The following is a 55,552-nucleotide window of genomic DNA, read 5'->3' on the forward strand; positions in this document are numbered from 1 at the left end:
GGGAGAAGGATTTTTCGCCGCGGTGCCCGCGCCCGAACACCGAAATGTCTTGACAATATTCCTATTCCGTGGTTGTCTCCGGTCACTCGCCTCCCACACGGGAGGCCCCCCGGCGGACCGGGTCGGGGGGCTCGGGGGGAGGAGACGGTGCCCCGCGTCGATGGCCCGGTCGCCATCGCCCCGGGCCGCGCCGGCGACGCAAGGTGCCCTGGACGGGGAGGCCGTGTTGAGGCTGGCTCCGGGACCCTGGGGCGCACCGAGAGAACGGACGGTCCGCCCACTACGAGGCGGGCTCGGGGCTTCGTGCCCTGATTAGTCGGCTGCCGCACCGGCGTTCCCGCGAGGGGCGTCGCGTCGCGCGGAGGAGGGCCGCCACTAGCCGAGTCGCCGACGCCGTGAAGACATCGTGACGAAAAACGGATCGGCCCCGATAAGGGGCCGGGCCGGGGGACGCCGGGGGACCGGCTTACACTTCAAAAACGTGGTTTCGCGGCGTCCCGCGTCTCCCGTTTCCCGGCCATCCCCCGCGCCACCGGCGGCGGGGCCGCAGCCGTGCGAGCTCGTAGCCGGCGCCTAGGCGCGCACGCCCCCGCCGTGGCAGGCTCCCTTTTGCCGGACGGCTCCCCGAGGCACACGGACATGAGACAGTTATCGGCCGATGGGGTCGACCGCCGGTGCAAATCGCCGAAGGGCGGGATGCTCGGGTCCCCTCTCCTTCCGGCAGGGCAATCGCAGATGAACCGCGACCGGCCCCGTCTCCTTCCAGGTGACGGCATCTCCCAACGCGCGGGCAGCACGGGTCCCCTCTCCTGGAAGGAGAGGGACAGGGTGAGGTGTGTGAACCCTCCGGAGAGTCCACGACCCTCACCCCAACCCTCTCCCAAACAGGAGAGGGGGCCCGTCGCGGGTGTTCGAAGCCTCTTGGGTCCTGTTCGAGCGTCGGGAAAACCCATCTGCGATCGCCCTGCCTTCCAGGAGAGGGAGCCTGCCACGCCCGACGCCGACACGTGGACGCGTCCGACAAGGGAGCGGATACCCCTTGGCTGCGTCGCCGGAATCGGGTTTCGCCACGCCACGTCGGCCGACGAGATCCTGGCCCTCGTCCGCCTGGCCCTCGCCACCCGAGGCGTCCCCCTCGGATGCCTCGCCACCCCCGCCGACCGGGCGGACGAACCCGCGATCCGCGCCGTGGCCGCCACCCTGGGCGTGCCCCTGCTGGGGGTCTCAGCCGAGGCGATGATCGCCGTGGACGACCGGATCGTCACCCGCTCGGCCCGCATCGCGGCGACGCGGGGCGTCGGCTCCGTGGCGGAAGCCGCCGCCCTGGCGGGCGCGGGCGTGGGCGCCGACCTGATCCTCCCCCGCATCGCCAGCGCCGGGGCGACATGCGCCCTTGCGCTGCGCCTAGAATCCGTCACTCAGGCGCCATGACCGTCCATTTCATCGGCGCCGGCCCGGGTGCCGCCGACCTCATCACCGTGCGCGGGCGCGATCTCATCGCGCGCTGCCCCGTCTGCCTCCATGCCGGCTCCCTGGTGGCGCCCGAGATCCTCGGCTGGTGTCCGCCGGGGGCACGCATCGTCGACACCGCGCCCCTGGACCTCGACGCCATCGTGGCCGAGTGCGCCGCCGCCCACGCGGCCGGCCTCGACGTCGCCCGCCTGCATTCGGGCGACCTGTCGATCTGGAGCGCCCTCGCCGAGCAGACCCGGCGCCTGACCCAGGCCGGCATCCCCTACACGGTGACGCCGGGCGTGCCGTCCTTCGCCGCCGCCGCCGCCGTGCTCGGGCGCGAACTCACCGTGCCGGGTCTGGCGCAATCCGTCATCCTCACCCGCACCTCGGGCCGGGCCAGCGCCATGCCGGAGCGCGAGACCCTCGCCGCCTTCGCCGCCACGGGTGCGACCCTGGCGCTGCATCTCTCGATCCACGTCGTCGATGCGGTGGTGACCGAGCTGACGCCGTTCTACGGGCCGGACTGCCCCACCGCCGTGGTATTCCGCGCCACCTGGCCCGACGAGCGCGTGCTCACCGGCACCCTCGCGACCATCGCGGGGCTGGTGGACGCGGCAAAGCTCGAGCGCACGGCCCTCATCCTCGTCGGGCCCGCCCTCGACCCGGCGGAGTTCCGCGACAGCGCGCTCTACTCCACCGACTACGACCGCCGCTTCCGGCCGCAGGCCGGGACGCGGGCGGCCGGCCCCGTGGCGGGGGAGCGCGCATGACCGTGCCCGGCCTCCTCGTCGCCGCCCCCCGGTCGAGTTCCGGCAAGACCACCGTCACCCTCGCGCTCATGCGGGCGCTGAGCCGGCGCGGGATCGCCGTGCGCGGCGCCAAATGCGGACCGGACTACATCGACCCGGCCTTCCACGCGGCCGCCACGGGGTACCCGAGCTTCAACCTCGACAGCTTCGCCATGCCCGAGCCCATGCTCGACGCCGTGGCGGGCCTCGCCGGCACGGACGCCGACCTCGTGGTGGCGGAGGGCTCCATGGGGCTGTTCGACGGGATCGTGGCGGGGGCCGGCCGCACGGGCGCAAACGCCGACATCGCCGCGCGCTACGGCTGGCCCGTCCTCCTCGTCCTCGACGTGTCGGGGGCCGCGCAATCGGCCGCCGCCGTGGCGCTCGGCTGCTCGCTCTACGATCCGCGCATCCGCATCGCGGGGGTGGTGCTCAACAAGGTCGCGAGCCCGCGCCACCGCCGCCTCGTGGAAGCGGGGCTGGCCAAGGTCGGCCTGCCTGTCCTCGGCGCCCTCATGCGGGATGCCGGCCTCACCCTGCCCGAGCGCCATCTCGGCCTCGTCCAGGCCCGCGAGACCAGCGATCTCGACGCCCGCCTCGACCGCCTGGCGGATCTGGCGGAAGCCGGCCTCGACCTCGACGCCATCGTGGCCGCCGCCTCCGGCACCACGCCGCCGCGGCGCGCCGGCGCCCTGCCGCACCCGCCCGGCCAGCGCATCGCGGTGGCCTCGGACGCGGCGTTCTCGTTCCTCTATCCGCACATGGCGGCGGGCTGGCGCGCCCTGGGGGCCGAACTCGTCCCGTTCTCGCCGCTCGCCGACGAGGCCCCGCCGGCCGATTGCGACGCGGCCTGGCTGCCCGGCGGCTATCCCGAACTCCATGCCGGACGGCTGGCAGAGGCCGCGACGTTCCTTGCCGGCCTGCGCGCCTTCGCGCGGGAAAAACCCGTCCACGGCGAGTGCGGCGGCTACATGGTGCTGGGGGAGAGCCTGGAGGATGCCGAGGGGATCACCCATGCCATGGCGGGGCTGCTCCCGGTGGCGACCTCGTACCGGACGCGCAAGCTGCATCTCGGCTACCGGGTCGCGACCCTCCTGGCCGACGGCCCCCTCGGCGGGGCGGGCACGCGCCTCGTCGGCCACGAGTTCCACTACGCCAGCGAGCGCACGCCCGCACCCGAGGAAGCGGCGGCGCTGGCCCGCGTCACCGATGCGGAGGGTGTGGCCCTGGGCCTCGCCGGCCACCGCCTCGGGCGGGTGACGGGAAGCTTCTTCCACCTGATCGGATGAGCGCGGCCGCCCTACTCCTTGGCCTCCTTGGCTTCGGGCACCGGGGCCGGCTTGCCCATCTTGGCGATGGTCCGGACGATGGCGAGGGCATCGCGACGGAGCTGGTCGTCCTCGATCAGCGCGTAGGCGCGCAGGAGTTCGATGGCGCCCTGGGCGCTGAGGAAACCGAAGACGTCGGACTGCGTGCCGCCGGCATCGTCATCCTCGAAGAACGCCGAGACCGGCACTTCGAGGAGGCGGGCGATCTCGCGCAGGCGCCCGGCGCCGACGCGGTTCTGGCCCTTCTCGTATTTCTGAACCTGCTGGAAGGTCACACCGACGGCGGTGCCGAGCGCGGTCTGACTCAAGCCGCGCGCCTTGCGGAGGGCAGTGATCCGCAATCCGACGAGGCGATCGACATCGGTGGTCTGCTTAGGCATCATCTCTCGATTCAGTCCTTGAAGTTGACGTGACGTTAGCGCCCGGACCATCGGCGGAAACGGTTCGAAAAAGGTGATTTCACACGATCTCGTACGAACCACCCTTGAGTTCGGCTGCCTCGACGGTTGCCTCGATACGCTCAGCAGGGCCGCCCGAGTAGGTTTGCATCGGAAACTCAGCGCATCGTCTGCCTCAGCACTGACATTCGTATTGCTCGATTTCGGTCAGAATTCCACGCTGCCTGCAGCTTGACCACAAAGCCGGCCCGAAAGGCAAGCGCCCCGTTGGGACGACGCCGCCTGCGGACCGGCCCCGGAGACGACGCGACAGGAGGATGGACGCCATGGGGGGACTTCAGGGTGGTACTTCCGGTTGTCGTCCCGCCTGGGCTAGGATGCTCGGCGACCCGAACCGCATCGAGAACCCCGGACATCCACCATGTATATCGCCATGAACCGCTTCAAGGTCGTCAAGGACTCGGCTGTGGATTTCGAGCAGGTCTGGCTCGGACGGGACAGCCAGCTGGGCGAGATGCCGGGCTTCGTCGAGTTTCACCTGCTGCGCGGACCCGAGCACGAGGACCACATTCTCTACGCCTCGCATACGATCTGGGCGTCGAAGGCCGATTTCGAGGCGTGGACCCGTTCGGAGCAGTTCCGCAAGGCGCATGGCCGGGTTCCGACGACGAAGCCGCTCTACCTCGGCCATCCGCAGTTCGAAGGATTCGAGACGATCCAGACCCTGGGCGGCGCCGGTGCGGACGCCGCGGCCTGACACGCGCGTCCGGGCCGGGATCGGGCCGGCCCGGTCCCCACCTTCACGCCGGACCGAGCTCCCCCCGCGCGTGCCGCGATCATCGCGTCAGGCGCGGCAGGAACGCCGCCGCGAGGCCGATGAGCGGGAGGTAGGCGCACAGGGCGTAGACCGTGACGATGCCGGCGTGATCGGCCACCTCGCCGAGGATCGCCGCGCCGAGGCCCCCCATCCCGAAGGCGAAGCCGAAGAACAAACCGCCGACGAGGCCGATCCGGCCGGGCAGGAGCTCCTGCGCGTAGACGAGGATCGCCGGCATCGCCGAGGCCAGGATCAGGCCGATGGGCACGGTGAGCACCACCGTCCAGACCAGATCGGCGTGCGGCAGGGCGAGGGTGAAGGGCAGCACGCCGACGATCGAGCCCCAGATCACAGGTTTGCGTCCGAAACGGTCGCCGATGGGACCGCCCAGGATGGTGCCCGCCGCCACCGCGCCGAGGAACACGAACAGGTAGATCTGCGATTGCGCCACCGAAACGCCGAAGCGCTGGATCAAGTAGAAGGTGTAGTAGGACGAGAAACTCGCGAGATAGAAGTATTTCGAGAAGATCAGCGTCAGCAGGATCGCGATGGTGTGGCCGACCCGCCGGCGTGACGGGCCGGCGGCGGTCCGGGTGCCGGTGCGGATGGCGGGACGCAGGGGCGCACGGAGCCGGCCGGCATACCAGCGGCCGACCCCGGTGAGCACGCCGATCCCGGCGAGAGCCACGAGGGAGAACCAGGCGACGCTCCCCTGCCCGTGCGGCACCACCACGAAGGCGGCGAGCAGCGGCCCGAGCGCCGTGCCGGCATTGCCGCCGACCTGAAACACCGATTGGGCGAGCCCGTATCGGCCGCCCGAGGCGAGGCGGGCGACGCGGGTCGCCTCCGGATGGAACACGGCCGAGCCGAAGCCGACGAGCCCCGCCGCCAGGAGCAGCAGCCCGTATTCCCATGCCACCGACAGCAGGAGGAGGCCCATGAGCGACGAGCCCATGCCGAGGGCCAGGGAGAACGGCAGCGGCCTGCGGTCCGTGTAGAGCCCGACCATGGGCTGGAGCACCGAGGCCGTGACCTGGAACACGAAGGTGATGAGCCCGATCTGGCCGAAATCCAGCCGGAACTGCGCCTTGAGCAGGGGGTAGATCGCCGGCAGCAGGGACTGCACGAGGTCGTTGAGGAGATGCGACAGGCTGAGCGCCCCGAGCACCGCGAAAGCCGGCCCGGCCGCCGGCGTCACGGGACCGGACGTCGCCGGACCGGTCTCCCGCTCCGGCTGCGCACGCTGGCCCCCGCGGGCCGCCGCTTCGATGGTTCCTGACATGGACGCGTCCCGACGGGTCTTCGTTCCCGGGTCGCCTGCGCGCCATCGGTGTCGCGAACATGGCCGAAGGCGGCGTATCGGCGAGGGGGCTCGGGCAGGATCGCCGGAACGAGGTTTTCGCGCGGATAGGCCCGGCGGAGTTCGAAGACCAGGACGTTCCCGGAGGCGGCCGAGACTTGTCCGTGGATAAGTCGAGGGATGATGGCGACTGGCCGATCCGATGGTTAACCCGGCATGATCCGTCCTGGTGCTGGTGTGTAAGGTCCGAGGATTGCGCCCCGATCTCATGAAACCGGGATCGAGCCGCGAACCGGCTCGATTTGAGACACTTTCCGCCCCACGACGGGACATGGCGCTCCAGATGTTTCAGGAACCGATCCACAAGATGCACCCGGGGGTGCCCATCAACGCCGCGGCCCGCCGCGACGTCTGGGCCGCGCTCCTGCCGCGACGCCGGCGCGCCGCCTTCCGCCTGGGAATCTCCACGGCCGTGGCCGCCGCCGATCTGCTGACCATCCTGGGCACGGCCTACGCGGTGGACGTGATCTATTCCTTCGGCGTGCTCGGCGAATTCCCGCCGAGCGGCGTGAGCGGTGGACTGCAGATCGCCGGCCTCGTGGCGGTGATGGTGCTGCTCACCAATCTGGCGCGCGAGGAATACAGTATCGAGACCTCGCTCTCCCACGGCCCGCACCTGCGGCGTACGGCGACCCTGTGGATCTCGGCCTGGGCGGTGGTGCTGATCCTCGGCTTCGCCACCAAGACCACCAACGACTTCTCGCGCATCGTATCCCTGGGCTTCTTCCTCGCCGGTCTGCCGATGATGATCGCCGTGCGCGCCGGCATGATCGGGCTGGTGCGCCGGGCGATCACGCCGGGCTCGGCCTCCATCAACCGCGTCCATCTCGTCGGGTTCGAAGAGGACATCGCGCGGTTCTACGCCCACAACGATGCCGAAGCCTTGGGACTTCGCGTCATCGGCACGAGCTACCTGCGCCGGATCGAGGGCGGTTCCGACGGCCTCGCCCGGCACACCCAGTTGGCCGAGGACCTCGATCTCGCCGTTTCGGTGGTGCGGTTCCTGCGCCCGGACGATGTCTTCATCCTGGTGCCGTGGTCCGAGGCCGACGACATCGAGCGCTGCATCGACGCGTTCCTGCGCGTGCCCGCCGCCCTGCACCTGCGTCCCGGCGCGGTGATGGACCGCTTCCCCGACCTCAAGGTCGGCCGCGTCGGCCGCCTGTCGGGCCTCAGCATCGGCCGCCGGCCGCTCCAGGCCGGCGAGATCCTGCTCAAGCGGGCGGTCGACCTCACCCTGGCGGCCACCGCCCTCGTGATGCTGGCCCCGCTCTTCGCCGCCGTCGCGGTGCTGATCAAGCTCGACAGCCCCGGGCCGGTGTTCTTCCGCCAGCGGCGCTACGGCTTCAACCAGCAGCCGTTCGGCGTCTACAAGTTCCGCAGCATGAAGACGGAGGGCGATGCGGTTTTCCGTCAGGCCTCGCGCAACGACACCCGCATCACCCGCATCGGTGCCGTGCTGCGCCGCTCCAACATCGACGAGCTGCCCCAGCTCATCAACGTCCTGCGCGGCGAGATGGCCCTCGTCGGCCCGCGCCCCCATGCCCTGGCCCACGATCGCAGCTTCGAGCGGCGCATCGCCCACTACGCCCGCCGCCATAACGTGATGCCGGGCATCACCGGCTGGGCGCAGGTGAACGGCCTGCGCGGCGAGACCCTGACCGACCTCGACATGGAGCGCCGCGTCGCCCACGACCTCCACTACATCGACAATTGGTCGATCTGGCTCGACCTCAGGATCATGGTCCAGACGGTGGTCTCGCCCCGCGCCTACAACAACGCGTTCTGAGGTGACGGAGCGGCTTACGACTCGACGGGCTTGCCGAGACAGGCGCCGCACTCGCCCTCGACTTCGAGGATGCGGCTCGATGGCTTGAAGCCCGCCTTGGCCAGGGTGCGTCCGAGCTGATCCTCGATCTCGGGCGAAGTGGTCTCGTCGATGGAACCGCAATTGCGGCAGATCAGGAAGACGAGGCCGGCGCCGTCCGTATGGGCATGGCCGCAGGAGACGAACGCGTTGCGGCTGGCGATGCGGTGGACGAGGCCGTTCTCCGTGAGGAAATCGAGGGCGCGGTAGACCGAGACCGCCGCCACCCGCTTGCCCGGCCCGCTCAGGCGCTCGGCAATGTCGTAGGCGCCCAGGGGCCGCGCCTGCGACGCCACCACTTCGAGGACGTCCCGGCGCAGGCGAGTGAACTGGAGGTCGCGCGCCCTGCACACGGCCTCGGCCCGTGCCAGGGCCTCCTCCGGCCCGTGATGGCCATGACATCCCGCCTCGGCGTGCGTGCCCGCGTGGTCGTGCATGGGCTCCCGGTCCCCGTGAGACATGGCAGCACGATGATCTCGGGGGAAAACCGGTTTCCCCTTCGCGCATCGTGCTCCGGGCCGGTGAGCCGGCCCGTTGAATTCCGACGATGTTACAGTGTATCAGCGCGCAACGTAAGCCGATGCGCCCGTTCGGTCCGATTGACCCGTCCCGTGACCCGTCCCAGTCCCCCGCCCCGCCGCTCGCTGTTCCAGGCGGGCGCGCCCCTCCGCTTCGTCGTGGCCGCCGGTCTGGCCACCCTGCTCTGGGGCGCCATTCTGTGGGCCCTCGCATGAGCGCGCCCGCGGCGGGCAGTGTGCCCGCGACGGGCGCCATCGCGCTCCACGGCCTGACCCTGGGCTACGATCGCCACCCGGCCGTTCACCACCTCGACGGTACGATCCAGGCCGGCGCGCTGCTGGCCCTCGTCGGCCCCAACGGCGCCGGCAAGTCGACCCTCCTCAAGGGCATCGTCGGCGAGGTGCCGTGCCTCGACGGCCGGATCGACCGCCCGGGCCTCGCCGGCGCCATCGCGTACCTGCCGCAATCGGCCGAGATCGACCGGGGCTTCCCCCTGCGGGTCCTCGACCTCGTGGCCATGGGCCTGTGGCGCCACATCGGTCCGTGGCGCCGGGCGGCGCCCTATCGCGACCGGCTGACCGAGGCCCTCGCCGCCGTCGGCCTCGTCGGCTTCGAGGACCGGCCCATCGGCACCCTGTCGGGCGGGCAGTTCCAGCGTGCCCTGTTCGCCCGCCTCATCGTCCAGGATGCCCGCGTCATCCTCCTCGACGAACCGTTCACCGGCGTCGACGGACGCACCAGCGCCGACCTCCTGCGCCTCATCGGCGCGTGGCACGGCCAGGGCCGCACCATCGTCGCCGCCCTGCACGACCTCGCCCAGGTCCGCGGCCATTTCCCCCAGACCCTGCTGCTCGCCCGCGAGCCGGTGGCCTGGGGTCCGACGGATCGGGTCCTGACTCCGCACAACCTCGCCCGCGCCCAGACCCTGTCGGAGGCCTGGGACGAGGACGCGGCGATCTGCGGCCGGGCGGGCGACGGACACGCCCCCTCGCACGCCCCCTCGCACGCGCATGCGCATTCTCACGGGCCTGCCCACGATCACACGCACGGGCATGCCCAGGACCACGGCCACCGGGACGCTCCGTGATCGACACCCTGATCGACTGGCTGTTCGGCCCATTCCTCGAATTCGGCTTCATGCGGCGCGCCCTCGTCGGCTGCCTCGCCCTGTCCCTGTCGGCTCCGCCCGTGGGCGTGTTCCTGATGCTGCGGCGCATGAGCCTGATGAGCGACGCCATGAGCCACGCCGTCCTGCCGGGGGCGGCCATCGGCTTTCTCGTGGCGGGCCTGTCCCTGCCGGCCATGACCCTCGGCGGTCTCGCGGCCGGCCTCGCCGTGGCGCTCCTGGCCGGGGCCGTCACCCGCTCAACCCTCATAAAGGAGGATGCGAGTCTCGCCGCGTTCTACCTCATCTCGCTCGCCGCCGGCGTGGTGCTCATTTCCCTGCGCGGATCGCAGATCGATCTCCTGCACATCCTGTTCGGCACCGTTCTGGCCCTGGACGATCCGGCCCTGCTGCTGCTGGGGGGCATCGCGACCATCACCCTGTTCGGGCTCGCGGCCCTCTACCGCCCCCTGGTGATGGAATGCGTCGACCCGCTGTTCCTGCGCACGGTGAGCCGGGCGGGCGGGCCGGTCCACTACGCCTTCCTCGGGCTCGTGGTACTCAACCTCGTGGGCGGCTTCCAGGCTCTGGGCACCCTCCTGGCGGTGGGCCTGATGCTGCTCCCGGCCATCACCGCGCGGTTCTGGGCGGCCGACCTCGGCGGCATGATCCCGGTCTCGGTGGTGTTCGCCATGGGCGCGAGCATGGCGGGGCTGACCGTGTCGTACCGGGCGGACCTGCCCACGGGCCCGGCCATCGTGCTGGCCGCCGGCGCGTTCTACGTGATCTCGCTCGTCATCGGCCCACGCGGCGGGCTGATCCGCCGCTTCGTCCGGGCGCGCCACCTCGAAGGATAGCGCCGGGAGGCGCCCTTCCACGACCTACAGGTTGAACAGGCTCATGATGCCGGACACCAGGGCGTAGACGAAGCCCGCGTTGAGCAGCACGCCCAGGGCCCCGACGGCGAGACCGGCCAGAACGACGACGCCGTCGCGCTCGACGAGGCCGAGACCCACGAGGCAGATGGCGAGCCCCAGGGGAATCTGCCCGACGATGGGGGCCGCGACGATGAGCGCCAGGGAGAGGGTGAGCAGGATCAGGCCGACGCCGCGCAGGCCTATGCCCGTCTCGAACAGGCTCATGCGCGGACGCGACCAATGTTCGAGGCGCCGCAGCAGGGGGACGGCCCGGTTCGCGGCCCGCTCGACATCCTTGCGGGCCACGGAGCGCCGCAGGAGCGCGCGGGGCAGCCACGGAGAGGACATGCCGGCCGTGATCTGCACCGCCACGAGAAGCAGCAGCAGCCCGCAGACCAGGGGGATCGGCGGAGGCATCGGCAGGCAGTTGGGCAGACCGAGGATGACGATCAGCAGGGCGAAGGCACGATCCTTCAGCACCGCGACGATATCGCCGACGGTCAGCCGCTCGCTCTCCTGCTCGGAGAGGACGGTCAGCACTTCGGAAGTTCGGGCACCTGGAGACAAGAAAGCTCGGCCATTGGCGACGGTCCTGTCGCGGGCTGTAGCCTAGTCGGGCACCGGCGCCAAGCGGACCGATCGGGGACGGTTCGTCCCGCGTGCGCCAGCGCGCATGGGCGCCGACCCAATCATAGATTGGGAAGATAAACTTGGAAACACCTCAAGTAAGAACCGACACCCTTCGGTAGCCCCTGTCCATAACAACCCAATAATCCTGCGCTCCTCAAATCGAGACTCGTAAAATTCTCGATTTTATCTATACTTCCCCCACACGTTGTGGAGGTCTCCGCATGTGACCGGGCCGGGACGAACCAAGGGCCGAGGGCGCCGACGGGCAGCATGGGCGGTGGGCGCCGGGCTGATCCGCGTGCTCTTCGGATTCGGCTCCGTACAGGCCCAGGACAAGCCAACCCAGAACAATCCGGCTTCCCTCCTGCTGTTCGGCAGCCTCGAAGCCGGTCCTTCGACCTTCGTCGGCACCGGCGCGAAGCTCGCCCTCGACCGGATCGACCGCGAGGGCTTCGTCGCCCTGGCGAGCCTCGGTGCCGGCACGCGGCGGGAGGGGGCGGGCCGGCGCGAGACCGCCACCGGTGCGGCGGTGGTCGGCTACCAGTGGTTTCGCGACTGGGGCGTGATCGCCGCCTATGGCGGGATCGAGGGCTCCGTCGAGGCCCTGACCATGGGCGGCGCGACCCGCTTCGAACCCGTCCGCCTCGGGGTGCGGCTGCACGGCGAAGTCTGGGCACGCCCGGCCGAGACGACGCTCCTCACGGCCACCGCGATCCTCGATTCGTCCCGGACCGCCGCCTGGGGCCGGCTTTCGTGGGGCTGGCGACTGGAGCCGTGGCCGGGCTGGAATCCCTATCTCGGCCCCGAATTCGCCCTCTACGCCGACCGCACCGGCTACCGGAAATGGAACTTCGGCGTCCACGCGACGGATTTCGCCATCGGGCGCTTCAGCCTGCGCACCTCGGCCGGCCTCCAGTTCGAACCGCAGGGGCCCGCAAGCCCCTACGTCGCCCTTACCGTGTGGACGCCCTGGTGAAGTCGCGGCTCAGCCCTTGGTCCGCAGGGCCGAGCGCCCGCCATCGACGCCGATGACCTGGCCGGTGATCCAGGCCGCCTCCTCCGACACGAGGAAGCTCGCCAGGCCGGCGATGTCCTCGGGCGTTCCGAGGCGCTGCATCGCGTGCATCGCGGCGATCCCCGAGGCGAGGGTGGCGCTGCCCGTGATCGCAGCCGACAGCGGCGTGCGGGTGAGCGACGGCGCCACCACGTTGACGCGGATCTGCGGGCTCAGTTCGGCGGCGAGCGACAGGGCGAGGCCCTCGACCGCCCCCTTGGCCATGGCGACGGAGGCATGCGCCGGGAACCCTTGCGCCACCGCCACCGTCGAGAACAGGACCACGCCCGCCCCGGTCTCCCCGGCGCCGGCCTTGAGCGCGGGGGCGGCGGCCTGGATGGCGAGGAATGCACCCAGGGCGTTGATACGAAAGTCGGTCTCGGCATCGTCGGCGGTCAGCTTGGCGAGCGGCCGCAGGTTGATGGTGCCGACCGCGTAGACGAGGCCCGCGAGTTCAGGACCGGCTTCCTCCGTCGCTTTGGCGAAGAAGGCCGGGTCGGTGACGTCACCGGCGGTGAAGGTGGTGTCGCCGAGCTCCGACGCCGCCGCCTCAAGGCGCCCGGCATCGCGGGCCGCGAGATGCAGGGAATAGCCGCGCCGGCGCAAGGCGTCCGCCGTCGCCCGGCCGATGCCGCCCGTGCCGCCGTAGAGGATGACCCGCTTCATGCCTGCTCCCATTCCGTTCGCGAAGGATTAGGTAAGGCGCGCGGGGGCGACGTGGAGCGCCCTCCACCCGGATCGCCCCATCCGTGGAGTCGCAGCCCCCCGAGCGAGACAGGCCCATGAAGTTCGCCTTTGCCGGCATCGATTTCCTCGGGGGCGTGTTCGAGAGCCTCGTCGAGGTGGGTTGGACCCCGATCAAGCTGTTCACCCGCCCCTGTGACGGGATCTACGATCACAACGAGGTCGTGGTGGCCCAGGCACGCCGGCACCGGTTGCCGATGCAACTCTCGCGGATCAAGGCGTCCGACATGGAGGCCCTGGCCCAGTCGCACGGCCGCGACTGGGCCCTGGTGGTGGCGGGCTATCCCTGGCTGATCCGGGACTGGCGCGGATCGGCGGCCTACGGTGTCAATTTCCATCCCTCGCCCCTGCCCATGGGGCGCGGCCCCTACCCGCTGTTCAAGGCGGTGGCCGATGCCCACACGGAATGGGGCGTCACCGCCCACGTGCTCGGCGAGGAGGGGTTCGATACGGGCGACATCCTCGCGCAGGAGCGCTTCGCCCTGTCAGGGGACGAGACGCACGAGAGCCTGCTCTCCAAGTGCCAGATCGCGGCACGCCGCCTTGCCGCCGGCCCCATCGCCCGCGACCTGCCGGCCCGCTGGCGCGGGGCCGAACCCCAGGGCGAGGGCTCGTACTGGCCCCGCGTCACCGACGCCGACCGCACCCTCGACTTCCGAAGCGACGTGGCGGCGATCCTGCGGCGGGTGCGCGCCTTCGGGACCATCGAGACCATCGCGCGGCTCGGCGACAACCGCGTCTACGTGGCGGCGGCGGAGGGCTGGTCCGAACCCCACCGCCACACGCCCGGCACGGTGGTCCACCGCTACCGCCGGCACATCGTCATCGCGGCCCGCGACGGCTACATCCAGCTCAACCGGTGGAGCCCGGTGGCGATGACGGAAGCCGGCCATCTCGGGCGGTAGGGTCTTGGCTTTGAGTATGACGAAGTCATATAAACTGAGACGGTCGAAATTTCGTGAGGTGTTGTCATGAGGACCAGCCGGCCCATCAGCGTCACGCTCGGTGAGATGCAGGAACGTGTCGATGCCCGAGTTCGATCGGGCGACTACGCCTCTGCCAGCGAAGTGGTTCGGGCAGGGCTGCGAGCCCTCGACCGCGAAGAGTCCGTCCTCGATAACGTCCTCCGTGCGAAGGTAGAGCAGGCGCTAGCGGACTCACGTCCTGCACTTCCAGCGGACGAGGTGTTCGCGGCCCTGCGTGCCCGACACGCAGAGCGGCTGAAGGCCACGGGACATGGCGTATAGGGTCTCGATCCATCCGGCCGCACGGACCGACCTGTTCGACCTCGACGACTATATCACCGCGCAATCAGGAACCGCACGCGCTGCTGAGTTCATTGGCCGTATCGAGCGGGCGTGCCGGGATCTTGCGGACTTTCCGGAGCGTGGTGTGCGACGGGACGACATCGCACCCGGTGTTCGAACGATCGCACTGGAACGGCGGGTGCTGATCGCGTTCCGAGTGGAGGACGATGCAGTCGTGATCCTGAGGATGCTCTATGCCGGCCGCTCTTTCAGCGCGGAACAGATCCCGTCCTGATTTACTTTCATTTTCCCCGTCCGTGCCTGAGCGGAGTTCCCATGGCGCGGATGCGCAAGAAGGCCGATCTGCCCACTAAAATCTGCGCGACCTGCGGCAAGCCGTTCGCGTGGCGCAAGAAGTGGGAGCGGGTGTGGGACGAGGTGCGCTACTGCTCCGACCGTTGCCGGACCGAGGCCAAGCGCACCCGGCCGCAAGCGGAATCCTGACGGGTCAGACGAGACCCGCGAGGGCTTCGGGGGTGTCGACGTCCTGGAGTACGGCGGCATCCATGGCGACTTCGCGGATGTCGGTGCGCCGTGCGAGCAGCCGACCCGCCCCCTGATCGCCGGTCAGGGTCGCGAGATCGGCCGCGAGGCGTCGCCGGTTGAGCAGCACCGGATTGCCGCGCTGGCCGGCATGGACGGGCACCACGGCGGCCGGATCGCCCCCGCGAAAAGCTTCCGTCAGGGCGGTGAGGTGGTGGGCCGTGATGCGTGGCATGTCGGCGAGCAGAACGAGGATCGCGTCCGCCTGCGGCAGGGCGGCAAGGCCCGCCTGGAGGGACGTGGACAGGCCCTCTTCATAGGCCGAGTTGTCGATGCAGGTGAGGTCGAGCCCATCGAGGGCCGCGCGGATGGCTGGCCCATGGGCACCGATCACCGCCACCACCGGGCCGAGTCCGGAGGCGAGTGCGGCCCGAGCGGCGTGGCGCACCAGGGGTTCGCCGTCGAGGACACTCAGGAGCTTCGGGGTCGCTCCGAAGCGGGTGCCGCGTCCGGCGGCCAGCAGCACGAGGCCGTAATCAACCGTCATCGTCATCCGCCGGGGTACCGCCGGAGCGGGGCTGGGGCCGCGAGACGATCTCCATGAGGAGACCGCCGACGCCGAGGCCGACGATGTCGGCGCGGGTGACGGCGAGACCCGCGAGCAGCCGGTGCAGCACCCAGTCGAACCCGTTCTCCTTCGGGGAGCGGGCGCAGCCGGGGGCACCGATCACCGGCACGTCGCCGAACGACCCGACGAGGAGGAGGTTGCCGGGATCGACGGGCATGCCGAGGTGATCGACCCGGCCGCCAGCGGCCTCGATGCCGGCCGGGATCACATCGCGCCGGTCGGTGATGGCGGAGGCGCCGAACACCACGACGAGGTCGGCGCCCTCCGCCGCGAGCGCTCGGATCGCCCCACCGACGGCCCCGGCCCCGTGCGGCACCCGTGTGTCGGCGACGATCGCCGCCCCCGTGGGCGCGAGGCGCCGGGCGAGCGTCGCCAGGGTCTTGTCGATGGTCGCTTCCTTGAGGCCGGGCAGCCGGGTCGAGACCACGCCGACGCGGGCCCGGACATAGGGCGCGACCCGCAGGGCGGCGTCCGGCGCGGCGCGGCAGGCACGCTCCAGGGCGGCGCCGGCGACGGCGTAGGGAATGATCTTGACGGTGGCGACCATCTCACCGGCCACCACCGGGCGATAGGCCGGCAGGGTCGCCACGGTGATGGCCTCGTCGACGGCGTTCACGGCGTCGATGCCGGCCCGGTCGATGAGCAGGAGCCCGGCCTCCCTAGCGAACAGGTTGCAGCGGCCCGTGAAGGGCGGCTCGCGGCGCAGGCCCGGCCCGGCGAGGCGGATGGCGAGGCGCTCCGCCGCCGCGTCCTCGCCGACGTCGCCCGGTTCGAAGCTCACCGCCACGAGTTCGGCGAGACCCGCCGCATCGAGGCGGGCGGCGTCCTCGGCCGGGATCGGCCGGCCCTTGCGCAGGGTCACGTCGTGGGCACGGACCGTATGGGCGGCGATGAGCCCCCCGGCCTCCCGGGTCGGGACGGAGCCGAATCTCATCGCGCCGCCGCGGAACGGGGCGCGCGCTGGGCGGCGACGATCTGGCCGAGGATCGACACGGCGATCTCGGCCGGACTCACGGCGCCGATGTCCAGGCCAATCGGCGCGGCGATCCGGCCGATGGCGTCCTCAGTAAATCCGACCGCTCCGAGCCGGGCGACGCGGGCGGCGTGGGTCTTCCTCGAGCCGAGGGCCCCGACATAGAAGCAGTCCGCCCGCAGGGCTGCCATCAGGGCCGGGTCGTCGATCTTCGGATCGTGGGTCAGGGCGGCCACGGCGCAGTAGCGGTCCAGGGCCGGCACCGCGCCTCCGAAGGCCTCGTCGGGCCACAGGGTAACGAGGTCGATGCCGGGAAAGCGCTCCGGCGTGGCGAAGGCCGTGCGCGGGTCGATGACCGCGACGTCGAGGTCCAGGGCCGTCGCCATGGGGCAGAGGGCCTGGCTGATATGCACGGCCCCGACGATCACGAGGCGCACGGGCGGCGCCTGCACCGTGAGGAAGAGCGGGCGGCCCTCGACCTCGGCGAGACCGCTCTTGCCTGAGGCGAGGCGCTGACCGAGGAGATCCGCGAGGGGGTCGGCGGCGATCTCGGCCTCGCGCACCATGCGCTGGGTGCCGCCATCGAGGTCCGTCACCAGGATGGCGGCGCGCCGGGCGGCGCGCTCGGCATTGAGGGCGGTCAGGGCATCGAGTTGCATGGCGGCGGCCTCAGGTCACGGGCTCGACATAGACGCGGATGCGCCCGCCGCAGGAGAGGCCGACCCGCCAGGCGGTCTCGTCGGCGACGCCGAACGCGACGACGCGGGCCCGTCCGTCGGCGATGGCCTCCATCCCCTCCGTGATCACCGCGCCCTCGACGCAGCCGCCCGAGACCGAACCGAGGAAATTGCCCTCGGCATCGACCACGAGGTGGCTGCCGACGGGCCGGGGGGCCGAGCCCCAGGTCTCGATCACCGTGGCCAGCGCCACGCCGCGCCCGGCGCGGCGCCACGCCTCGGCCGTGCTGAGGATGTCGGTCTCGGTGGAGAGCATGGGGTGACTCCGGAACGGGAACGAGCGCCCCGTCTCCTCGCAACACGAAGAACGGCAGGTAGGCTCCCCCGGACAGGCAACAATGCGACCGGCGCGCCCCTTATGCCAGGACGTGACTTTCCGCACGGAGAGCGCCAGCCTATTCTGACGTTGGTTTCCGAAGTTCAGTGCGAGGGTAGGCCCGATGAGACGATTCGCGGCGATCCTCGCCCTCATGCCCGCCGCCGCCCAGGCTCAACCGGTGCCTTCCCCCATCAGGATCGGCCTGTCGGCGCCCCTGACCGGGCCGGACGCCGCCTTCGGCCTCGGCATGCGCGGGGCGGCCGAGCAGGCCGTAGCCGACATCAACCGGGCGGGCGGCGTCAACGGACAGCGCCTCGCCCTGGTGGTGGCCGACGATGCCGGCGATCCGAAGCAGGGGCTGGCGGTGGCGCGCCGCTTCGCCGCCGAGCGGGTCGGCCTCGTGGTCGGCCCCCTCAACGCGGCCGTGGCCGGGGCGGCGATGCCGGCCTATGCGGAGTCCGGCATCGTCGCGGTGACGCCGGGGGTGACCTGGGCACCCCTGACGGCGCGCGGGTTCGGGACCGTGTTTCGCACCTGCGCCAACGAAGCCGGACAGAGCGCCCTGGCCGGCACGTATCTCACCGAGCGTTTCGCCAACCGCCGCATCGGCCTCGTCCACGACAAGACCACCTTCGGCCGCGGCCTCGTCGATGGCGTCGCCCGCGTCCTCAAGGCTGCGGGCCAGACGGAGGCCGCCTTCGAGGCCCTGGCGCGGGGCGACAGGGACTTGTCCGGCCTCGCCGCCCGCCTGAAGCGCGCGCGGGTGGAGGTGGTGTATTTCGGTGGCCTCGCGGCGGAGGCGGGCCTGCTCCTGCGGGCCCTGCGCGAGGCGGGGCTCGACGCCCCCCTCGTCGGCAGCGACGGCCTGCTCGACAAGGAGTTCTCGCAGGTGTCCGCCGCCGACGGCACGGTGATGACCCTGGCCCCCGCCCCCCGCCTGCCCGAGGCGAAGCTGGCGCCGGCCAAGCCGCACTCCCCGGAAACCGAGGCCTTCGCGGCCCAGAGCTACGCCGCCGTGGAGGTGCTGCGCGCCGGCATCCTGGGCGCGCAATCGACCGAGGGCCGGGCGGTGGCGGCCTTCCTCCACGGCGGCACGCCCGTGAAGACCATGCTCGGCGCCCTCGCCTACGATGCGCGCGGCGACCTCACGCCGGACCCGCGCCGGCCGGCCTACACCCTTCAGGTCTGGCGCCGGACCCCGGACGGCCGCATCGATTACGCGGGCAACACCGTCGATCCATGAGATTTGGGGGGCCGCCGAAACGAGCCCCCGAAGTACGCTTCACCCCGAAGGAAGTGCGCTTTACCCCGAAGCGAGCCCCCATCGGGAACTAGGTTCCGGGGAGGCGGCGGCCGAGGGCCTGTCGATGAAAATCGACGGTGGGCGGGAAAAGCTTGCTTCGCGCCGATCCGAACATTATGTCGGGGCAACGCTCGCCGGTGTTGCGCATCCGATGGGATCGGACCCGCCGCCCGCCGCGTTTTGCCGAACGGCTTCGTTTTATGTTCCGGGTCGCCCCGTTCAGGCTGTCCCGCTTGGAGAGTGTGGATGGCGAAAGAAGAGTTGATGCAGTTCGACGGTCTCGTGATCGAGATCCTGCCGGACGCACGCTACCGCGTGCAGCTCGACCAGGGGCACGAGATCGTGGCCTACACGGCCGGCAAGATGAAGAAGAACCGCATCAAGACTCTGGCCGGCGACCGCGTCACCGTCGAGATGTCGCCCTACGACCTCGAGAAGGGCCGCCTCGTGTTCCGCCACAAGGACGAGCGCTCCGCCGGTCCGCGTCCGCCGATCCGCGGTCAGTTCCGCCGCCGCTGAAGGCTTCGGCGCAACGCGCCATTCAGGTTTGCGACGATCGATACACGGCAATGCCCGCTCACGCGGGCATTGCCGTTTCTATTCGACCTACTTCCCGAACCGTTCGAACTTCGGGAAACTCCGGGTCATCAGGGCGCCGGCATCGGAGCGGTGGCCCAACCATTTCTCCAGAATGCCAGCATTGGCCAGCCGCACCTCGCCACCGGTCTCGCGCCAGGGCAGGCCCTCGGCGAGGGTGAAAACGCAGGCATCCGTCAGGGTGGTCTGGCGGCAGCGCTGCAGGCGCACGCCCTTGCCGCGCACGAGTTCGGGCATCTCCGCGATGGGGAAGACGAGGAGCAGGCGGTCGGCGCTGCAGACGGCGACGTGGTCGCCGACCGCCGGCACCAGCAGGGTCGCGGTGGCCGGGTCGTCGAGGCCCATGATGCCCTTGCCCTTGCGGGTGTTGGCCACCAGGGCATCGGCCGGCGCCAGGAAGCCGCGCCCGTCGGAGGCCGCGACCAGGAGCTTGGTGCCGGGCTGATACGGCAGGGCCGCGACGATCTCGGTGCCGTCGTCGAAATCCACCATGAGGCGGATCGGATCACCGAAGCCGCGCCCGCCGGGGAGCTTGGCCGCCTCCAGGGTGAACACCTTACCGTTGGACGCGAGCACGAGGATCTTGGCCGTTGTCTCGCTCGGGAAGGCGATCTTGAGGTTGTCGTCGCCCTTGAAGGCGACGCCCGAGAGGTCCGCGACATGCCCCTTGAGGGCCCGAATCCAGCCCTTGGCCGAGACGATGACGGTGATCGGCTCACGCTCGACCATGGCCGAGGTGAAATCGATGCCGGCGGTGTCGGGCGGGTTCTCGAGGGTGGTGCGCCGGGCGCCGATCTTGGTCTCGGGTCCGAAGGTCTTCTTCACCGCGCGGATCTGCTTGGTGATGTCGGCCCATTGCAGCTTGTCGGAGCCGAGCAGTTCCTCGATTCCGAGCTTCTCCTTGGTAAGGGTATCGAGCTCGCGCTTGAGCTCCATCTCCTCGAGCTTGCGCAGGGAGCGCAGGCGGGTGTCCAGGATGGCGTTGGCCTGGACTTCAGTCAGTTCGAACCGCTTCATCAGGGCGGGCTTCGGCTCGTCCTCCTCGCGGATGATGCGGATGACCTCGTCGAGGTCGAGGTAGACGATGAGCAGGCCGCCGAGGATTTCGAGGCGCCGGTCGATCTGGCCCAGGCGGTGGCGGGCGCGGCGCTGGAGCACGACCCGGCGGTGGTCGAGCCACTCGCGCAGGGCTTCGGCGAGGCCGATGACCCGGGGGACGAGGCCGCCGACCAGGACGTTCATGTTCAGCGAGATACGGGCTTCGAGCTCGGTGAGCCGGAACAGCGATTCCATCAGGATGACGGGATCGACGTTGCGGGCGCGCGGCTCCAGGACGATGCGCACGTCCTCGGCGGACTCGTCACGCACGTCGGCGAGCAGGGGGAGCTTGCGCTCCTGCAGCAACTCGGCGAGTTTTTCGATGAGGCGCGCCTTCTGCACGCCGTAGGGAATCTCCGTGACGACGATGGTCCAGGTGCCGCGGCCGAGATCCTCCTTGGCCCAGCGGGCGCGCACCCGGAAGCCGCCGCGCCCGGTGCGGTAGGCCTCGGTGATGGAGTCGGCGCTGTCGATGAGGATGCCGCCGGTGGGAAAATCCGGCCCCTTCACGAAGGTGAGGAGCTGGGCCGAGGTCGCGTCGGGATGGGTGATGAGGTAGAGCGCCGCGTCGCAGAGTTCGGCGGCGTTGTGCGGCGGGATCGAGGTCGCCATGCCGACCGCGATGCCCTGGGAGCCGTTGGCGAGCAGGTTCGGGAAGGCGGCCGGGAGCACCACCGGCTCCTCTTCCTGCCCGTCGTAGTTCGGGCGGAAATCGACGGAATCGTCGTCGAGGCCTTCCATGAGGAGGCGCGCGACCTCCGTCATCCGGGCCTCGGTGTAGCGCTGGGCAGCGGCGTTATCGCCGTCGATGTTTCCGAAATTGCCCTGGCCGTCGACGAGCGGATAGCGCTGGGCGAAGTCCTGGGCCATGCGCACGAGGGCGTCGTAGGCCGCCGTGTCGCCGTGCGGATGGTACTTGCCGATGACGTCGCCGACGATGCGGGCGCATTTCTTGAACGCCGAGGTCGGATCGAGCTTCAGCAGCCGCATGGCGAACAGGATGCGCCGGTGGACGGGCTTCAGGCCGTCGCGGGCATCGGGCAGGGCCCGGTGCATGATCGTCGAGAGGGCATAGGCGAGGTAGCGGTCCTCCAACGCGGATTTCAGCTCGACGCTCTCGATGCCGTCGGAGCCCGACGGCGGCTCGAAGGGCTGGCCCATCACGATCTCCGGGGGCGCCGACGCCCCAAATCAGAACGAATCAAGAACATGGTCTAGGCGCTTCCCGTGCCCAAGGCAACGAAGCGCGCCCGCGCGTCCGGGGGCGGCAACGCACGCGGTCCCCACAGGTGCAGATCGAGGAAGTAACCCGTCAAGGTAAACCCCGCGGTAACGTCGCGGCCCTCGGGGGTCATCGGCAGCGACCCCGCGTCTCGCTCGCGCAGAAAATCGGGCAGCGCCAGGAGCTTGTCCCGATACGGCTCGCCGGCGGAGGCGCTCACCGCCCGGCCGGAACGGGGCGAGACGTAGATCAGGGCGTCGTTGCCGCCCGTCGCCGCGCAGGCCGACAGATCGAGGCCGAATCCGAGTTCGGCGAGGATCGCGAGTTCGAACCGCACCATGAGGGGCGGGGCGATGTCGGGATCGTGCAGGTGGTCGATGAGGATGCGGGCGGCTTCGTAGAGTTCGGGATGGGGATCGCGCTCGGGCAGCAATCGGAGGAGACCGGCGAGGTGGGCGATGCCGTGAAGCGCGAGCCCCGAGCCCATGAGACGCGCGGCCACCGATTCGATGGGCTCGACGGCGTAGGCGCCGAGGCTGTCGTCGAGGCGTGCCCGCCATGTCGCCTGCACCCGGTTGCCGGGCTGGAGCACGGGCTGCATCCGGCGCGAGCGCCCGCCATGGACGAGGCCGAGATGGCGCCCGTGGGCGGCGGTCATGAGTTCGAGCACCACGCTCGTCTCACCCTGTCGGCGCAGGCCGAGCACGAGGCCGTCGTCGGTCCATTGCATGCCTTTCCATAGGCCGATGCCGGCGGGAAGGAAAAGCGCGACGGCAGCAAAGATTGCACCAATGATCCATTTCCCGCAGGGCGAGAATAAGCTTAAGCTTGTGGGTGAAGCGGAGGCGCACGGAGATGGCGATGGGTGGTCCGGCTCGGCTCCTGCTCCTGGGTCTGGCATGCGCGCTCTCGGCGTGCACGCCCCGCGGACCGGCCCCCTCCCCGAACGCGACGCTCCGCACCCGCGTCGCCGCCCTCGCCCTGGCCCAGGTGGATTTCGGTTCGGTGTCGGTGATCCCGGTGCGGTTCGAGCACAGCCGCATCGCCGGGCCGTTCGAGGATGGCGGGCGCACCCTCTATTGCGTCTCGACCCGGATGAAGGGCCGGACCTTCGGCAAGGGCGAGCGGGCGAAGGCGGTGATCCGCGATACGGGCGGCGTGCTCAGCGTGCTCCCGGACGACGAAGAACTCTGCAGCGGCCACCGCACGGAACCATTCCCGGAGTTGGAGACCCTCGGCAATCCGGCCTGACGCCCCCTTGCCCGGGCCGAGCGGCGATGAAACCATGCCCGCATGCCCAGACACCCTTCAACCGAACGTCCCCTGAGCCTAAGCCTCGACCTCATCGCCCGCGCCCATCCCGATCCCGTCCGCGACGACCCGACGGCGCTGGCCCTCCTCACCGACGACGAACTCGGCCCCGGCCTCGCCCGGGCGCTCACCCGGCGTCCGCGTACCGAGAACGGCCTGTGGGTGTTCGGCTACGGCTCCCTGATCTGGCAGCCGGAATTCGCCTTCAGCGAGCGGCGCACGGGGACGGTGCGGGGCTACCACCGCCGGTTCTGCCTGCTGCAGCGGCGGTTTCGCGGCAGCACGGACCGGCCCGGCCTCGTCCTCGCGCTCGATCGCGGCGGCCTGTGCCGGGGCGTCGCGTTCCGGCTGCCGGGCGACGATCCGCACGTGACCCTGCTGCCGGTCTGGCGCCGGGAGATGCGCGGCAACGGCTACGAATCCCGCTGGGTGGTGGTCGAGACCGCCGACGGCCCGGTGACGGCCCTCACCTTCGTCGTCAACCGCGCCAGCGACCGCTACACCGGCCGCCTCACGGAACCCGAGATCGCCGACCGCATCGCCACGGGCGCCGGGCATCTGGGGCCCAGCGCCGAATACCTGTTCCGGACCGCCGAGGCCTGCGCGCGCGAGGGGATTTTGGACCTCCACCTGTGGAACCTGCAGGCGCTGGTGGCCGAGCGGCTGGAGGCGCGGGCCGCCTCCTGATGCTCGGAGAAAGCATCCGGGTTCGAAGGGCTCGCCCTTCGTAGGTCCAGGGCAAAGCCCTGGAAGAAACGTCGGGCTCTGCCCGACACCCGCCGAGGGGATGATCCCCTCGGAACCCCGGATCAGTTCACCTCCACCTGCACCACCCCCGGCACGGCCCGCAGGGCCCCGGCGATCTGCGGCGTCGCCTGGTACTTGCCCGGCAGCTTGACCTCGACCTCGCGGTCGCCGTTGTCGAGGAGGAGGATGAGGGAAACCTCGCCCTCGCCGCGCACCTGCAGGCGCTGCTGCACGGAGGCGATGGGGCGCTCGTCGCGGAGATAGACGCGCATGCCCTTCTGGTGGCGGGCCACCGCCGCGTCGAGGGGTTCGGCGGTCATGATGCGGGCGCGGACATCCTCGCCTTCGAGGTTGGCCTGGAGTTGGAGGACGAGGGGCCGGCCGGGCTCCAGGATCTCGCGGTAATGACCGAGGCCTTCCGAGAAGATGATCGCCTCGAAGTGACCGGTCTGGTCCGACAGGATGACGATGCCGAGCTTGTTGCCGGTCTTGGTGCGCCGCTCCGAACGGTCGAGGACGGAGGCGGCCACGCGCCCGACGCTGGTGGTGCCGGCCCGCACGGCCCGGCAGAACTCGGCCCAGGTCTGGACCCGGAGTTTTTCCAAAAGGCCCGAATACTCGTCCAGCGGATGGCCCGAGAGGAAGAAGCCGATGGCGTCGTATTCGCGCTTGAGTTTTTCCGCCATGGGCCAGCCCTCGTAAGGGGGCACCCGCAGGGTGACGTCGGTCGAGGTGACGCCGCCGAACATGTCGGCGATGCCGGTGCTCTCGGCCTCGGCCGCCCCTTGCGCGAGCTTCATCATCGGCTCGATGGCCGCGCATGCCCGCGCCCGGTCGGGCTCGAGCCCGTCCATGGCGCCGGCGGCGACGAGGTTCTCCAGGGTCCGCTTGTTGATGAGGCGGGGGTTGATGCGCCGGGCCAGGCACGCGAGTTCCCGGAACGGCGTGTCACCCCGCGCCTGGACGATCGCCTCCACGGCGCCGCGCCCGACGCCCTTGATGGCCGACAGGGCGTAGATGATCCGCCCGTCCGTCACCTCGAAGTTGACGCCCGAGGTGTTGATGGACGGCGGCTCGACGACGATCTTGAGGCGCTGGGCGTCCTGGCGGAATTCGGCGAGCTTGTCGGTGACGTCGATGTCGAGCTGCATGGCGGCGGCCAGGAACTCGACGGGGTGGTTCGCCTTCAGGTAGGCGGTCTGGTAGGTCAGCAGGGCGTAGGCGGCGGCGTGTGACTTGTTGAAGCCGTAATCGGCGAACTTGGCGAGCAGATCGAAGATCTCGTCGGCCTTGGCCTTGGTGAGCTCGCGCTCCATGCAGCCCTTCACGAAGCGGTCGCGCTGGGCGTCCATCTCGGCCTTAATCTTCTTGCCCATGGCGCGGCGGAGCATGTCGGCCTCGCCGAGCGAGTAGCCGGCGAGGACTTTCGCCACCTCCATCACCTGTTCCTGGTAGACGATGATGCCGAAGGTCTCGCGCAGGATCGGCTCCAGCTTGGCGTGCGGATACCAGCTCGCCTCGTTGCCGGCGTCGCGCCCGAGCTTGCGCTCGCAATAGACCGGGATGTTGGCCATGGGGCCGGGGCGGTAGAGCGCCACGAGGGCGATGATGTCCTCGAACCGGTCGGCCTGCATCTCGACGAGCGCCTTGCGCATGCCGGCGGATTCCACCTGGAACACGCCGACCGTCTCGCCGCGCTTCATCGGCAGGTAGGTCGCCTCGTTGTCCAAGGGCAGCGAGGCGAGATCGACGATGATCCCGCGCTTGGCCAGCAGATCGGTGCAGTACCGCAGCAGCGTGAGCGTCTTTAAACCCAAAAAATCGAACTTCACGAGGCCGGCGGCCTCGACCCACTTCATGTTGAACTGGGTCACCCGCATGCCGGTCTTCGGGTCGCGGTAGAGGGGGACCAGCTGTTCGAGGGGCCGGTCGCCGATGACCACGCCGGCGGCGTGGGTCGAGGCATGGCGGTGCAGGCCCTCGAGCTTCTTGGCGATCTCCATGAGGCGGGCGACGATGGGCTCCTCCTCCATGGCCGCCTGAAGCTTCGGCTCGCCCTCGATGGCCTGGGTCAGGGTCACGGGGTTGGCCGGGTTCTGCGGCACCAGCTTCGTGAGCTTGTCCACCTGCCCGTAGGGCATCTCCAGCACGCGGCCGACGTCGCGCAGGACGCCGCGCGCCTGCAGGGTGCCGAAGGTGATGATCTGCGCGACCTGCTCGTGGCCGTAGCGCTCCTGCACGTACTGGATCACCCGCTCGCGGCCATCGACGCAGAAGTCGATGTCGAAATCCGGCATCGAGACGCGCTCGGGGTTGAGGAAGCGCTCGAACAGCAGGCCGAACCGCAGGGGGTCGAGGTCGGTGATGAGGAGCGACCACGCCACCAGGGAGCCTGCACCCGAGCCGCGGCCCGGGCCGACGGGGATATCGTGGTCCTTGGCCCACTTGATGAAGTCCGACACGATGAGGAAGTAGCCGGGAAACTTCATGCCGACGATGACGTCGAGCTCGAAGGCGAGGCGGTCGCGGTAGACCTGTTCGGTCATGCCGGGCGCCGTGCCGTGCTGGGCGAGACGCAGGTCGAGGCCGGCGATGGCCTGGGCCCGCAGTTCCTCCGGCTCGGACCGGACCACCTCGACGGCGGCCTCACCGGCGGACTCGTTGGCGACGGCCTCCGCGGCCACCCGTGCGAAATTGGGCAGGATGGGTTTGCGCGTGCGCACGCGGTAGGCGCAGCGCATGGCGATCTCGACGGTGGCGTTGAGCGCGTCCGGCAAGTCCGAAAACAGTTCGGCCATCTGCGCGCGGGTGGTGAAGCCGTGGCGCGGGGTGAGCTTGCGGCGGCGCTCATCGGAGACGAGGCGCCCGTCGGCGATGGCGAGCAAGGCGTCGTGGGCGTCGTAGTCGCCGGTCTTAGCAAAGAACGGCTCGTTGGTGGCGACGATGGACAGGCCGTTGGCATCGGCGAGCCGGAGCAGCTCGCGCTCGATCATGCGCTCGTCGGACAGGCCGTGGCGGAGAATCTCGACGTAGAGATTGTCCTCGCCGAAGGCCGCCTTGAGCTGGGCGAGGCGCGCGGCGGCGAGTTCGGCCCGGCCCTGGCGCAGGACGGAATCGAGGGGTCCGGTGGTGCCGCCCGTCAGGGCGATGAGGCCGCCGGCGCATTCCGCCAATCCCGCCGCGCTCACCCGGGGAGCATCGCCCAGGGCACCGTCGAAATAGGCACGGCTCGCGAGGCGCAGGAGGTTGGCGTAGCCGGCCTCGTCCTGGGCCAGGACCACGACGTTGGCGCATCCCCCCTGCGCCTGGGGGTTGCGCGCCATGGGGTCGGGCGCCTCGAAGGCGACGGTCACCTGGAGGCCGGCGATGGGCTGGAGGCCCGCGCCCGAGGCCTTCTCGGAGAATTCCAGCGCCCCGAACAGGTTGTTGGTGTCGGTGAGCGCCAGGGCCGGCTGCCGGTCGGCGGCGGCCGCCTTGACGATGTCCCCGACCTTCAGCGCGCCTTCGAGGAGCGAGAACGACGAGTGGACATGGAGGTGGACGAAGCCGGGATCTTTGAGGATGCGCGCCATGCTTCCATCAGCCCGAGTCGCGGTGAACGATCCATCAAGAACGATCGGGGCGCATGGTTTGGCTGTGGAAGGCTGCCCTCCGTGATGCGTCGGCAACGCTATCGCAACGGCGCCAAGGCTACGGCCCAGGCGGCGACCGAAACCGCCAGGAGCCCGAAGGCCATGAACTCGACCGCGCCGGTGAGGATCATCCGCTTGAACATGGGAAGCGCCTTTCGTTGAGGCCCTCAGTTTTGTTCTTGTTTTGTTCCTTGTAAAGCGGAAAATCGATCGGGTGCGCCGCAGAGTCAACAAAACGTGAAGCGATCGCGAGCGGCATGAATTCGCGCGTGCTGTGAGCGACACCTCCATCGGCACGGCAAGGATTCCTTTCGAAGCTGCCGGTCGCAACGGAGAGAATCCGCGTTTTCCCCGGCCCGTAGAACGGTCGAGCTCCATGAGCTACCGCCCATTGTTGCCTGCGAGAACGCTGCGTCGATGCCGATCGCGTCACCACGGGATGACGGAGACGATCGCTCTACCTATTTCAGCGGCACCTTTCGGGTCCCGCATCACAGACCGATCATGCAAATCAAGCTGGTGGCCGTCGGCTCCCACGGCGACATCCTACCGTTCATCGGCCTCGGGGCCGAACTCGTGCGGCGCGGGCATGCCGCAATTCTGGCAGCGCCCGCTCCCTTCGCGGAGCTGGCGGCCCGCGTGAACCTGCCGTTCCATGCCCTGGGGACGCGGGCCGATTACGATCGGACCGTCAGCGTGCCCGACCTGTGGCACCCGCGACGGGGGGCCTTCGTCCTGTTCGACCAGCTCGGCCCGACGACGGAACAGACCTACGACTGGCTGGCGCGCACGAACCGCCCGGGCGAGACCCTGGTGGTCGCCTCAACCCTCGGCCTCGGCGCGCGCGTGGCGCAGGACAAGCTCGGACTGCCCGTCGTCACCGTCCACGTCATGCCCCTGCTGGTGGAGAGCCGGCACGCCGCACCGGTTCTGCCGGGCATCCCCCTCGCCCATCTCCTGCCGTCACGCCTTCGGCACTGGCTCGGCCGGGGTGCCGACCGCTACGTGATCGGCCCGGCCGCCCTGCCACAACTCAATGCCCTGCGCCGGCGCCTCGATCTCGCACCCGTGCGCCGCCTGCGGCACTGGTGGAACAGCCCGACGCGGATTCTACTGATGTTTCCCGACTGGTTCACCGCTCCGCAGGCGGATTGGCCGGCGCAGGCCGCGCAGGTCGGCTTTCCCCTCGTCGATCGCCTCGGCGATACGGAAAGGCTCAGCGGGGAGCTGACGGCCTTCCTCGAATCCGGTCCGGCGCCCCTGGTGTTCACCTACGGCTCGGCGATGCGCCAGGGACAACCCTTCTTCCGGACGGCCTGCGCCCTGTGCCGGTCCACGGGCCGGCGTGGGGTGCTGCTGGCCCCCGAGGCGGGTCAGGTGCCTGCGGATCTGCCCGAGGGCGTGATCCATGTCCCCTACGCGCCCTTGAGCGCGCTGCTGCCGCGCGCCGCCGCCCTGATCCACCACGGCGGCATCGGCACCGTGGCCCAGGCCCTGGCCGCGGGCGTGCCGCAGCTCGTGGTCCCGGTGGCGTTCGACCATTTCGACGAGGGCCTGCGCCTCCAGCGCCTCGGCGTCGGCGCCGTGCTCGGCCGGCGCCGGTTCACCGCCGCGCGGGCCGCCCAGATCCTGACCCGTCTCCTGGCCTCGGACACCGTGGCGCGGGCCTGCGCGGAAGCGCGGGTCAGGATGACGCGGGAAAACGGGGTGGCGGCCGCCTGCGACGAGATCGAGCGCCTGATGGGGGTTTGAGGCGGTCGGATCAGTCGAGCTGCTCGATCAACCCGTCCCGGATGGTCACCCGCCGGTCCATGCGGGCCGCGAGCTCCATGTTGTGCGTCGCCACCAGGGCCGCGAGCCCCGAGGCGCGCACGAGCGAGACCAGGATGCCGAAGACGTGGGCGGCCGTGTGCGGGTCGAGGTTGCCCGTGGGCTCGTCGGCCAGGAGCAGGCGCGGGCCGTTGGCGACGGCCCGCGCGATGGCCACGCGCTGCTGCTCGCCGCCCGACAGCTCGGCCGGGCGGTGGACGAGGCGCTCCCTGAGGCCGAGGAAGCTCAGGAGCTCGGTGGCCCGGGCCTTGGCCTCCCTGTTGGACAGGCCCCGGATGAGCTGGGGCATCACCACGTTCTCCAGGGCCGAGAACTCGGGCAGGAGGTGGTGGAACTGGTAGACGAAGCCCATCTCCTCGCGGCGGATGCGGGTGCGCTCGGAATCCGCCATGGCGGCGGTGGGCCGCCCGCCGATGAAGACTTCGCCGGCATCGGGCCGTTCCAGTAGGCCGGCGATGTGCAGCAGGGTCGATTTGCCGGCGCCCGAGGGGGCGACCAGGGCGACGAGCTCGCCGGGCCAGATGGCGAAATCGGCGCCGCGCAGGATGTCGAGCGCCCCGGCCCCCTGGGTGTAGCGCCGCTCCACCTTGGCGAAGAACAGGGCCGGGACCGGCTGCGCGCCGGGCGCCTCGGCTGTCGTGGTCATGGGACTCCTAGGGCTTTCGCTCAGCCGTAGCGCAGCGCTTGCACCGGATCGAGCCGGGCGGCGCGCCACGAGGGATACAGGGTCGCGATGAGCGACAGGGCGATGGAGGTGACGACCACCACGGTGATCTCGCTCGAATTCATCTCGGCCGGAATCTCGGCTAGGAACCGCACGGTGGGGTCCCAGGCCGAGGGAAACAGCACGCGCTGGATCGGCTTGATGTTGAGGGTGATGAGGATGCCGAGGCCGAGGCCGCTGAGGGTCCCGACGATGCCGATCAGCGCCCCGTTGATGAGGAACACCCGCATCACCGTGCCGGGCGTGGCACCCATGGTGCGCAGGATGGCGATGTCGCTCGACTTGTCGCGCACGAGCAGGATCAGCCCCGAGACGATGTTGAGGGTCGCCACCACCACGATGAGGCTGAGGATGAGGAACATCACGTTCCGCTCCACCTCCAGGGCGCCGAAGAAGGTGCGGTTGCGCTGGCGCCAGTCGGTGAGCAGCACCGGGCGCTCGGCCGCCATCTCGAGGTCGGGCCGCATGGCCGCCACGCCGTCGGCATTGTCGAGGTAGACCTCGATGAGGCTGACGTCGGCGTCGCGGTTGAAGAAGGCCTGGGATTCGGCCAGCGGCATGAACACGAAGGTGGCGTCGAACTCGGTCATGCCGATCTCGAACACCGCCTTGACCGTGTAGGACTTCGTGCGCGGTGCCGTACCGAACGGCGTGGTGGCGCCCTTCGGCGTGGAGAGGGTGATGTTGTCGCCGGCCTGGAGGCCCAGCGCTTCCGCCAGGCGCCGGCCGATGGCGACGCCGGTCCCGTCCTCGAAGCCTTCCAGGGTGCCGCCGCGAATGTTCTTGGCAATGCTGCCGATCTTGTCGAGGTCGCCGGCCCGGATGCCGCGCACGAGCACGCCGCTGCCGCCATAGGGCGAGGAGGCGAAGGCCTGGCCCTCGACCAGGGGAATCGCGGCCCGGACCCCGGCGACCTTCGCGAGACGGTCGGACAGGTCCTCGAAATCGGTGAACAGGCGATCGATGGGCGTGACGAAGACGTGGCCGTTGATGCCGACGATCTTCGACAGCAGCTCCGTGCGAAACCCGTTCATCACGGACAGGACGATGATGAGGGTGGCGACGCCCAGCGCGATGCCGAGGACGGAGAAGAACGCCACCACCGAAACGCCGCCGCCGCGCCGTCGTGCGCGCAGGTAGCGCCCGGCCAGAATCCACTCGAAGCCGGCGAAAGGCGGCGTGCCGCCGCCCTTGAACAGGCCCCGCACGCCCTTCAGCCGATCCATCACCGCCGCCGCCATGGCGGGCTCAGGTCCGCTTCAGGCGGGCGAGGAGGTCGATGGGCGCGATGGTCTCGCGCTCGCCACCGGCCCGGCGCTTGATCTCGACCTTGCCCTCGGCCAACCCGCGCGGGCCGACGATGACCTGCCAGGGCAGGCCGATGAGGTCGGCGGTGGCGAACTTGGCACCCGGGCGCTCGTCGCGGTCGTCGTACAGCACCGTGAGTCCGGCCGCCTCCAGGGTGCCCTGGATCTCGGTGCAGGCGGCGTCGGTCCCCGCATCCCCGGTCTTGAGGTTGATGAGCGCCACGTCGAAGGGCGCGACGGAATCCGGCCAGATGATCCCGGCCTCGTCGTGCGAAGCCTCGATGATCGCCGCCACGAGCCGGCTCGGGCCGATGCCGTAGGAGCCCATATGGACTGGCCGATCGACGCCGTCCGGACCGGTCACCCTGGCACCCATGGGCTCGGAATACTTGGTGCCGAAATAGAAGATGTGCCCGACTTCGATGCCGCGTGCGGCCATCTGGTTGTCCTGCGGCACCTCGGCGAAGGCCGCCGGCTCGTGCATCTCGGAGGTCGCGGCGTAGTGCGAGGTCCAGCGATCGACGGTGCCCTGAAGGCCGGCGACATCCTCGAAATCGGTGGTGACCGGCGGGGTCTCGAAATCGAGATACTGCCGGTCGCAGTACACCTCGCTCTCGCCGGTCTGCGCCAGGATGATGAATTCGTGGCTGAGATCGCCGCCGATGGGGCCGGTATCGGCGCGCATGGGGATGGCCTTCAGGCCGAGGCCCGCGAAGGTGCGCAGATAGGCCACGAACATGCGGTTGTAGGCGTGGCGCGCCGCCGCCTGGTCGATGTCGAACGAGTAGGCGTCCTTCATCAGAAACTCGCGCGAGCGCATGGTGCCGAAGCGCGGCCGCACCTCGTCGCGGAACTTCCACGAGATCTGGTAGAGGTTCTTCGGCAGGTCCTTGTAGGATTTGACGCTACCGCGAAAAATCTCGGTGACGACCTCTTCGGCGGTGGGGCCGAACAGCATCTCGCGGTCGTGCCGGTCCGAGATGCGGAGCATCTCCTTGCCGTAGGCCTCGTAGCGTCCGGATTCCTTCCAGAGTTCGGCCGACTGGATCGACGGCATCAGGATCTCGATGGCCCCGGCCCGGTCCTGCTCCTCACGGATCACCGCGCAGACGCGGTTCAGCACCCGCAGGCCGAGCGGCAGCCACGCATAGATGCCGGCGGCCTCCTGGCGGACAAGGCCGGCGCGCAGCATCAGGCGGTGGGAGACGATCTCGGCCTCCTTGGGCGTCTCGCGCAAGGTGGGGAGGAAGTAGCGGGAGAGACGCATGGAAGGCCCTGGACCAGCGTGCCAAACCGTCGGGCGCGCCGGGGCACACAACACATTGCACCGGGAAAATACAAGCGCAGCCGGGCGACACCGCGAGCCCGCGTGGCTCACCCGGGCGGGGGTCTGCGTACGGACGGTAACAGATCCGTGCGTTTCCGGTAGAAAAGCACCGGATTCGATCTCCCACGAGGTGACAATGGGAACTTCCGTTCCTATAAGCGCCCGGTGCTGGTCGCAATGCCCGCCAGAGGCAGCGACAGGCCCGAGTCTTGGGAGGAACAATCAGCCGCCACGCCGTCAAGATGCGTGAGATAATAAGGCTGCGCCATAGACCGTCTTCACAAAAGCAAGGCTCAGGCCTTGCTTTTTTTATGTCGGCGAGCGCCGCGCAGCGCGAGACTCCGGGTTACAGGCCGCTGAGCTCGAAGGCCGGAATCGCGACGAGGAACACCACGCCGGAGAGCAGCGTGGTCCAGAGCGCCTTCTCCCGCAGGCGCGGCGAGGCCGGAGCGCCGGGGTCCTGGCCCGGCACGACACGGGCCGGATCGGTCTCGGCCTGATTGCGGATGGGCAGCATCACGAACAGCAGCGTCCACCACACCACGAAGTAGAGGGCGATGGCCCCGAACACCGTGAGCCGGAACTGGCTCACCGCCACCACGACCACGAAGGCGACGACCACCAGCATGACGGCCAGCGTCCGAAGGGTCGAGGCGGCGACGGCGTTGAAAGCAGCGCCCATGCGGATCAGACCTGCTCCAGCTCGACCAGGGTGCCGAGGAAATCCTTCGGATGAAGGAACAGCACCGGCTTGCCGTGGGCGCCGATCTTCGGCTCGCCGGTGCCCAGCACGCGGGCTCCCTGAGCCTTGAGCTTGTCGCGGGCGGCCAGGATATCGTCGACCTCGTAACAGACGTGGTGCACGCCGCCGTTGGGGTTGCGCTCGACGAAGCTCTCGATGGGCGAGCCCTCGCCGAGCGGCGCCATGAGCTCGACCTTGCTGTTGGGCAGGTTCACGAACACCACCGTGACGCCATGCTCGGGCTGCGGCAGCGGCTCGGTGACGGTGGCGCCCAGGGTGTCGCGATAGATGGCGCAGGCGGCGTCGAGATCGCGCACGGCGATGGCGACGTGGTTGAGGCGTCCGATCATGCTGTTTTGCTCCCTCCGTGATGACCCGCTGTGCGAAATATCCCTCTCCCCTCTGCGGGAGAGGGCGGCCCGCGTCAGCGGGTCGGGTGAGGGGAGCGACAGTTCCGGAGAGGTCGCCCCCTCTCCGGCCTGCTCCGCAGGCACCCTCCCCCGCAGAGGGGGGAGGGAAAAGAAGTCTCAGACTTCCACCACCTGCACGTGGCAGGCCGGCTTCTTGCCCCAGGTCTCGTTGACGCCCGAACGGATCGCCCGGTCGACGGCCTTCTCGACGGCCTCCGCATCCCGGCGCTTGACCTTGGACAGGCCGGAGAGGGTCCGGGACACGCACTCGATCACCACGTCCAGCATCGGCTGGCCGTTCCGGCCGCGATTGGGCAGGCCGATGATGTCGATGGCCGGTTCGCCCAGGACCTCGCCCTGCTCGTCGATGGCGATGGCAACGGAGACGAGACCGGCCTGCGCGAGCTTCCGACGCTCGGGAATCGCCCGGTCCTTGGCGTCGATGAGGATGTTGCCGTCCTTGAACAGGCGGCCGGCCTTGACGTGATCGACGATCTCCGGCGTGCCGGGGGCGAGGCGCACGACGCTGCCGTTGCGGGCCTTGACGATGTTCGGCACGCCCTGGGCCCGGGCGAAGCGCGCGTGCTCGTCGAGGTGCAGGGCCTCGCCGTGGACGGGGATCGCCGTCTGCGGACGGGTCCAGGCGTACATCTCGGCCATCTCGTCGCGCCGGGGATGGCCCGAGACGTGAACGAGCTTGGTGCGGTCGGTGACCACTTCGATGCCGGCGTTGATGAGGTCGTTGATGATCGCCCCGACAGCCCGCTCGTTGCCCGGAATGGCGCGGGACGAGAAGATCACCCGGTCGCCGGCGGCCAGGGTCACGTCGGGATGATCGTCGCGCGAGACGCGGGCCAGCGCCGCCCGCTCCTCGCCCTGCGAGCCGGTGAGCAGGCATACCACCTTGTCGCGGGGCAGGTAGCCGTAGGCATCGGCGGAACGGAACTCCGGCAGGCCATCGAGGAAGCCGCATTCGCGGGCGACGCCGATGACCCGGTCCATGGCACGACCGACGGCCACGACCTCGCGGCCGCAGGCCTGGGCGGCCTCGGCCACGGCGCGCATGCGCGCCACGTTGGAGGCGAAGGTGGTGACGGCGACGCGGTGCGGCGCCTCCGAGATCAGCTCGCGCAGGGTGGCGGCGACCTCGGCCTCGCTCGGGGAACGTCCCTCGCGAACCACGTTGGTCGAATCGCTGATCATGGCGAGGATACCCTCGTCGCCCAGCGCCCGGAACGTGGCCTCGGAGGTCACGTCGCCGAGGATCGGGGTCGGATCGAGCTTCCAGTCGCCGGTGTGGAGCAGCAGGCCGTGGGGCGTGCGGATCGCCACCGCGTTCGACTCGGGGATCGAGTGCGAGACCGGGATGTACTCGATGTCGAAGGGACCAAGCTGGACCCGGCGCCCGGCCTGGATCTCCTTGAGCACGACCTTCGGGGCACCCGGCTCGCTCAGGCGGCGGGCCTCGAGCAGGTTCTTGGCGAAGCGCGTGGCGTAGACCGGCGCCTTGAGCTTCGGCCAAAGCTCACCGATGGCGCCGATATGATCCTCGTGCGCGTGGGTGATGAAAATCCCCAGCAGATCGTCCTTGCGCTCCTCAATGAAGCTCAGATCCGGAAACATCAGGTCGATGCCGGGAAAGCCCTCTTCCCCGGCGAAGCCCATGCCACAATCGACCATGATCCACTTGCGGCGCTTGGCCGGCCCGAAGCCGTACAATGCCGCGTTCATGCCGATCTCGCCCACGCCGCCGAGCGGCACGAAGACGAGTTCGTCTTGCCCTGTCGTCATCTTCACCTAAACCTCAAGCCGCCGTCGCGGCCGTACCCAGATGCACCTCGCCCGCCGTCACGGTCCGTCGCGTTCCATCCTCCGATCGGACGACGAGCCGCCCCGCCCCGTCGATCGTCTCGAAAATTCCTTGCACGCGGGTGTCGCCGGTCTGAACGGTCACCGTCGCGCCGAGTCCGGCCGCATCGGCAATCCAGCGTTCGCGGATCCTTACGAATCCCCGGCCACGGTCCCACACTCGCGCGGCGTCGACGATCCCGTCCGTCAGACGGACGAACAGATCCTCGGCGCGCGTGGCGTGCCGCAACTGCCTGAGGCACGTAGCCGGATAAGGCAAGCCCTCCGGTGCCGCAGCGACGTTGACGCCGAAGCCCATGACCACGCAGCGGCGCCCGCCGGCAAGGGTCTCGGCCTCCAGAAGCAGGCCGGCGAGCTTGGCGCCCGAGGCCAGGATGTCGTTGGGCCACTTCAGGGTGACACCGCCGACTCCCGCGCCGTGAAGGGCGGCCATCAGCCCGACACCGGCGACGAAGCCGAGGGTCGGCACCAGGGCCGGGTCGACGTCCTGCACCGGCCAGAGCAGGCTGGCGGTGAGGTTGCCGGGCAGGGAGGCCCAGCCGTTGCCGCGCCGGCCACGCCCGGAGGTCTGGCGATGGGCCACCACCCAGAGGGGTCCGGCCTCGCCATCGCGCGCCCGCTCCAGGGCCTCCGTGTTGGTGGAGCCGAGGCTGTCGTGGACGTGCAGCCGGTGTCCGTCCGCCCGCGCCAGGGCTCCGAGGCGGTAGCCGCTCAAGGCGCGGACCTCAGGACCCGGCGAACAGGGATTTGGCGGCCGCGCCCGCAGCCCCCACCAGGGGCGCCGGCACCAGCACGAACAGGATCACGACGGCGCTGGAGAGGCCGAGAACGATGCGCAGGCCCGGCGCCATGGGGTCGTAGGGAGCGAGCGGCTCGTCGAAGTACATCACCTTGACGAGGCGCAGGTAGTAGAACGCCCCGACCACGCTGGTGACCACGCCGATGATGGCGAGCGCCACGAGGTTGGCCTCGATGGCCGCGGCGAAGACGTAGAACTTGGCGAAGAACCCGGCGAGGGGCGGGATGCCGGCGAGCGAGAACATCATCGCGGCCAGACAAAACGCCAGGACGGGATGGGTGCGCGACAGGCCGGACAGGTCGTCCACGGTCTCGAACATCTGGCCGCCGCGGCGCAGGGACAGGATCACCGCGAAGGCGCCGAGCGTCATGGCGAGGTAGATGATCATGTAGATCACCACGCCGCTGATGCCGGCCTGCGAACTCGCCGCCAGACCGACGAGGGCGTAGCCGACGTTGCCGATGGAGGAATACGCCATCAGGCGCTTGATGGAGCGCTGGCCGATGGCTGCGAACGAGCCGAGCGCCATGGAGGCGATGGCGACGAAGACGATGATCTGCTGCCAGACCGCCGTCACGTCCGGGAAGGCGCCGATGAAGATTCGCACGGTCATGGCCATGGCGGCCATCTTCGGCGCCGAGGCGAAGAACGCCGTGACCGGCGTCGGCGAGCCCTCGTAGACGTCCGGCGTCCACATGTGGAACGGCACGGCCGCGAGCTTGAAGGCGACGCCGGCGGCCACGAACACGATGCCGAGGACGAGGCCGAAGCCGACATTCGCGTCGTTCAGGGCGGCGACGATGCCGGGGAACGAGACCGTGCCGGTAAACCCATAGACGAGGGACGAGCCGTAGAGCAGCATGCCCGAGGACAGCGCGCCGAGGACGAAATACTTCAGGCCGGCTTCCGTCGATTTCAGGTTGTCGCGGTGGAACGCCGCGATGACGTAGGCGGCGAGCGACTGCAGTTCGAGGCCGAGATAGAGGGAGATCAGGTCGTTGGCCGAGGCCATGACCAGCATGCCGAGGGTGCACAGGACGATGAGGATCGGAAACTCGAACCGGTCGATGCGCTCGCGCTGGAAGTAGTCGCGCGACAGCAGGATCGAGGCGGCGGAGCCCAGCAGGATCAGGGCCTTCATCACCTTCGAGAAGCCATCGACGATGAACGAGCCGTTGAGGGTCGTCACCTTCGTGCCCGGCTGGGACATGACCACGAACAGCGCCAGGATCAGCAGCAGCAGGGCGCCGACATTGACGCCCTCGGCGGAGCGCTCGCCCCGGAACGACCCGTAGAGGATCAGGACGAGGACGCCGACGCCGAGGATCAACTCCGGCAGGGCGGGCCAGAGCGCGGGCAGGACGGATTGGGCGACGGTCATCGGATCGAAGCTTTCAGCGCGCGACGGGCGGAAGGGCGGCCGCCGTCTGCGTGTTCGAGAGCGCGGTCTTCATGCTCTGCATCAACGCCTCCGTCGAGGGGGCGAAGGTGTCGAGGATGGGGGCCGGATGGACCCCGTAATAGATCGTCAGGGCGACGAGCGGCGCGATGATGATCTTCTCACGCAGATCGAGGTCGAGGATGCCCTGGAGGTTGGGCTTCTCGAGCTTGCCGTAGATCACCCGGGCATAGAGCCACAGGGCGTAGCCGGCCGACAGGATGATGCCGAACAGCGAGAAGAACGCCACCGTGGGGTTGGCCTTGAAGGCGCCCATCATGGCCAAAAACTCGCCGACGAAGCCCGACGTGCCGGGCAGGCCGACATTGGCCATGGTGAACACCATCATGGCCGCCGCGTAGAGGGGCATGCGCTTCACGAGGCCGCCATAGGCGGCGATCTCGCGGGTGTGCATCCGATCGTAGACCACGCCGACGCAGAGGAAGAGCGCACCCGAGACGATGCCGTGGGAGATCATCAGGAACAGGGCGCCCTGAATGCCCTGCTCGTTGAGGGTGAACAGGCCGAGGGTCACGAAGCCCATATGCGCCACGGACGAGTAGGCGATGAGCTTCTTGATGTCCGTCTGCATCAGCGCGATCAGCGACGTGAAGATGATCGCGATGACCGAGAGGGCGAACACCATCGGGGCAAAAGCCTGACTCGCATCGGGGAACATCGGCAGGGAGATGCGGATGAAGCCGTAGCCGCCCATCTTGAGGAGGATGCCGGCCAGGATCACCGACCCGGCGGTGGGCGCCTCGACGTGGGCGTCGGGTAGCCAGGTATGAACCGGCCACATGGGCATCTTCACCGCGAAGGAGGCGAAGAAAGCGAGCCATAGCCAGGTCTGCATCCCCGTGGGGAAGCGGGTGTGCAGCAGGGTCGGGATGTCGGTGGTGCCGGCATGCCAGTACATCGCCATGATGGCGAGCAGCATCAGCACAGAGCCGAGCAGGGTGTAGAGGAAGAACTTGAAGCTCGCGTAGATACGCCGCTTGCCGCCCCAGATGCCGATGATAAGGAACATTGGGATCAGGCCTGCTTCGAAGAACAGGTAGAACAGCACCAGGTCGAGGGCCTGGAACACGCCGATCATCGTCGTCTCGAGGACGAGGAAGGCGACGTAATACTCCTTCACCCGCTTGTCGACGGAGAGCCACGACGCACCGATGCAGAACGGCATCAGGAACGTAGTCAGCAGGATCAGCGGCATCGAGAAGCCGTCGACGCCGAGCTTGAACCGGATCGAGTCCGTCAGCCACGCGTGGGACTCGATGAGCTGGAAGCTCGACGTGGTCGCGTCGAACCGGCTCCAGGCCACGAGGGACAGGAGGAAGGTCAGGAGCGTGGTGGCGAGGGCCGCCCAGCGTGCGTTGCGCTTCGAAGCCTCCGTGTCATCCCCGAGGGTGAGGATGAAGGCCGCGCCGCACAGGGGCACGATCAGGAGGCCGGAGAGGATTCCGAGGCCGAACATCTAGCGGGCGCTCCCGTTCTTAGTGTCTCTCACAAAACTCCCGCTGCCCGTTGGTCGCAGAGCGAGAACCGTCGGGGATCGGGAGTTTTGTGAGGCACTCTTATCCGCGACCATCAGTGTCCGGCCTTGGGCAGGCCGGTGAGCATGTACCAGCTGATGAAGCCGGCGACACCGACGAGCATGACGAAGGCGTAATGGTAGACGTAACCGGTTTGGAGCCGGACGACGCCGCGGGTGACGTCCATCACCCGGGTGGCGATGCCGTCCGGGCCCATCCCGTCGATGACCCGGCCGTCGCCCTCCTTCCAGAGGAACTTTCCGAAATCCTTGGCCGGACGGACGAAGATCCGGTCGTAGAGTTCGTCGAAGTACCACTTGTTGAGGAGGAACCGGTACAGGCTCGGCTGCTGCGCGGCGAGCTGACCCGGCAGTTCCGGCCTGCGGATATACATCCAGAACGCCAATACGAAGCCGATCAGCATCATGATGAAGGGGGAATAGGCCACCAGCGCCGGCACCGAGTGGATGTCGTGCATGATGTGGTTGTCGGGGCCATGACCGAGGGAATGCCCCCAGAACTTGTCCATGCCCTCGCCGATGAAGCGGTTCTTGAAGATCAGGCCGGCGAACAGGGCGCCGAAGGCGAGGATGGCGAGCGGGATCGTCATCACCAGCGGGCTCTCATGCGGCGTGTGCGCATGGTCGTGGTGCTCGATGGCGCTGTGAGAGGCCGGCTCGACGTCGTGGCCGTGGTTGTCGTGGGCGACCCCCTCGTGGTGGCCCGGTGCACCGTCGGCCTGCGCGCTCACGGCGTGGGCGTCATGGTGTGCGGCACCGTGATTTGCCCAGCGCGCCGGTCCCTCGAAGGTCATGAAGAACAGGCGCCAGGAATAGAACGAGGTCATGAGGGCGGCGATGACGGTGGCGAGGAACGCCAGCGTGTGGCCCGGCCGGGTCGAGGCGTAGGCGGCCTCGATGATTGCATCCTTGGAGTAGTAGCCGGCGGTGAACGGGAACCCGATGAGCGCCAGCGTGCCGATGGTCATCATCGCCGTGGTGAACGGGATGTAGCGGCGCAGATTGCCCATGTTCCGCATATCCTGCTCGTGATGCATCGCATGGATGACCGAGCCGGCGCCGAGGAACAGCAGCGCCTTGAAGAAGGCGTGGGTGAAGAGGTGGAAGACGGCGGCCGAGTAGGCGCCGACACCGAGGGCCACGAACATGTAGCCGAGCTGCGAGCAGGTTGAGTACGCGATCACCCGCTTGATGTCGTTCTGCACCAGCCCGATCGTGGCGGCGAAGAACGCCGTGATGCCGCCGATGACCGTGACGACGACGAGGGCGTTGGGGGCGAGTTCGAAGATCGGCGACAGGCGCGCCACCATGAACACGCCCGCCGTCACCATGGTCGCGGCGTGGATGAGGGCGGAGACCGGGGTCGGCCCCTCCATGGCGTCGGGCAGCCAGGTGTGGAGCAGGAACTGCGCCGACTTGCCCATGGCGCCCATGAACAGGAGCAGGCAGGCCAGGGTCCAGGCGCTCCAGTCGTAGCCGAGGAAGTGGAAGGTCGCGTCCTTAATCTCGGGCGCGCGGGCGAAGATGCCGTCGAAGGCCACGGAGCCGGTCAGCACGAAGACGAGGAAGATGCCGAGCGAGAAGCCGAAATCGCCGACGCGGTTGACGATGAACGCCTTCATGGCGGCGGCATTGGCCGAGGGCTTCTCGTACCAGAACCCGATGAGCAGGTAGGACGCGAGGCCGACGCCCTCCCAGCCGAAGAACATCTGCACGAGGTTGTCGGCCGTCACCAGCATCAGCATGGCGAAGGTGAACAGCGACAGGTAGGCGAAGAAGCGCGGCCGATGCGGGTCCTCGGCCATGTAGCCGATGGAGTAGAGGTGGACGAGGGTCGAGACCGAGGTCACCACCACCAGCATCACGGCGGTGAGCGTGTCGATGCGGAAGGCCCAGTCGACCACGAGGTCGCCAGCGGTGAACCAGGTAGCGACCTGGACCCGCGTGGCGTGCTCCGTGCCCGGGATTTCCAGGAACACGCCCCAGGAGAGGAGCGCCGAGAAGGCGAGGAAGCCGGTGGTGATAGCCTCGCACACCTTGGGGCCGAGCTGGCGGCCGAACAGGCCCGCGAGCAGGGCGCCCATGAGCGGGAAGAAGACGATCGCGTGATACATCGCTGGCTTGTCCGGCCTCCTGGGTCGTGGCTGACCCCGCGCCGAGCGCGGAGCCTCGCGAACGAGCCCTGTCTTCGTGTCACCGCCCGGATCCGGGGTTTACCCGGTCGCGCTCGAATAGGGTCTTCGCGACGCGCGTCAGCCCTTCATCATGTTCACGTCCTCGACCGCGATGGAGCCGCGGTTGCGGAAGAACACGACGAGGATGGCGAGTCCGATGGCGGCCTCGGCCGCCGCCACGGTCAGCACGAACAGGGCGAAGATCTGACCCGTGATGTCGTTGAGATGCGTCGAGAACGCCACGAGATTGATGTTCACCGCGAGGAGGATGAGCTCCACGGACATCAGGATGACGATGACGTTCTTGCGGTTGATGAAGATGCCGAGCACCCCGAGGGTGAACAGGATCGCGGCGACGGTCAGGTAATGGCTCAGGCCGATCATCGGATGGGTCTCCCGTAATCCGCCATCAGACTTCCACGCCCTGGCGCGAGGGCACCTTGCGGGTCTCCACCGCGTCCGACTGGGTGCGGGCGTTCTGCACGGAGATGTTCTGGCGCTTGACGCCGGGACGGTCGCGCAGGGTGAGCACGATGGCGCCGATCATCGCCGTCAGCAGGATCATGCCGGCGAGCTGGAAGTAGAAGACATAGTCCGTGTACAGCACCCGGCCCAAAGCCTGAGTGTTGGTGACGCCCTCGGAACTGGCGAGGGGTCCGAGCGGCGCCTGCAGCAGGTCGGGGTCGATGCTCCACGAGCCGACGACGAGGATGAGCTCGATGAGAAAGATCGCCCCGATGAGCGCACCGACGGGCAGGTAGCGCTGAAAGCCCTGGCGCAGCTGGGCGAAATCCACGTCGAGCATCATCACGACGAACAGGAACAGCACCGCGACGGCGCCGACATAGACCACCACGAGGATCATCGCGAGGAACTCGGCGCCCATCATCACGAACAGGCCGGCGGCGTTCACGAAGGCGAGGATGAGATACAGCACCGAGGCCACGGGATTGCGCGAGGCGATCACCATGAAGCCCGAGGCGACGGTCACGCCGGCGAACAGGTAGAAGAAGGCTGCGGCTGCACTCATGCGATTGTGGAGATCAGCCGTCCCGAGGACAGCCCCTTCTGCCGTTGATTCGTCCATGGCCCGTGCAGGCCGCCCGCTGGGTTGGTGCAAGCCGTCCGCAGGGTAAGACAGGCCGCCCGTCTATAGAACCCGACCCTGCGGTGCACAACCGCGGAGCCGTCGTGTCTCACCGGTAAGGCGCGTCCACGGCGAGGTTGCGCGCGATCTCACGCTCCCAGCGGTCGCCGTTCAGGAGAAGCTTGTCCTTGTCGTAGAGAAGCTCCTCGCGGGTCTCCACGGAGAACTCGAGGTTCGGCCCCTCGACGATGGCATCGACGGGGCAGGCCTCCTGGCACATGCCGCAATAGATGCACTTCACCATGTCGATGTCGTAGCGCGTGGTGCGCCGGGTGCCGTCGTTGCGGCGCGGACCGGCCTCGATGGTGATGGCCTGGGCCGGGCAGATCGCCTCGCACAGCTTGCAGGCGATGCAGCGCTCTTCGCCGTTGGGATAGCGGCGCAGGGCGTGCTCCCCCCGGAAGCGCGGCCCCCGGTGCCCCATCTCGAAGGGGTAGTTGATGGTGGCCTTCGGCTTGAAGAAGTAGCGCATGGCGAGGGCGAACCCCGTCACGAACTCCTTCAGGAGAAGACCCTTGGCGACCTGATCGAGCTTCATGCTGCGATCTCCAGTTGGGTGATGTCAGGCGCCCGGCGCGAGACCGGTGAGCTTGAGGACGAAGGCGACGACGACGACGGAGATCAGCGAGAGCGGAAGGAACACCTTCCACCCGAGCCGCATGAGCTGGTCGTAGCGGTAGCGGGGCACCATGGCCTTCACCATGGCGATCATGAAGAATAGGAAGCTGGCCTTCAGGGCGAACCAGATCAGGCCCGGCACCCAGGTGAAGGGCGCGAACGGGATCGGCGAGAGCCAGCCGCCGAGGAACAGCACCGTGCCGAGCGCGCACATGGTCATGATCGCCACGTACTCGCCGAGCATGAACAGCAGGTAGGGCGTCGAGGAATACTCGACCATGTAGCCCGCCACGAGCTCGGACTCGGCCTCCGGCAGATCGAAGGGGGGGCGGTTGGTCTCGGCCAAAGCCGAGATGAAGAACACGATGAACATCGGGAACAGCCACAGCCAGTACCAGCCGAGGATGCCCAGCGACGTGTCCTGCGCCATGACGATGCGCGAGAGGTTGAGCGAGCCGGCGCAAAGCAGCACGCAGATGATGACGAAGCCCAAGCTGACTTCGTAGGAGATCATCTGCGCCGCCGAGCGGAGCGCACCGAGGAACGCGTATTTCGAGTTCGAGGCCCAACCGCCCATGAGCACGCCGTAGACGCCCAGGGACGAGATGGCGAAGATGTAGGTGATGCCGACGTTGAGGTCGGCCAGCGCCCAGCCCTCGGCCAGGGGAATCACCGCCCAGGCGGCGAGGGCCAGGGTGGCGAAGACCAGGGGCGCCAGCAGGAACAACGCCTTGTTGGCGCCGGCCGGAATCACCGGCTCCTTCAGGACGAACTTCAGCAGATCGGCGAAGGACTGGAACAGCCCCCATGGCCCGACGACGTTGGGGCCGCGCCGCAGCTGCACCGCCGCCCAGATCTTGCGGTCGGCGAGCAGGGCGTAGGCGATGAACACCAGCAGCAGGGCCAGGAGCACGAAGCTCTTGAAGGCCATGAGCAGGACGGCGCCGAGGACTTCCCAGAAGGTCATCGAGACAATCCCTACTCGGCGGCTTCGAGGCCGCGCACCCGGGCGAGGCTCGAGCATTCGGCGAGCACGCGCGAGGCGCGGGCGATCGCGTTGGTGAGGTAGAAGTCGGGCACCGCCGGCGCGAAGGCCGCACGATCCGGTGTTCCGCCGAGGCCGACCAGGGCATCGACGGCCGCGACCGCGTCGCTCGGCGCCACCGCGTCGAGGGCGGCGAAGTGCGGGTATTCGCCGTAGAGCGTCCGGCGCAGGGCGCTCAGCGAATCGAACGGCAGGCGCTGGCCGAGCACCTCGGAGAGGGCGCGCAGGATCGCCCAATCCTCGCGGGCATCACCCGGCGGGAAGCCGGCGCGGTTGGCCATCTGCACCCGGCCTTCGAGGTTGACGTAGGTGGCGCTCTTCTCTGTGTAGGCCGCACCCGGCAGGACGACGTCGGCGCGGGTGGCACCGCGGTCGCCGTGGGTGCCCTGATAGACGACGAAGGCGCCGGGAGCGATCTCGACCTCGTCCGCCCCGAGGTTGAACAGGACGTCGAGGGCCCCGCCCTGGATCATCGCCGCGAGATCGAGGCCCCCCTCCCCCGGCACGAAGCCGAGATCGAGGGCACCGACGCGGGCGGCGGCCGTGTGGAGCACGCCGAAGCCGTTCCACTCCGGCGTCACCGCGCCGATGTCCCTGGCCAGCGTCGCGACGGCCGAGAGGATCGCGGCGCCGTCGGGCCGTGCCAGGGCACCCATGCCGACGATGACCAGCGGGTGGCTCGCGGCCTTCAGCACCTCGGAGAAGCTGTGGCGGCCGGAAGCGATCTCCGCCAGGGTGTCGGGTCCGGCGCCGAGATAGGTGTGGGGATAGGTGAGATCCACCGCCTCGCCAATGAGACCGACGGCGAGCGGCGCCATGCGCCAGCGCTTGCGGATGCGCACGTTGAGGAGCGAGGCCTCCAGGCGCGGGTTCGTCCCGACGAGGAGGATGGCGTCGGCCTCCTCGATCCCCGGGATGGTGGTGCCGAGGGTGTAGGCCGCGCGGCCCCGGGCCGGATCGATCTGTTCGCCGGCCTGACGGCAGTCGAGGTTGGTGACGCCGAGGGCCGTCATCAGCGACTTCAGCGCGAACGTCTCCTCGACGCCGGCGAGATCGCCGACGATGGCGCCGATGCGCTTGGGGTCCGCGCCCTTCACCTTGGCGGCGATGGCTGCGAACGCCTCCCCCCAGGACGCCGGGCGCAGGCGGCCGTTCTCACGGACATACGGGCGGTCGAGGCGCTGCAGGCGCAGGCCGTCGACGGCGTGGCGGGTCTTGTCGGAGATCCACTCCTCGTTGACCGCCTCGTTGACGCGCGGCTCGATCTGGATGACCTCGCGGCCCTTGGCGTCGACCCGGATGGCGCAGCCCACCGCATCCATCACGTCGATGGATTCGGTCTTCGACAGCTCCCAGGGCCGGACCTCGTAGCTCTGCGGCTTGTGGACCAGCGCCCCCACGGGGCACAGGTCGGCGACGTTGCCCTGAAGCTCAGAGCCCATGGCGGACTCGAGGTAGCTCGTGATCTCCATGTCCTCGCCGCGCCCGATGGCACCGAGATCCGGCACGCCGGCGACCTCCGCCAGGAAGCGGACGCAGCGGGTGCAGTGGATGCAGCGGTTCATGGCCGTACGGACCAGCGGACCGATGTACTTCTCTTCCACGGCGCGCTTGTTCTCGCCGTAGCGGGTCGAGTCGACGCCGTAGGCCATGGCCTGATCCTGCAGGTCGCAATGGCCGCCCTGGTCACAGATCGGGCAATCGAGGGGGTGGTTGATGAGGAGGAACTCCATCACCCCCTCGCGGGCCTTCTTCGTGGTGCCCGAACGCGTCAGCACCTCCGGCGGCTCGCCGTTGGGACCGGGCCGGCAATCCTTCACCGCGTAGGCGCACGAGGCCACGGGCTTCGGCGCACCCTTGAGCTCGACCAGACACATCCGGCAATTGCCGGCGATGGACAGCCGCTCGTGGAAGCAGAAACGCGGGATCTCCGCGCCCGCGATCTCGCACGCCTGGAGCAGCGTGTAGTCCGCCGGAACATCGACCTCGGTGCCGTCGACGACGATCTTGGTCATGCGTGGGTCTCGGGTTCGAATTCGGGTTGGTGCGGGCTACGGATCACTCCGCCGCCATCGGCACCGGGTCGGAATGCGGGTTGGCGCTGTAGCGGTCGATGCGGCGCTCGATTTCAGGCCGGAAATGCCGGATCAGGCCCTGGATCGGCCAAGCCGCCGCGTCGCCGAGCGCGCAGATGGTGTGGCCCTCGATCTGCTTCGTCACGTCGAGGAGCATGTCGATCTCGCGGCGCTGGGCGCGGCCTTCGGACATGCGCAGCATCACCCGCCACATCCAGCCCGTGCCCTCGCGGCACGGCGTGCACTGGCCGCAGGACTCGTGCTTGTAGAAGTAGGCGATGCGGGCGATGGCGGAGACGATGTCGGTGGAGCGGTCGAGGACGATGACCGCCGCCGTGCCGAGGCCGGAGCCGAGGCTCTTCAGGGTGTCGAAGTCCATCTTGGCGTCGATGATCTGTTCGGCCGGCACCAGGGGCACCGAGGAGCCGCCGGGAATCGAGCACAGCAGGTTGTCCCACCCGCCGCGCATGCCGCCGCAATGCCGGTCGATGAGCTCGCGGAAGGTGATCCCGAGTTCCTCCTCGACGTTGCACGGCTTGTTGACGTGGCCCGAGACGCAGAACAGCTTGGTGCCGGTGTTGTTCTTGCCGCCGAGACCCGCGAACCACGCACCGCCCCGGCGCAGGATGGTGCCGGCGACGGCGATGGACTCGACGTTGTTCACCGTCGTCGGGCAGCCGTAGAGACCCATGTTGGCCGGGAACGGCGGCTTGAGGCGCGGCATCCCCTTCTTGCCCTCGAGGCTCTCCAGCAGCGCCGTCTCCTCGCCGCAGATGTAGGCGCCGGCGCCGTGATGGACGTAGATGTCGAACGGATATCCGTGGACGTTGTCCTTGCCGACGAGGCGGGCCGCATAGGCCTCGTCGACGGCCTTCTGCAGGGCATGCTTCTCGGCGACGTACTCGCCGCGGATGTAGATGTAGCAGGCGTGCGCGGCCATGGAGAAGGAAGCCAGCAGGCAGCCCTCGATGAGAAGATGCGGATCGTGCCGCATGATCTCCCGATCCTTGCAGGTGCCGGGCTCCGACTCGTCGGCGTTGACCACGAGGTAGTGCGGCCGCCCATCCGACTTCTTCGGCATGAACGACCATTTCAGGCCCGTGGGGAAACCTGCGCCGCCGCGCCCGCGCAGGCCCGACTGCTTCATCTCTTCGATGATCCAGTCGCGGCCCATCTCGAGCAGGAACTTGGTGCCGTCCCAGGCGCCGCGTTTCTTGGCCTCGTCCAGGCCGGGCGAGTGCAGGCCGTAGAGGTTGGTGAAGATGCGATCCTGATCGGAGAGCATGCTAGTTCCCCTCGCTCTTCGGAGCGGAGCGCTTCGGCCCGGACTTGTTCGCCGGTGCCGGCTTCGGCTCGTCGACGGTTCCGCTCGCACCCGACGCGACGGGCTGGGGTGGCGGCTCGTCCCGCGGCAGGTCGGATTGCGTACCGGCCTCGGCACCGGCCGCCTCGGCCCGCGCCACCGTCTCGGCGGCGGACGGCGCTGGCGTGCCGGGCTGGGCCGTGGACTCGGTGCCATCGGCCGCATCGGTCTTGTCGCCGGATTTGACCGGTGTCTCGCCGGCGGCCGAACGCTGGGCCGGCGCGTCGGTGGATTTTCCTTCAGCGGCGCGACCGGACGCGGGATGCGCCGGCTTCGGGTCGGCGGCGGCACGCTGCTCGGACGACGCGGCCTCGGCCTTGCCCGACGTTTCGCTGCTGTCCTCGGCCTTCTTGTCCTCGAAGCGCTGGCGCCAGGCGCCGACGCGCGAGCCGTCGAAGAGGGTCGTGTCCGTGAGCGTGTCGGCCCCGCCCTTCGGCTCGGACGAGGTCCGGCCGACCTGCGAGCCGATCTTGACGGGACGCCCGGCGGCGAGATCGTCCATGAGGGCGCCGAGGAGATCGGGCGTCAGGTCCTCGTAGTAATCCTGGTTGATCTGCGCCATGGGCGCGTTGCAGCAGGCGCCCAGGCACTCGACTTCGAGCCAGGAGAAGTTGCCGTCGGCGCTGACATGACCGGGCGCGCCGAGGCGGGCCTGGAGGTAATCCTTCAGTTCACGCGCGCCGCAGGAATCGCACGGCACCGTGCCGCAGAGCTGGATCCAGAACCGGCCCACGGGCTCCAGGGCGAACATCGTGTAGAAGGTCGCGACTTCGAGGACGCGGATATGCGGCATGCCGAGTTCGCCGGCCACCGCCTCGATGGCGGCGCGCGGCAGCCAGCCGCCGTTCTGCTCCTGCGCCTTCCACAAAAGCGGGATCACCGCCGAAGCCTGTCGGCCTTCCGGATACTTCTCGATCTGGCCCTTGGCCCACTCGGCGTTCTCGGACGAGAAGGCGAAGGAGGCCGGCTGCTCTGAGGCGGGGGCGAGTCTGCGGTTTGCCATCAGTTCGAAACCTTGCGTCCCATCACCGGTCCACCTCGCCGAACACGATGTCCAGCGTACCGAGCACGCAGGACACGTCGGCCAGCATGTGGCCGCGGCACATCCAGTCCATGGCCTGGAGATGGGCGAAGCCGGGAGCGCGGATCTTGCAGCGGTAGGGTTTGTTGGTGCCGTCGGCGACGAGGTAGACGCCGAACTCGCCCTTGGGCGCCTCGACGGCCGCGTAGACCTCGCCGGCCGGCACGTGAAAGCCTTCGGTGTAGAGCTTGAAGTGGTGGATGAGCGCTTCCATCGAGCGCTTCATCTCCCGGCGCGGCGGCGGCGCGAACTTGCCGTCGGTGGCCGCGATGGGTCCCTGCCCTGCGGGCTCGCGCAGCTTCACGCAGCACTGCCGCATGATCTTGGCCGACTCGCGCATCTCCTCCATGCGGATGACCTGGCGATCGTAGGTGTCGCCGTTCTTCCCCACGGGAATGTCGAACTCCATCTCCTCGTAGCACTCGTAGGGCTGCGACTTGCGCAGGTCCCACGGGATGCCGGAGCCGCGCACCATCACGCCCGAAAACCCCCAGGCCATGGCCTCGTCCACGGTGACGATGCCGATGTCGACGTTGCGCTGCTTGAAGATGCGGTTGCCCATGACGAGGTTGTCGAGGTCGTCGACCACCTGCAGGAACGGATCGATGAACGCCTCGATGTCGTCGATGAGGGCGGGCGGCAGGTCCTGATGGACGCCGCCGGGCCGGAAGTAGTTGGCGTGGAGGCGGGCACCCGACGCGCGCTCGTAGAAGATCATCAGCTTCTCGCGCTCCTCGAAGCCCCAGAGCGGGGGCGTCAGGGCGCCGACATCCATCGCCTGCGTGGTGACGTTGAGGAGGTGGGAGAGGATGCGGCCGATCTCGCAGAACAGAACCCGGATGAGCTGGGCGCGACGCGGCACCTGCAGCCCCAGCAGCTTCTCGATGCCGAGGCAGAAGGCGTGCTCCTGGTTCATCGGCGAGACGTAGTCGAGCCGGTCGAAATAGGGGGTCGCCTGCAGGTAGGTCTTGTGCTCGATGAGCTTCTCGGTGCCGCGATGCAGCAGGCCGATATGCGGATCGACGCGCTCGACGATCTCGCCGTCGAGCTCGAGCACGAGGCGCAGCACGCCGTGCGCCGCCGGGTGCTGGGGCCCGAAATTGATGGCGAAGTTGCGGATGTTGTGCTCGGTCATGGCCTCGCTCCGCGCCTAGGCTGATGTCTTCTCGTCCCCAGGGAGCACGTACTCGGTGCCCTCCCACGGCGAGAGGAAGTCGAAGTTCCGGAATTCCTGCGTCAGCTTGACCGGCTCGTACACGACCCGCGCCTCGTCCTGATCGTAGCGGACCTCGACGAACCCCGTCAGCGGGAAGTCCTTGCGCAGGGGATGCCCCTCGAAGCCGTAATCGGTCAGCAGCCGGCGCAGGTCGGGGTGGCCCGAGAACAGGATGCCGTAGAGGTCGTAGGCCTCGCGCTCGAACCAGTTCGCCGCCGGGAACACGTCGATGACCGACGGCACCGAGGTCTGGTCGTCGGTCTGCACCTTGACCCGGATGCGGGTGTTATGGCGCAGGGACAGCAGATGGTAGACCACGTCGAAGCGCTTGGCGCGGTTCGGATAGTCGGCACCGCAGATGTCGATGAAGCACCGGAAGGCACAGGCCGGATCGTCGCGCAGATACGTCAGCGCATAGACGATGTCGCTGGCCTGGATGACGAGGGTCAGTTCGCCGAACGCGATGGTGCGCGTCACGACGGCCGGGCCGAGGGCGCCGCCGACATGGTCGCTGAGGGCCTGGAGCGCGTCGGGCCCGGACGGGGCGGCGGTGTGCGCCCGGATGGTGATGCCGTTGCTCATCGACCCCTCAGCGCTCGATGGTGCCGGTGCGGCGGATCTTCTTCTGAAGCAGCAGGACGCCGTACAGGAGCGCCTCCGCGGTCGGGGGACACCCCGGAACGTAGATGTCCACCGGCACCACACGGTCGCAGCCACGCACGACCGAGTAGGAATAATGGTAGTAGCCGCCGCCGTTGGCGCACGAGCCCATCGAGATCACGTAGCGGGGCTCCGGCATCTGGTCGTAGACCTTGCGCAAAGCTGGCGCCATCTTGTTGGTGAGGGTGCCGGCGACGATCATCACGTCGGACTGGCGGGGCGAGCCGCGCGGGGCGAAGCCGAAGCGCTCGCAATCGTAGCGCGGCATCGACATCTGCATCATCTCGACGGCGCAGCAGGCGAGACCGAACGTCATCCACATGAGCGAGCCCGTGCGGGCCCAGTTGATGAGGTCGTCCGTGGAGGTGATGAGGAAGCCGCGGTCGGCGAGTTCGCTGTTGATCAACAGGAAGGTCGGATCGTCGGCACCGATGGGCCGGCCGGTGTTGGGATCGATGATCCCCTTGGGGGCCGGTGCGATGGCCGGGGCGCGGGAGAGGTCGGGACTGAAGGCCATCGGTTTCTCGGGATCAGGCTTCGGACGATTCGGCGGCTCGGCGGCGACGCGGGAGTTCTAGTCCCACTCCAGGGCGCCCTTGCGCCATTCGTAGACGAAGCCGACGGTCAGAACGCCGAGGAAGGCCATCATCGACCACATGCCGAACCAGCCGAGCTCGCCGAAGGTGATCGCCCACGGGAACAGGAAGGCGACTTCGAGGTCGAAGATGATGAACAGGATCGCCACGAGGTAGAAGCGCACGTCGAACTTCATGCGCGCGTCGTCGAAGGCGTTGAAGCCGCACTCGTAGGCCGACAGCTTCTCGGGATCGGGGCTGTTGTACGCCACGAGGAAGGGCGCCACGAGCAGGGCCGCCGCGATGAACAGCGATACGCCGATGAAGACGATGAGGGGCAGATAATCCGCCATCAGGCCGGTCATGCGGGACCTCTCATATGCGCCGGCGACCACACTGCCCCGGGGGCGACCCGCCGGATGGAATTGCTCCAATGCCAGACTGCGCCGGCCGGAGGCTTAGACGACCCCCGGAAGGGAGACAAGGGCGGCTCGCATTGCACAAATTCGCACATGTCACGGAGGTAGGTCCGCGGTCCGGCCGGACAACACGACCGATCCGCGCAGGCACCGGTCCTGCGGCCGATCCCGGGATAGCGGGGACATCTCCGCTGCAGCGCAAAAGTCCCGTGGCGAAGGGACCCGCCTGGAACCATAACCTTGGCCGTGGGTTTCATTCATGTCCCACTCAGGCCGGATCGCGTTAGGTCGGCGCATATTCGACCTCACAGGAGACGCTTCGTGCGCATTGCCCAGATAGCTCCGCTCTCGGAGGCGGTCCCCCCGAAGTTCTACGGCGGCACCGAGCGCGTCGTGTCCTGGATCACGGAAGAGCTCGTCCGCCAGGGCCACGACGTCACCCTGTTTGCCAGCGGCGATTCGGAGACCTCGGCCAAGCTCGCGGCCTGCACGCCGGAAGGCCTGCGCCTCCTGGGCTACCGCGACCACACGGCGAGCCATCTCGCCATGCTGCATCACGTCCACAAGCGTGCGCACGAGTTCGATGTGCTGCACTTCCACATCGATCTGCTGCAATATCCCATGTTCGAGGACCTGAACCACAAGTGCATCACGACGATGCACGGCCGCCTCGACGTGCCGGACTTCATGCCGGTCTACCGCACCTTCACGGGCATGCCCCTGGTGTCGATCTCCGACAACCAGCGCGAGCCGATGCCGAAGAACGTGAACTGGGCCTCCACCATCCATCACGGCCTGCCGGCCCAGAACTGCCCGTTCTATCCGGAGGCCAAGGGCGGCTACCTCGCCTTCCTCGGTCGCATCTCCCCCGAGAAGCGCCCCGATCGCGCCATCGAGATGGCGATCCGGTCCGGGGTACCCCTGAAGATCGCCGCGAAGGTCGACAAGGCCGATCAGGATTACTGGGACGAGGTCATCGAGCCGATGATCCACCATCCCCTGGTCGAGTATATCGGCGAGATCAACGAAGAGCAGAAGAAGGACTTCCTCGGCAACGCCCTGGCGCTGGCCTTCCCCATCGATTGGCCGGAGCCGTTCGGTCTGGTGATGATCGAGGCCATGTCCGCCGGCACGCCGGTCATCGCGTTCCGCAACGGCTCCGTGCCGGAAGTGATCGCCGACGGCGTCTCGGGCGTCCTGTGCGATTCGATGGACGATGCGGTGGAGGCCGTCCACATGGTCAAGACCATGAGCCGCGCCGGCGTGCGCCGCCACTTCGAGACGCAGTTCACCGCCGAGTGCATGGTCCGCAAGTACGTCGCCGCCTACGAGAGGCTGCTCGCCCATCAGGTCGACGTGATCAAGATGCCCCACGCGGCCGCCTTCTCGCCCCGTTACGGCGACCTCAACGGGTCTTCCCTGCCGTCGATTTCCGTCGCCGCCATGCCGGCCTGACAGCCACCCGGCATCGGGCTTGCAAAGCCGGATGCCGTGGGGTGACGTCGCACGATCGCCGCACTAACTCTTACCCTGAAGGCCGCCCGCATCGCATGCCGCGACGGGCGGCCTTTCGATTCCAGACCCATCGCGATCCTCGACTCGCGAAAACATCCCTCGAACATTCCGGAGACGCTCGGGCATGGCGGCTGACAGTTTCACGGCGACTCCCGAACAGGCACCCGGCACGACGGACGGGCCGCTGAACCATGGCTTTCAGGATGCCGACGCGGTCCTGCCCCAGTACCATATCGAGGCCCACACCTCCCTGGTCGAGCGGCCCCTGCGCTCGCTGAAGTACGGCGAGGCCTTCGCGGTGCTGGACAGCTACGGCGATATCGGCGTGCTGCCCGGCCCCGAGGGCCTGTATTTCCAGGACACGCGCTACCTGTCGCGCCTGCATTTCACCATCGAGGATCAGCGCCCCCTGCTCCTGTCCTCGGTGATGCAGGACGACAACGGGGCGCTGAGCGTCGACATGACGACCCCCGACATCCGCATCGACGCCCACGACGAGACCACGATCCCGCGTGAGCTCATCGCCATCGAGCGCACCAAGTTCCTGTTCAAGGGGGCGTGCTACGACCGAATCGGCCTGCGCAACTACGATTCGCGCCATTGGAACCTCAAGATCGGCGTGACCTTCGACGCCGATTTCCGCGATCTGTTCGAGGTCCGGGGCATGGACCGGCCGGTGCGGGGCAAGCGCAGCGTCCAGGTCGCGAGCGAGTCCGAGGTCCAGTTCCGCTACGTCGGCCTCGACGAGGTGGTGCGGACCACGAGCCTGCATTTCGGCCCGAAGCCGAAGCACATCGAGCCGGGCAAGGTCGGCTTCGAGGTCTCCCTGCCGCCGGGCGGACGGGCCTCCCTGTTCATCCGCACGGTGTTCGAATCGCACCGGGCCTTCACCAGCGCGCCGGCCGCCGAGAAGGTCGGCGAGGACGCCGCCGCCGGCCTGTCGCACGCCGCCGGCTCCTCGGCCACGGCCCGCCATCCCAAGGGCCTGGCCGAGGGCGTGATCTTCGCCCGCGCGTACCGTGATTCGCGCCGGGACCTGCGCCAGCTCACGGCCGGCATCACCACCATCATCTCGTCCAACGACCAGTTCAACGAGGCCGCCTGCCGCGCCACTGCCGACCTCTACATGCTGGCGAGCCGGACCCCGGAGGGCATCTACCCGTTCGCCGGCATCCCCTGGTACTCCACGGTGTTCGGCCGCGACGGCATCATCACGGCGATGATGGCCCTGTGGATCGACCCGAACTTCGCCAAGGGCGTCCTGCGCTACCTCGCCTCGACCCAGGCCAAGGCCATCGATCCCGCCGCCGACGCCCAGCCCGGCAAGGTGCTGCACGAGACCCGGCGCGGCGAGATGGCGATGCTCGGCGAGGTGCCGTTCCGGCACTATTACGGCACCATCGACGGCACGCCGCTCTTCGTCATGCTGGCCTCGGAGTACTACGCGGTCACCGGCGACCGGGAGACCATCGAGCGGATCTGGCCGGCCCTCGAACTGGCGCTCGAATGGATGAACAAGTACGGCGACCGGGACGGCGACGGCTTCGTCGAGTACGCCCGCGACACCGACAAGGGCCTGGAGAACCAGGGCTGGAAGGACAGCCACGATTCGATCTTCCACACGGACGGGAACCTCGCCAAGGGCCCCATCGCCCTGTGCGAGGTCCAGGGCTACGTCTATGCCGCCAAGAACGGCATGGCGACCCTCGCCACCCTGCTCGGCCACGATGCCCTGGCCGAGCGCCTCGGCGCGGAGGCCACCAAGCTGCGGGCCGATTTCGACACGGCGTTCTGGTGCGAGGCCATCGGCACCTACGCCCTGGCCCTCGACGGCGAGAAGCGGCAATGCGCCGTGCGCTCGTCCAATGCCGGCCACGCCCTGTTCACCGGCATCGCCCTGCCGGAGCGCGCGCCAAGCGTCGCCGCCAACCTCCTGTCCAAGGACGGGTTCAACGGCTGGGGCGTGCGCACCATCGCGCGCGGCGAGGCGCGCTACAATCCGATGTCGTACCACAACGGCTCGATCTGGCCGCACGACAACGCCCTCGTGGCCATGGGGCTCGCCCGCTACGACCTGAAGCCCGAGGCCTCGCGGATCTTCGAGGGCATGTTCGACACCGCCCTCTACCAGGACCAGAAGCGCCTGCCGGAGCTGTTCTGCGGCTTCATGCGCCGCCATCAGCGCGGGCCGGTCTCCTACCCGGTGGCGTGCTCCCCCCAGGCCTGGGCGGCGGCGGCCCCCTTCGCGTTCCTCGCCGCCTGCATCGGCCTCGAACTCCAGCACGACCGCAACCGCATCCGCCTGAAGAACCCGACCCTGCCGG

General features: G+C 68.9%; 53 protein-coding genes (1 of these 53 cut by a window edge). 20 read left to right on the forward strand and 33 right to left on the reverse strand.

Going from position 1 to position 55,552, the window contains the following annotated elements; all coding sequences use genetic code 11:
* Positions 1 to 921 precede the first annotated feature (921 nt).
* From FV218_RS23110 to FV218_RS04150, 3 genes are read left to right on the forward strand one after another with little or no spacing between them, the layout of a single operon-like run.
* The gene (locus FV218_RS23110) at positions 922 to 1,431 is read left to right on the forward strand and encodes a cobalamin biosynthesis protein (RefSeq protein ID WP_348642012.1); all 510 of its coding nucleotides are present in this window, start codon (positions 922 to 924) and stop codon (positions 1,429 to 1,431) included.
* Positions 1,428 to 2,225, forward strand: a complete 798-nt coding sequence (gene cobM, locus FV218_RS04145; protein ID WP_147708816.1) for a precorrin-4 C(11)-methyltransferase — start codon at positions 1,428 to 1,430, stop codon at positions 2,223 to 2,225. The genes FV218_RS23110 and cobM overlap by 4 nt, the downstream gene beginning before the upstream one ends.
* On the forward strand, positions 2,222 to 3,532 hold the full coding sequence (locus FV218_RS04150; protein WP_147708817.1) for a cobyrinate a,c-diamide synthase: 1,311 nt from the start codon (positions 2,222 to 2,224) through the stop codon (positions 3,530 to 3,532). Before cobM ends, FV218_RS04150 begins: the two co-directional genes overlap by 4 nt.
* A gap of 11 nt (positions 3,533 to 3,543) precedes the next feature.
* Here FV218_RS04150 and FV218_RS04155 read toward each other — a convergent pair whose 3' ends face one another.
* Entirely contained in the window at positions 3,544 to 3,954 is a 411-nt protein-coding gene (locus FV218_RS04155; RefSeq protein WP_056089010.1) for a helix-turn-helix transcriptional regulator, read from the reverse strand.
* A gap of 436 nt (positions 3,955 to 4,390) precedes the next feature.
* On the opposite strand from FV218_RS04155, the gene FV218_RS04160 reads away from it, so the two are divergent.
* Positions 4,391 to 4,726 carry an antibiotic biosynthesis monooxygenase gene (locus FV218_RS04160; RefSeq protein ID WP_056089012.1) on the forward strand — a complete coding sequence of 112 codons (336 nt, stop codon included), beginning with the start codon at positions 4,391 to 4,393 and terminating at the stop codon, positions 4,724 to 4,726.
* A 79-nt stretch (positions 4,727 to 4,805) separates the two neighbouring features.
* On the opposite strand, the gene FV218_RS04165 is transcribed toward FV218_RS04160, so the two are convergent.
* The gene (locus FV218_RS04165; RefSeq protein ID WP_147708818.1) at positions 4,806 to 6,068 is read right to left on the reverse strand and encodes an MFS transporter; all 1,263 of its coding nucleotides are present in this window, start codon (positions 6,066 to 6,068) and stop codon (positions 4,806 to 4,808) included.
* A 361-nt stretch (positions 6,069 to 6,429) separates the two neighbouring features.
* Between FV218_RS04165 and FV218_RS04170 the strand changes: the two genes are divergently transcribed.
* The gene (locus tag FV218_RS04170) at positions 6,430 to 7,935 is read left to right on the forward strand and encodes an exopolysaccharide biosynthesis polyprenyl glycosylphosphotransferase (protein WP_056091304.1); all 1,506 of its coding nucleotides are present in this window, start codon (positions 6,430 to 6,432) and stop codon (positions 7,933 to 7,935) included.
* 14 nt (positions 7,936 to 7,949) lie between these two features.
* On the opposite strand, the gene FV218_RS04175 is transcribed toward FV218_RS04170, so the two are convergent.
* Positions 7,950 to 8,450: a Fur family transcriptional regulator gene (locus FV218_RS04175; protein WP_056089015.1), complete on the reverse strand. Its 501-nt coding sequence runs from the start codon at positions 8,448 to 8,450 to the stop codon at positions 7,950 to 7,952.
* Between the two features lie 174 nt (positions 8,451 to 8,624).
* On the opposite strand from FV218_RS04175, the gene FV218_RS23385 reads away from it, so the two are divergent.
* The 3 genes from FV218_RS23385 to FV218_RS04185 are packed head-to-tail and all read left to right on the forward strand — an operon-like array spanning position 8,625 to position 10,494.
* Positions 8,625 to 8,747 (forward strand): hypothetical protein, encoded by a 123-nt coding sequence (locus tag FV218_RS23385; RefSeq protein ID WP_274533110.1) that lies wholly within the window; start codon positions 8,625 to 8,627, stop codon positions 8,745 to 8,747.
* Positions 8,744 to 9,619, forward strand: a complete 876-nt coding sequence (locus FV218_RS04180; protein WP_147708819.1) for an ABC transporter ATP-binding protein — start codon at positions 8,744 to 8,746, stop codon at positions 9,617 to 9,619. Before FV218_RS23385 ends, FV218_RS04180 begins: the two co-directional genes overlap by 4 nt.
* Positions 9,620 to 9,669: 50 nt before the next feature.
* Positions 9,670 to 10,494, forward strand: coding sequence for a metal ABC transporter permease (locus FV218_RS04185; protein WP_147708861.1), 825 nt, complete (start codon positions 9,670 to 9,672; stop codon positions 10,492 to 10,494).
* A gap of 24 nt (positions 10,495 to 10,518) precedes the next feature.
* Here the strand turns inward: FV218_RS04185 and FV218_RS04190 are convergent, their stop codons facing one another.
* Entirely contained in the window at positions 10,519 to 11,121 is a 603-nt protein-coding gene (locus FV218_RS04190; protein ID WP_056089021.1) for an exopolysaccharide biosynthesis protein, read from the reverse strand.
* A 361-nt stretch (positions 11,122 to 11,482) separates the two neighbouring features.
* On the opposite strand from FV218_RS04190, the gene bcsS reads away from it, so the two are divergent.
* Positions 11,483 to 12,160: a cellulose biosynthesis protein BcsS gene (gene bcsS / locus FV218_RS04195; protein ID WP_244474906.1), complete on the forward strand. Its 678-nt coding sequence runs from the start codon at positions 11,483 to 11,485 to the stop codon at positions 12,158 to 12,160.
* Positions 12,161 to 12,169: 9 nt separating this feature from the next.
* Here the strand turns inward: bcsS and FV218_RS04200 are convergent, their stop codons facing one another.
* Positions 12,170 to 12,904: an SDR family oxidoreductase gene (locus FV218_RS04200; RefSeq protein ID WP_147708820.1), complete on the reverse strand. Its 735-nt coding sequence runs from the start codon at positions 12,902 to 12,904 to the stop codon at positions 12,170 to 12,172.
* Between the two features lie 116 nt (positions 12,905 to 13,020).
* On the opposite strand from FV218_RS04200, the gene FV218_RS04205 reads away from it, so the two are divergent.
* The 4 genes from FV218_RS04205 (at position 13,021) to FV218_RS04220 (ending at position 14,733) form a co-directional block, all read left to right on the forward strand.
* Positions 13,021 to 13,887 (forward strand): formyltransferase family protein, encoded by an 867-nt coding sequence (locus FV218_RS04205; RefSeq protein WP_147708821.1) that lies wholly within the window; start codon positions 13,021 to 13,023, stop codon positions 13,885 to 13,887.
* A 66-nt stretch (positions 13,888 to 13,953) separates the two neighbouring features.
* The gene (locus FV218_RS04210) at positions 13,954 to 14,229 is read left to right on the forward strand and encodes a type II toxin-antitoxin system ParD family antitoxin (RefSeq protein WP_147708822.1); all 276 of its coding nucleotides are present in this window, start codon (positions 13,954 to 13,956) and stop codon (positions 14,227 to 14,229) included.
* The gene (locus tag FV218_RS04215) at positions 14,219 to 14,524 is read left to right on the forward strand and encodes a type II toxin-antitoxin system RelE/ParE family toxin (protein ID WP_147708823.1); all 306 of its coding nucleotides are present in this window, start codon (positions 14,219 to 14,221) and stop codon (positions 14,522 to 14,524) included. The genes FV218_RS04210 and FV218_RS04215 overlap by 11 nt, the downstream gene beginning before the upstream one ends.
* Positions 14,525 to 14,565: 41 nt before the next feature.
* Positions 14,566 to 14,733, forward strand: coding sequence for a DUF2256 domain-containing protein (locus FV218_RS04220; protein ID WP_187272959.1), 168 nt, complete (start codon positions 14,566 to 14,568; stop codon positions 14,731 to 14,733).
* Between the two features lie 4 nt (positions 14,734 to 14,737).
* Here FV218_RS04220 and FV218_RS04225 read toward each other — a convergent pair whose 3' ends face one another.
* From FV218_RS04225 to FV218_RS04240, 4 genes are read right to left on the reverse strand one after another with little or no spacing between them, the layout of a single operon-like run.
* The gene (locus FV218_RS04225; protein WP_056089033.1) at positions 14,738 to 15,325 is read right to left on the reverse strand and encodes a nucleotidyltransferase family protein; all 588 of its coding nucleotides are present in this window, start codon (positions 15,323 to 15,325) and stop codon (positions 14,738 to 14,740) included.
* Positions 15,309 to 16,334: a molybdopterin-binding protein gene (locus tag FV218_RS04230; protein WP_147708824.1), complete on the reverse strand. Its 1,026-nt coding sequence runs from the start codon at positions 16,332 to 16,334 to the stop codon at positions 15,309 to 15,311. The genes FV218_RS04225 and FV218_RS04230 overlap by 17 nt, the downstream gene beginning before the upstream one ends.
* Complete coding sequence (locus FV218_RS04235; protein WP_147708825.1) at positions 16,331 to 17,032, reverse strand: XdhC family protein; 702 nt, start codon at positions 17,030 to 17,032, stop codon at positions 16,331 to 16,333. Before FV218_RS04235 ends, FV218_RS04230 begins: the two co-directional genes overlap by 4 nt.
* 10 nt (positions 17,033 to 17,042) lie before the next feature.
* Entirely contained in the window at positions 17,043 to 17,366 is a 324-nt protein-coding gene (locus FV218_RS04240; protein WP_147708826.1) for an XdhC family protein, read from the reverse strand.
* Positions 17,367 to 17,550: 184 nt separating this feature from the next.
* Here FV218_RS04240 and FV218_RS04245 point away from each other — a divergent pair, with 184 nt between their 5' ends.
* On the forward strand, positions 17,551 to 18,672 hold the full coding sequence (locus FV218_RS04245) for a branched-chain amino acid ABC transporter substrate-binding protein (protein WP_147708827.1): 1,122 nt from the start codon (positions 17,551 to 17,553) through the stop codon (positions 18,670 to 18,672).
* A gap of 306 nt (positions 18,673 to 18,978) precedes the next feature.
* Positions 18,979 to 19,251, forward strand: coding sequence for a translation initiation factor IF-1 (infA, locus tag FV218_RS04250; RefSeq protein ID WP_055879197.1), 273 nt, complete (start codon positions 18,979 to 18,981; stop codon positions 19,249 to 19,251).
* 87 nt (positions 19,252 to 19,338) lie between these two features.
* On the opposite strand, the gene parC is transcribed toward infA, so the two are convergent.
* Entirely contained in the window at positions 19,339 to 21,588 is a 2,250-nt protein-coding gene (gene parC, locus FV218_RS04255) for a DNA topoisomerase IV subunit A (RefSeq protein WP_147708828.1), read from the reverse strand.
* 53 nt (positions 21,589 to 21,641) lie between these two features.
* A complete protein-coding gene (recO, locus tag FV218_RS04260; RefSeq protein WP_147708829.1) occupies positions 21,642 to 22,379 on the reverse strand; it encodes a DNA repair protein RecO in 738 nt (245 codons plus the stop codon).
* A 131-nt stretch (positions 22,380 to 22,510) separates the two neighbouring features.
* Here recO and FV218_RS04265 point away from each other — a divergent pair, with 131 nt between their 5' ends.
* Positions 22,511 to 22,900: a hypothetical protein gene (locus FV218_RS04265; RefSeq protein WP_246684981.1), complete on the forward strand. Its 390-nt coding sequence runs from the start codon at positions 22,511 to 22,513 to the stop codon at positions 22,898 to 22,900.
* Positions 22,901 to 22,942: 42 nt separating this feature from the next.
* Positions 22,943 to 23,647: a gamma-glutamylcyclotransferase gene (locus FV218_RS04270; RefSeq protein WP_056089055.1), complete on the forward strand. Its 705-nt coding sequence runs from the start codon at positions 22,943 to 22,945 to the stop codon at positions 23,645 to 23,647.
* Between the two features lie 122 nt (positions 23,648 to 23,769).
* Here the strand turns inward: FV218_RS04270 and dnaE are convergent, their stop codons facing one another.
* A complete protein-coding gene (gene dnaE / locus FV218_RS04275; RefSeq protein WP_147708831.1) occupies positions 23,770 to 27,279 on the reverse strand; it encodes a DNA polymerase III subunit alpha in 3,510 nt (1,169 codons plus the stop codon).
* A gap of 564 nt (positions 27,280 to 27,843) precedes the next feature.
* On the opposite strand from dnaE, the gene FV218_RS04280 reads away from it, so the two are divergent.
* Positions 27,844 to 29,091: a glycosyltransferase gene (locus tag FV218_RS04280; protein WP_147708832.1), complete on the forward strand. Its 1,248-nt coding sequence runs from the start codon at positions 27,844 to 27,846 to the stop codon at positions 29,089 to 29,091.
* Positions 29,092 to 29,101: 10 nt separating this feature from the next.
* Here the strand turns inward: FV218_RS04280 and FV218_RS04285 are convergent, their stop codons facing one another.
* From FV218_RS04285 to FV218_RS04385, 21 genes are all read right to left on the reverse strand, one after another.
* Positions 29,102 to 29,815 carry an ABC transporter ATP-binding protein gene (locus FV218_RS04285; RefSeq protein WP_147708833.1) on the reverse strand — a complete coding sequence of 238 codons (714 nt, stop codon included), beginning with the start codon at positions 29,813 to 29,815 and terminating at the stop codon, positions 29,102 to 29,104.
* A 20-nt stretch (positions 29,816 to 29,835) separates the two neighbouring features.
* Entirely contained in the window at positions 29,836 to 31,134 is a 1,299-nt protein-coding gene (locus tag FV218_RS04290; RefSeq protein WP_056089066.1) for a lipoprotein-releasing ABC transporter permease subunit, read from the reverse strand.
* 7 nt (positions 31,135 to 31,141) lie between these two features.
* Complete coding sequence (gene proS / locus FV218_RS04295; RefSeq protein ID WP_056089069.1) at positions 31,142 to 32,467, reverse strand: proline--tRNA ligase; 1,326 nt, start codon at positions 32,465 to 32,467, stop codon at positions 31,142 to 31,144.
* A gap of 406 nt (positions 32,468 to 32,873) precedes the next feature.
* Entirely contained in the window at positions 32,874 to 33,209 is a 336-nt protein-coding gene (locus FV218_RS04300) for a DUF1467 family protein (protein WP_147708834.1), read from the reverse strand.
* 5 nt (positions 33,210 to 33,214) lie between these two features.
* On the reverse strand, positions 33,215 to 33,619 hold the full coding sequence (mce, locus tag FV218_RS04305) for a methylmalonyl-CoA epimerase (RefSeq protein WP_056089075.1): 405 nt from the start codon (positions 33,617 to 33,619) through the stop codon (positions 33,215 to 33,217).
* Between the two features lie 177 nt (positions 33,620 to 33,796).
* Positions 33,797 to 35,470, reverse strand: coding sequence for a ribonuclease J (locus FV218_RS04310; RefSeq protein ID WP_147708835.1), 1,674 nt, complete (start codon positions 35,468 to 35,470; stop codon positions 33,797 to 33,799).
* A 13-nt stretch (positions 35,471 to 35,483) separates the two neighbouring features.
* Positions 35,484 to 36,263, reverse strand: a complete 780-nt coding sequence (locus FV218_RS04315; protein WP_056089078.1) for a biotin--[acetyl-CoA-carboxylase] ligase — start codon at positions 36,261 to 36,263, stop codon at positions 35,484 to 35,486.
* Positions 36,264 to 36,273: 10 nt separating this feature from the next.
* Positions 36,274 to 37,728, reverse strand: coding sequence for an NADH-quinone oxidoreductase subunit NuoN (nuoN, locus tag FV218_RS04320; RefSeq protein ID WP_056089080.1), 1,455 nt, complete (start codon positions 37,726 to 37,728; stop codon positions 36,274 to 36,276).
* 13 nt (positions 37,729 to 37,741) lie between these two features.
* Complete coding sequence (locus FV218_RS04325; protein ID WP_147708836.1) at positions 37,742 to 39,262, reverse strand: NADH-quinone oxidoreductase subunit M; 1,521 nt, start codon at positions 39,260 to 39,262, stop codon at positions 37,742 to 37,744.
* A gap of 113 nt (positions 39,263 to 39,375) precedes the next feature.
* Positions 39,376 to 41,454, reverse strand: coding sequence for an NADH-quinone oxidoreductase subunit L (gene nuoL / locus FV218_RS04330; protein WP_147708837.1), 2,079 nt, complete (start codon positions 41,452 to 41,454; stop codon positions 39,376 to 39,378).
* A gap of 138 nt (positions 41,455 to 41,592) precedes the next feature.
* Positions 41,593 to 41,898, reverse strand: a complete 306-nt coding sequence (gene nuoK / locus FV218_RS04335) for an NADH-quinone oxidoreductase subunit NuoK (protein WP_147708838.1) — start codon at positions 41,896 to 41,898, stop codon at positions 41,593 to 41,595.
* A 25-nt stretch (positions 41,899 to 41,923) separates the two neighbouring features.
* A complete protein-coding gene (locus FV218_RS04340; RefSeq protein ID WP_147708839.1) occupies positions 41,924 to 42,544 on the reverse strand; it encodes an NADH-quinone oxidoreductase subunit J in 621 nt (206 codons plus the stop codon).
* A 166-nt stretch (positions 42,545 to 42,710) separates the two neighbouring features.
* On the reverse strand, positions 42,711 to 43,199 hold the full coding sequence (gene nuoI / locus FV218_RS04345) for an NADH-quinone oxidoreductase subunit NuoI (protein WP_056089094.1): 489 nt from the start codon (positions 43,197 to 43,199) through the stop codon (positions 42,711 to 42,713).
* Positions 43,200 to 43,223: 24 nt separating this feature from the next.
* Entirely contained in the window at positions 43,224 to 44,246 is a 1,023-nt protein-coding gene (gene nuoH, locus FV218_RS04350; protein WP_056089098.1) for an NADH-quinone oxidoreductase subunit NuoH, read from the reverse strand.
* 11 nt (positions 44,247 to 44,257) lie between these two features.
* The gene (gene nuoG, locus FV218_RS04355) at positions 44,258 to 46,339 is read right to left on the reverse strand and encodes an NADH-quinone oxidoreductase subunit NuoG (protein ID WP_147708840.1); all 2,082 of its coding nucleotides are present in this window, start codon (positions 46,337 to 46,339) and stop codon (positions 44,258 to 44,260) included.
* 43 nt (positions 46,340 to 46,382) lie between these two features.
* Positions 46,383 to 47,684, reverse strand: coding sequence for an NADH-quinone oxidoreductase subunit NuoF (gene nuoF, locus FV218_RS04360; RefSeq protein ID WP_147708841.1), 1,302 nt, complete (start codon positions 47,682 to 47,684; stop codon positions 46,383 to 46,385).
* A gap of 1 nt (position 47,685) precedes the next feature.
* A complete protein-coding gene (nuoE, locus tag FV218_RS04365) occupies positions 47,686 to 48,765 on the reverse strand; it encodes an NADH-quinone oxidoreductase subunit NuoE (protein ID WP_147708842.1) in 1,080 nt (359 codons plus the stop codon).
* 22 nt (positions 48,766 to 48,787) lie between these two features.
* On the reverse strand, positions 48,788 to 49,978 hold the full coding sequence (locus tag FV218_RS04370) for an NADH-quinone oxidoreductase subunit D (RefSeq protein WP_056166553.1): 1,191 nt from the start codon (positions 49,976 to 49,978) through the stop codon (positions 48,788 to 48,790).
* Positions 49,979 to 49,993: 15 nt separating this feature from the next.
* Positions 49,994 to 50,641: an NADH-quinone oxidoreductase subunit C gene (locus FV218_RS04375; RefSeq protein WP_056089115.1), complete on the reverse strand. Its 648-nt coding sequence runs from the start codon at positions 50,639 to 50,641 to the stop codon at positions 49,994 to 49,996.
* Between the two features lie 7 nt (positions 50,642 to 50,648).
* On the reverse strand, positions 50,649 to 51,236 hold the full coding sequence (locus tag FV218_RS04380; RefSeq protein WP_147708843.1) for an NADH-quinone oxidoreductase subunit B: 588 nt from the start codon (positions 51,234 to 51,236) through the stop codon (positions 50,649 to 50,651).
* Between the two features lie 57 nt (positions 51,237 to 51,293).
* Entirely contained in the window at positions 51,294 to 51,659 is a 366-nt protein-coding gene (locus FV218_RS04385) for an NADH-quinone oxidoreductase subunit A (RefSeq protein WP_056089121.1), read from the reverse strand.
* A 375-nt stretch (positions 51,660 to 52,034) separates the two neighbouring features.
* On the opposite strand from FV218_RS04385, the gene FV218_RS04390 reads away from it, so the two are divergent.
* A complete protein-coding gene (locus FV218_RS04390) occupies positions 52,035 to 53,168 on the forward strand; it encodes a glycosyltransferase family 4 protein (RefSeq protein WP_056089124.1) in 1,134 nt (377 codons plus the stop codon).
* Positions 53,169 to 53,352: 184 nt separating this feature from the next.
* Positions 53,353 to 55,552: the 5' portion of a glycogen debranching N-terminal domain-containing protein gene (locus FV218_RS04395; RefSeq protein ID WP_147708844.1), read on the forward strand. The gene runs 140 nt beyond the window's last position; the window shows 2,200 of its 2,340 coding nt (coding positions 1-2,200); it begins with the start codon at positions 53,353 to 53,355; its stop codon lies beyond the right edge, outside the window.

The sequence above is a fragment of the Methylobacterium sp. WL69 genome, from assembly GCF_008039485.1.
Lineage (GTDB): Bacteria > Pseudomonadota > Alphaproteobacteria > Rhizobiales > Beijerinckiaceae > Methylobacterium.

Bases quoted from the DNA above. Each gene is read 5' to 3' on its own strand.
- FV218_RS04300 (WP_147708834.1), bottom strand. From the start codon at position 33,209: ATGGGCGCTGCTTTCAACGCCGTCGCCGCCTCGACCCTTCGGACGCTG.
- nuoE (WP_147708842.1), bottom strand. From the start codon at position 48,765: ATGGCAAACCGCAGACTCGCCCCCGCCTCAGAGCAGCCGGCCTCCTTC.
- FV218_RS04385 (WP_056089121.1), bottom strand. From the start codon at position 51,659: ATGACCGGCCTGATGGCGGATTATCTGCCCCTCATCGTCTTCATCGGC.
- parC (WP_147708828.1), bottom strand. From the start codon at position 21,588: ATGGGCCAGCCCTTCGAGCCGCCGTCGGGCTCCGACGGCATCGAGAGC.
- FV218_RS04245 (WP_147708827.1), top strand. From the start codon at position 17,551: ATGAGACGATTCGCGGCGATCCTCGCCCTCATGCCCGCCGCCGCCCAG.
- FV218_RS04210 (WP_147708822.1), top strand. From the start codon at position 13,954: ATGAGGACCAGCCGGCCCATCAGCGTCACGCTCGGTGAGATGCAGGAA.
- FV218_RS04165 (WP_147708818.1), bottom strand. From the start codon at position 6,068: ATGTCAGGAACCATCGAAGCGGCGGCCCGCGGGGGCCAGCGTGCGCAG.
- FV218_RS04240 (WP_147708826.1), bottom strand. From the start codon at position 17,366: ATGCTCTCCACCGAGACCGACATCCTCAGCACGGCCGAGGCGTGGCGC.
- nuoK (WP_147708838.1), bottom strand. From the start codon at position 41,898: ATGATCGGCCTGAGCCATTACCTGACCGTCGCCGCGATCCTGTTCACC.
- FV218_RS04175 (WP_056089015.1), bottom strand. From the start codon at position 8,450: ATGCACGACCACGCGGGCACGCACGCCGAGGCGGGATGTCATGGCCAT.
- infA (WP_055879197.1), top strand. From the start codon at position 18,979: ATGGCGAAAGAAGAGTTGATGCAGTTCGACGGTCTCGTGATCGAGATC.
- FV218_RS04160 (WP_056089012.1), top strand. From the start codon at position 4,391: ATGTATATCGCCATGAACCGCTTCAAGGTCGTCAAGGACTCGGCTGTG.
- nuoF (WP_147708841.1), bottom strand. From the start codon at position 47,684: ATGCTCTCCGATCAGGATCGCATCTTCACCAACCTCTACGGCCTGCAC.
- nuoG (WP_147708840.1), bottom strand. From the start codon at position 46,339: ATGACCAAGATCGTCGTCGACGGCACCGAGGTCGATGTTCCGGCGGAC.
- FV218_RS04230 (WP_147708824.1), bottom strand. From the start codon at position 16,334: ATGAGATTCGGCTCCGTCCCGACCCGGGAGGCCGGGGGGCTCATCGCC.
- FV218_RS04235 (WP_147708825.1), bottom strand. From the start codon at position 17,032: ATGCAACTCGATGCCCTGACCGCCCTCAATGCCGAGCGCGCCGCCCGG.
- mce (WP_056089075.1), bottom strand. From the start codon at position 33,619: ATGATCGGACGCCTCAACCACGTCGCCATCGCCGTGCGCGATCTCGAC.
- FV218_RS04155 (WP_056089010.1), bottom strand. From the start codon at position 3,954: ATGATGCCTAAGCAGACCACCGATGTCGATCGCCTCGTCGGATTGCGG.
- nuoI (WP_056089094.1), bottom strand. From the start codon at position 43,199: ATGAAGCTCGATCAGGTCGCCAAGGGTCTTCTCCTGAAGGAGTTCGTG.
- FV218_RS04225 (WP_056089033.1), bottom strand. From the start codon at position 15,325: ATGACGATGACGGTTGATTACGGCCTCGTGCTGCTGGCCGCCGGACGC.
- FV218_RS04280 (WP_147708832.1), top strand. From the start codon at position 27,844: ATGCAAATCAAGCTGGTGGCCGTCGGCTCCCACGGCGACATCCTACCG.
- recO (WP_147708829.1), bottom strand. From the start codon at position 22,379: ATGCAATGGACCGACGACGGCCTCGTGCTCGGCCTGCGCCGACAGGGT.
- FV218_RS04270 (WP_056089055.1), top strand. From the start codon at position 22,943: ATGCCCAGACACCCTTCAACCGAACGTCCCCTGAGCCTAAGCCTCGAC.
- cobM (WP_147708816.1), top strand. From the start codon at position 1,428: ATGACCGTCCATTTCATCGGCGCCGGCCCGGGTGCCGCCGACCTCATC.
- FV218_RS04215 (WP_147708823.1), top strand. From the start codon at position 14,219: ATGGCGTATAGGGTCTCGATCCATCCGGCCGCACGGACCGACCTGTTC.
- FV218_RS04150 (WP_147708817.1), top strand. From the start codon at position 2,222: ATGACCGTGCCCGGCCTCCTCGTCGCCGCCCCCCGGTCGAGTTCCGGC.
- FV218_RS04185 (WP_147708861.1), top strand. From the start codon at position 9,670: ATGCGGCGCGCCCTCGTCGGCTGCCTCGCCCTGTCCCTGTCGGCTCCG.
- FV218_RS04340 (WP_147708839.1), bottom strand. From the start codon at position 42,544: ATGAGTGCAGCCGCAGCCTTCTTCTACCTGTTCGCCGGCGTGACCGTC.
- nuoH (WP_056089098.1), bottom strand. From the start codon at position 44,246: ATGACCTTCTGGGAAGTCCTCGGCGCCGTCCTGCTCATGGCCTTCAAG.
- FV218_RS04220 (WP_187272959.1), top strand. From the start codon at position 14,566: ATGGCGCGGATGCGCAAGAAGGCCGATCTGCCCACTAAAATCTGCGCG.
- FV218_RS04200 (WP_147708820.1), bottom strand. From the start codon at position 12,904: ATGAAGCGGGTCATCCTCTACGGCGGCACGGGCGGCATCGGCCGGGCG.
- FV218_RS04370 (WP_056166553.1), bottom strand. From the start codon at position 49,978: ATGACCGAGCACAACATCCGCAACTTCGCCATCAATTTCGGGCCCCAG.
- nuoL (WP_147708837.1), bottom strand. From the start codon at position 41,454: ATGTATCACGCGATCGTCTTCTTCCCGCTCATGGGCGCCCTGCTCGCG.
- FV218_RS04170 (WP_056091304.1), top strand. From the start codon at position 6,430: ATGTTTCAGGAACCGATCCACAAGATGCACCCGGGGGTGCCCATCAAC.
- FV218_RS04310 (WP_147708835.1), bottom strand. From the start codon at position 35,470: ATGACGACAGGGCAAGACGAACTCGTCTTCGTGCCGCTCGGCGGCGTG.
- FV218_RS04265 (WP_246684981.1), top strand. From the start codon at position 22,511: ATGGGTGGTCCGGCTCGGCTCCTGCTCCTGGGTCTGGCATGCGCGCTC.
- FV218_RS04375 (WP_056089115.1), bottom strand. From the start codon at position 50,641: ATGAGCAACGGCATCACCATCCGGGCGCACACCGCCGCCCCGTCCGGG.
- FV218_RS04380 (WP_147708843.1), bottom strand. From the start codon at position 51,236: ATGGCCTTCAGTCCCGACCTCTCCCGCGCCCCGGCCATCGCACCGGCC.
- FV218_RS04290 (WP_056089066.1), bottom strand. From the start codon at position 31,134: ATGGCGGCGGCGGTGATGGATCGGCTGAAGGGCGTGCGGGGCCTGTTC.
- FV218_RS04180 (WP_147708819.1), top strand. From the start codon at position 8,744: ATGAGCGCGCCCGCGGCGGGCAGTGTGCCCGCGACGGGCGCCATCGCG.
- FV218_RS04205 (WP_147708821.1), top strand. From the start codon at position 13,021: ATGAAGTTCGCCTTTGCCGGCATCGATTTCCTCGGGGGCGTGTTCGAG.
- proS (WP_056089069.1), bottom strand. From the start codon at position 32,467: ATGCGTCTCTCCCGCTACTTCCTCCCCACCTTGCGCGAGACGCCCAAG.
- nuoN (WP_056089080.1), bottom strand. From the start codon at position 37,728: ATGACCGTCGCCCAATCCGTCCTGCCCGCGCTCTGGCCCGCCCTGCCG.
- FV218_RS04325 (WP_147708836.1), bottom strand. From the start codon at position 39,262: ATGTTCGGCCTCGGAATCCTCTCCGGCCTCCTGATCGTGCCCCTGTGC.
- FV218_RS04285 (WP_147708833.1), bottom strand. From the start codon at position 29,815: ATGACCACGACAGCCGAGGCGCCCGGCGCGCAGCCGGTCCCGGCCCTG.
- dnaE (WP_147708831.1), bottom strand. From the start codon at position 27,279: ATGGCGCGCATCCTCAAAGATCCCGGCTTCGTCCACCTCCATGTCCAC.